42 protein-coding genes (2 of these 42 cut by a window edge) are annotated in these 57,671 nt (G+C 72.7%); 30 read left to right on the plus strand and 12 right to left on the minus strand.

The features are described 5' to 3' along the window. From KBX43_RS01450 to KBX43_RS01475, 6 genes are all read left to right on the plus strand, one after another. Positions 1-131, plus strand: the 3' end of a protein-coding gene (locus KBX43_RS01450; protein ID WP_082930905.1) for a class I adenylate-forming enzyme family protein. Its footprint begins 1,522 nt before the window's first position; the window shows 131 of its 1,653 coding nt (coding positions 1,523-1,653); its start codon lies off the left edge, out of view; its stop codon occupies positions 129-131. Positions 132-175: 44 nt separating this feature from the next. Then, positions 176-652 (plus strand): hypothetical protein, encoded by a 477-nt coding sequence (locus tag KBX43_RS01455; protein WP_069088428.1) that lies wholly within the window; start codon positions 176-178, stop codon positions 650-652. 347 nt (positions 653-999) lie between these two features. Next, positions 1,000-1,998, plus strand: coding sequence for a glycoside hydrolase family 11 protein (locus KBX43_RS01460; protein ID WP_064445607.1), 999 nt, complete (start codon positions 1,000-1,002; stop codon positions 1,996-1,998). Between the two features lie 133 nt (positions 1,999-2,131). Further along, positions 2,132-2,560, plus strand: a complete 429-nt coding sequence (locus KBX43_RS01465) for a Fur family transcriptional regulator (RefSeq protein ID WP_030499126.1) — start codon at positions 2,132-2,134, stop codon at positions 2,558-2,560. A gap of 23 nt (positions 2,561-2,583) precedes the next feature. After that, entirely contained in the window at positions 2,584-4,860 is a 2,277-nt protein-coding gene (gene katG, locus KBX43_RS01470; protein ID WP_069088429.1) for a catalase/peroxidase HPI, read from the plus strand. A 381-nt stretch (positions 4,861-5,241) separates the two neighbouring features. Then, positions 5,242-7,440: a carbohydrate-binding module family 20 domain-containing protein gene (locus KBX43_RS01475; RefSeq protein WP_210882517.1), complete on the plus strand. Its 2,199-nt coding sequence runs from the start codon at positions 5,242-5,244 to the stop codon at positions 7,438-7,440. Positions 7,441-7,493: 53 nt separating this feature from the next. Here KBX43_RS01475 and KBX43_RS01480 read toward each other — a convergent pair whose 3' ends face one another. Next, complete coding sequence (locus KBX43_RS01480; protein WP_043323284.1) at positions 7,494-8,015, minus strand: RICIN domain-containing protein; 522 nt, start codon at positions 8,013-8,015, stop codon at positions 7,494-7,496. A 194-nt stretch (positions 8,016-8,209) separates the two neighbouring features. Here KBX43_RS01480 and KBX43_RS01485 point away from each other — a divergent pair, with 194 nt between their 5' ends. After that, positions 8,210-10,984: a LuxR family transcriptional regulator gene (locus tag KBX43_RS01485; RefSeq protein WP_210882519.1), complete on the plus strand. Its 2,775-nt coding sequence runs from the start codon at positions 8,210-8,212 to the stop codon at positions 10,982-10,984. Here KBX43_RS01485 and KBX43_RS01490 read toward each other — a convergent pair. The 3 genes from KBX43_RS01490 to KBX43_RS01500 form a co-directional block, all read right to left on the minus strand. After that, positions 10,912-12,129, minus strand: coding sequence for an MFS transporter (locus KBX43_RS01490; RefSeq protein ID WP_210882521.1), 1,218 nt, complete (start codon positions 12,127-12,129; stop codon positions 10,912-10,914). The two genes, KBX43_RS01485 and KBX43_RS01490, sit on opposite strands and share 73 nt — an antisense overlap. Positions 12,130-12,205: 76 nt before the next feature. After that, positions 12,206-12,679: a hypothetical protein gene (locus KBX43_RS01495; RefSeq protein WP_210882523.1), complete on the minus strand. Its 474-nt coding sequence runs from the start codon at positions 12,677-12,679 to the stop codon at positions 12,206-12,208. A 74-nt stretch (positions 12,680-12,753) separates the two neighbouring features. Beyond that, a complete protein-coding gene (locus KBX43_RS01500) occupies positions 12,754-13,566 on the minus strand; it encodes a hypothetical protein (protein ID WP_307851443.1) in 813 nt (270 codons plus the stop codon). 110 nt (positions 13,567-13,676) lie between these two features. Between KBX43_RS01500 and KBX43_RS01505 the strand changes: the two genes are divergently transcribed. Then, entirely contained in the window at positions 13,677-16,355 is a 2,679-nt protein-coding gene (locus tag KBX43_RS01505; RefSeq protein ID WP_140946213.1) for a cation-transporting P-type ATPase, read from the plus strand. 19 nt (positions 16,356-16,374) lie between these two features. Continuing rightward, the gene (locus KBX43_RS01510) at positions 16,375-17,256 is read left to right on the plus strand and encodes a universal stress protein (RefSeq protein ID WP_064445613.1); all 882 of its coding nucleotides are present in this window, start codon (positions 16,375-16,377) and stop codon (positions 17,254-17,256) included. 31 nt (positions 17,257-17,287) lie between these two features. On the opposite strand, the gene KBX43_RS01515 is transcribed toward KBX43_RS01510, so the two are convergent. Continuing rightward, positions 17,288-17,587 carry an STAS domain-containing protein gene (locus tag KBX43_RS01515; RefSeq protein ID WP_043323291.1) on the minus strand — a complete coding sequence of 100 codons (300 nt, stop codon included), beginning with the start codon at positions 17,585-17,587 and terminating at the stop codon, positions 17,288-17,290. After that, positions 17,584-21,738: a SpoIIE family protein phosphatase gene (locus KBX43_RS01520; RefSeq protein ID WP_210882525.1), complete on the minus strand. Its 4,155-nt coding sequence runs from the start codon at positions 21,736-21,738 to the stop codon at positions 17,584-17,586. Before KBX43_RS01520 ends, KBX43_RS01515 begins: the two co-directional genes overlap by 4 nt. Positions 21,739-22,050: 312 nt before the next feature. On the opposite strand from KBX43_RS01520, the gene rph reads away from it, so the two are divergent. The 8 genes from rph to mmsB all read left to right on the plus strand — a co-directional run bounded on the left by rph (position 22,051) and on the right by mmsB (position 31,938). Further along, a complete protein-coding gene (gene rph, locus KBX43_RS01525) occupies positions 22,051-24,636 on the plus strand; it encodes a rifamycin-inactivating phosphotransferase (protein WP_210882527.1) in 2,586 nt (861 codons plus the stop codon). Positions 24,637-24,684: 48 nt separating this feature from the next. Beyond that, entirely contained in the window at positions 24,685-24,855 is a 171-nt protein-coding gene (locus KBX43_RS32200) for a MerR family DNA-binding transcriptional regulator (protein ID WP_374225966.1), read from the plus strand. After that, positions 24,810-25,052, plus strand: coding sequence for a hypothetical protein (locus KBX43_RS01530; protein WP_374225967.1), 243 nt, complete (start codon positions 24,810-24,812; stop codon positions 25,050-25,052). Before KBX43_RS32200 ends, KBX43_RS01530 begins: the two co-directional genes overlap by 46 nt. A 42-nt stretch (positions 25,053-25,094) precedes the next feature. After that, complete coding sequence (locus tag KBX43_RS01535) at positions 25,095-26,189, plus strand: 12-oxophytodienoate reductase (RefSeq protein ID WP_210882529.1); 1,095 nt, start codon at positions 25,095-25,097, stop codon at positions 26,187-26,189. A 171-nt stretch (positions 26,190-26,360) separates the two neighbouring features. After that, positions 26,361-27,737 (plus strand): endo-1,4-beta-xylanase, encoded by a 1,377-nt coding sequence (locus KBX43_RS01540; RefSeq protein WP_043323298.1) that lies wholly within the window; start codon positions 26,361-26,363, stop codon positions 27,735-27,737. A 195-nt stretch (positions 27,738-27,932) separates the two neighbouring features. Next, positions 27,933-29,072, plus strand: a complete 1,140-nt coding sequence (gene chvE / locus KBX43_RS01545) for a multiple monosaccharide ABC transporter substrate-binding protein (RefSeq protein WP_069088438.1) — start codon at positions 27,933-27,935, stop codon at positions 29,070-29,072. A gap of 83 nt (positions 29,073-29,155) precedes the next feature. Then, complete coding sequence (gene mmsA, locus KBX43_RS01550; RefSeq protein WP_064445617.1) at positions 29,156-30,694, plus strand: multiple monosaccharide ABC transporter ATP-binding protein; 1,539 nt, start codon at positions 29,156-29,158, stop codon at positions 30,692-30,694. Further along, a complete protein-coding gene (gene mmsB, locus KBX43_RS01555) occupies positions 30,691-31,938 on the plus strand; it encodes a multiple monosaccharide ABC transporter permease (protein ID WP_043323303.1) in 1,248 nt (415 codons plus the stop codon). Before mmsA ends, mmsB begins: the two co-directional genes overlap by 4 nt. A gap of 59 nt (positions 31,939-31,997) precedes the next feature. Here the strand turns inward: mmsB and KBX43_RS01560 are convergent, their stop codons facing one another. Beyond that, positions 31,998-33,653, minus strand: a complete 1,656-nt coding sequence (locus tag KBX43_RS01560) for a glycoside hydrolase family 27 protein (RefSeq protein WP_210882536.1) — start codon at positions 33,651-33,653, stop codon at positions 31,998-32,000. A 643-nt stretch (positions 33,654-34,296) separates the two neighbouring features. Here KBX43_RS01560 and araB point away from each other — a divergent pair. The 9 genes from araB to KBX43_RS01605 all read left to right on the plus strand — a co-directional run bounded on the left by araB (position 34,297) and on the right by KBX43_RS01605 (position 46,564). Further along, the gene (araB, locus tag KBX43_RS01565) at positions 34,297-35,970 is read left to right on the plus strand and encodes a ribulokinase (RefSeq protein ID WP_210882544.1); all 1,674 of its coding nucleotides are present in this window, start codon (positions 34,297-34,299) and stop codon (positions 35,968-35,970) included. Beyond that, positions 35,967-36,638: an L-ribulose-5-phosphate 4-epimerase gene (locus tag KBX43_RS01570; RefSeq protein ID WP_043323308.1), complete on the plus strand. Its 672-nt coding sequence runs from the start codon at positions 35,967-35,969 to the stop codon at positions 36,636-36,638. Before araB ends, KBX43_RS01570 begins: the two co-directional genes overlap by 4 nt. 96 nt (positions 36,639-36,734) lie before the next feature. Next, the gene (locus KBX43_RS01575; RefSeq protein ID WP_043323310.1) at positions 36,735-37,730 is read left to right on the plus strand and encodes an ABC transporter substrate-binding protein; all 996 of its coding nucleotides are present in this window, start codon (positions 36,735-36,737) and stop codon (positions 37,728-37,730) included. Positions 37,731-37,800: 70 nt separating this feature from the next. Next, a complete protein-coding gene (locus KBX43_RS01580; protein WP_043323312.1) occupies positions 37,801-39,342 on the plus strand; it encodes a sugar ABC transporter ATP-binding protein in 1,542 nt (513 codons plus the stop codon). After that, the gene (locus KBX43_RS01585; protein ID WP_043323315.1) at positions 39,339-40,409 is read left to right on the plus strand and encodes an ABC transporter permease; all 1,071 of its coding nucleotides are present in this window, start codon (positions 39,339-39,341) and stop codon (positions 40,407-40,409) included. The genes KBX43_RS01580 and KBX43_RS01585 overlap by 4 nt, the downstream gene beginning before the upstream one ends. After that, positions 40,406-41,398: a galactofuranose ABC transporter, permease protein YjfF gene (yjfF, locus tag KBX43_RS01590; RefSeq protein WP_043323316.1), complete on the plus strand. Its 993-nt coding sequence runs from the start codon at positions 40,406-40,408 to the stop codon at positions 41,396-41,398. The genes KBX43_RS01585 and yjfF overlap by 4 nt, the downstream gene beginning before the upstream one ends. A 26-nt stretch (positions 41,399-41,424) precedes the next feature. Beyond that, positions 41,425-42,927, plus strand: coding sequence for an L-arabinose isomerase (gene araA / locus KBX43_RS01595; protein WP_043323318.1), 1,503 nt, complete (start codon positions 41,425-41,427; stop codon positions 42,925-42,927). Between the two features lie 247 nt (positions 42,928-43,174). Then, positions 43,175-45,253 carry an RICIN domain-containing protein gene (locus KBX43_RS01600; RefSeq protein WP_231915421.1) on the plus strand — a complete coding sequence of 693 codons (2,079 nt, stop codon included), beginning with the start codon at positions 43,175-43,177 and terminating at the stop codon, positions 45,251-45,253. Positions 45,254-45,574: 321 nt separating this feature from the next. Then, positions 45,575-46,564 (plus strand): LacI family DNA-binding transcriptional regulator, encoded by a 990-nt coding sequence (locus tag KBX43_RS01605; protein ID WP_176722811.1) that lies wholly within the window; start codon positions 45,575-45,577, stop codon positions 46,562-46,564. 124 nt (positions 46,565-46,688) lie between these two features. Here KBX43_RS01605 and KBX43_RS01610 read toward each other — a convergent pair whose 3' ends face one another. From KBX43_RS01610 to KBX43_RS01620, 3 genes are all read right to left on the minus strand, one after another. Beyond that, positions 46,689-49,442 carry a beta-L-arabinofuranosidase domain-containing protein gene (locus tag KBX43_RS01610; RefSeq protein ID WP_210882546.1) on the minus strand — a complete coding sequence of 918 codons (2,754 nt, stop codon included), beginning with the start codon at positions 49,440-49,442 and terminating at the stop codon, positions 46,689-46,691. Between the two features lie 56 nt (positions 49,443-49,498). Beyond that, on the minus strand, positions 49,499-50,881 hold the full coding sequence (locus tag KBX43_RS01615) for a glycoside hydrolase family 43 protein (protein WP_069088442.1): 1,383 nt from the start codon (positions 50,879-50,881) through the stop codon (positions 49,499-49,501). A 182-nt stretch (positions 50,882-51,063) separates the two neighbouring features. Further along, complete coding sequence (locus KBX43_RS01620) at positions 51,064-51,276, minus strand: hypothetical protein (RefSeq protein WP_043323325.1); 213 nt, start codon at positions 51,274-51,276, stop codon at positions 51,064-51,066. A gap of 166 nt (positions 51,277-51,442) precedes the next feature. Between KBX43_RS01620 and KBX43_RS01625 the strand changes: the two genes are divergently transcribed. Then, positions 51,443-52,669, plus strand: coding sequence for a sensor histidine kinase (locus KBX43_RS01625; protein ID WP_043323327.1), 1,227 nt, complete (start codon positions 51,443-51,445; stop codon positions 52,667-52,669). Then, positions 52,657-53,313, plus strand: coding sequence for a response regulator transcription factor (locus KBX43_RS01630; RefSeq protein WP_030499160.1), 657 nt, complete (start codon positions 52,657-52,659; stop codon positions 53,311-53,313). The genes KBX43_RS01625 and KBX43_RS01630 overlap by 13 nt, the downstream gene beginning before the upstream one ends. Before the next feature lie 56 nt (positions 53,314-53,369). Here the strand turns inward: KBX43_RS01630 and KBX43_RS01635 are convergent, their stop codons facing one another. Continuing rightward, positions 53,370-54,536 carry a serine hydrolase gene (locus tag KBX43_RS01635; protein WP_210882548.1) on the minus strand — a complete coding sequence of 389 codons (1,167 nt, stop codon included), beginning with the start codon at positions 54,534-54,536 and terminating at the stop codon, positions 53,370-53,372. Between the two features lie 235 nt (positions 54,537-54,771). Here KBX43_RS01635 and KBX43_RS01640 point away from each other — a divergent pair, with 235 nt between their 5' ends. Then, the gene (locus KBX43_RS01640) at positions 54,772-55,242 is read left to right on the plus strand and encodes a hemerythrin domain-containing protein (RefSeq protein WP_043323332.1); all 471 of its coding nucleotides are present in this window, start codon (positions 54,772-54,774) and stop codon (positions 55,240-55,242) included. Between the two features lie 51 nt (positions 55,243-55,293). Here the strand turns inward: KBX43_RS01640 and KBX43_RS01645 are convergent, their stop codons facing one another. Then, positions 55,294-56,151: a hypothetical protein gene (locus KBX43_RS01645; protein WP_210882550.1), complete on the minus strand. Its 858-nt coding sequence runs from the start codon at positions 56,149-56,151 to the stop codon at positions 55,294-55,296. Positions 56,152-56,501: 350 nt separating this feature from the next. Between KBX43_RS01645 and KBX43_RS01650 the strand changes: the two genes are divergently transcribed. After that, on the plus strand, positions 56,502-57,671 hold the 5' portion of the coding sequence (locus KBX43_RS01650) for a cellulose-binding domain-containing protein (RefSeq protein WP_210882552.1). It continues 447 nt past the right edge of the window; the window shows 1,170 of its 1,617 coding nt (coding positions 1-1,170); it begins with the start codon at positions 56,502-56,504; its stop codon lies beyond the right edge, outside the window.

Genomic DNA, 57,671 nt, shown 5'->3' on the forward strand with positions numbered 1-57,671 from the left:
TGGCCGCGACGCTGCGCCGGGTGGTGACCGTCCCGGACGGCGACGTGGTCATGGGACCCACCGGCAAGGTCCGCAAGTTCCTGATGCGACAGCGCCTGCTCGCCGGAGCCGCGGCGCCCGGCGCCGGCTGAGCGGGGGAGATCGACACCTGGCGCGGCCGTGCCAGAATCTGGCCGTGTCCTACCTCCCCTCGCAGCCGTACCCGCCGATGCACGGCGTCGTCCCGCTGATCGCCTACCCGCACCCGATCGCCCCGCCGCCGGGCTGCGGAGTGCTCGTGGTCTCGGTGAACCGGGGGCCGTACATGATTCCCGCGCCGGTCACCAGCCGCTTCAAGATCGACCGCCAGGTGGTCGCGATCCCGGGCGAGGGCACGTGGCACGTCGCCGTCCCGGCCGGCGGGCACGACGTCCGCTACACCGACTTCATGGGCGTCCCGCTGATGACTACGTCGCTCATGGTCCAGCCGGGAGCCGCCCACCACCTGGTGTTCCGCTTCGGCGGTTGGCGCAACCGGGTGCACGACGGGTACGGCACCGACGTGACGCGGTTCGGCCTGTGGTCGAACTACTCGGTCGCCCTCGTCACGCTCGTCGTCGGCGGGCTGGCCTGCTGCGGCGTGTTCGGGGTGATGCTGGGCTCGACCGGGTAGCGGCGCCCGGCGCGGGCCCGGCCTTGATCCGGAAAGCCGCCGAAACTTCCGGTCACCATCGCTTACTCGGCTCGTTCAAGAGACCCCCGGCAGGGCTGCGAAAGCCTCACGCGGCAGCGCTACGCCCTATTTGTGCCACTTCGGGTTTCCACAACATTTCCGGAACTTGTTGACACGGAGAAATGAGCCTCCAATACTGTGGCCATCGGCGTATCTCGATTGACGTCGATGTCCGTCCACCGCCGTGGCGCGCAGTCGCCCGTCCCGCCGTCCACCAGCGGACGGCCACATGCGGCTCGTGCCACCCGGCTGGCCGCGCCAGCCGGTCACAGGGAGGAAACCCGTCCATGAACGACGCCCCCGTCCGCACGGGCAACCGCAGGCGCGGACGCCTCCGGATGCTCTTCGGCGGCGCCTGTGCCGTGGCGCTGATCGCCGCCGGGACGACGGCGGTCACGTCCGGCCCGGCCTACGCCGACACCACCGTCACGTCGAACTCGACCGGCACCAACAACGGCTACTTCTATTCCTTCTGGAAAGACAGTGGCAACGTCTCCATGACCATGGGCAACGGTGGTCAGTACAGCACCCAGTGGAGCAACATCAACAACTTCGTCGCCGGCAAGGGCTGGAACCCGGGCGGCCGCCGCACGGTCAGCTACTCCGGCAGCTTCAACCCGTCCGGCAACGCGTACCTGACGCTCTACGGGTGGACCCGCAACCCGCTCGTCGAGTACTACATCGTCGACAGCTGGGGCAGCTGGCGCCCGCCGGGCAGCGGCTACATGGGCTCGGTGTCCTCCGACGGCGGCACGTACGACATCTACCGCACCCAGCGGGTCAACGCCCCCTCGATCGAGGGCACGCGGACGTTCTACCAGTACTGGAGCGTCCGGCAGTCGAAGCGCGTGGGCGGCACCATCACCGCCGGCAACCACTTCGACGCCTGGTCCCGCTACGGCATGAACCTCGGTTCGCACGACTACCAGATCCTCGCCACCGAGGGCTACCAGAGCAGCGGCAACTCCAACATCACGATCGGCGGGACCAGCGGTAACCCGACCACCCCGCCGCCGAACAACGGTGGCTGCACGGTCAGTGTCAGCCGGGCCGAGGAGTGGGGCGACCGGTTCAACGTGACCTTCTCGGTCAGCGGCACCAGCAACTGGGTCGTCAGCATCCAGACCCAGGGCGGCCAGAGCCTGCAGAACAGCTGGAACGCCTCGGTCAGCGGCACCAGCGGCACGCTCACCGCGCGTCCCAATGGCAACGGCAACAACTTCGGCATCACGCTCTACAAGAACGGCAACAGCAACACGCCCACCGCGAGTTGCTCAGCCGCCTGAGCCCTCTTCCGGGGAGGGGGTGCCGCGCCAGGCGCGGCACCCCCGTTTTCGTGTGCGCGGACGGCCGCGGTGGCGGCCGACACACCTGGGCAGAAACTTGATTCATTCCAAAAGACCGGGCTAAGGTCGTCGCATGACGGCCGACTTCGAGACGCAGCTCCGGGCGGTCTCGTTGCGGGTGACCCGGCCCCGGCTGGCGGTGCTCGCGGCGTTGCGCGACCACCCGCACGTCGACACCGACACCGTGATCGCGCTGGTCCGCGCGGAGCAGCCCACCGTGTCCCACCAGGCGGTCTACGATGTGCTGCGGGCCCTCACCGACGCCGGGCTGATCCGGCGCATCCAGCCGGCCGGCGCCACGGCCCGCTACGAGTCTCGGGTGGGAGACAACCACCATCACGTCGTGTGCCGTTCCTGCGGCGCCATCGCCGACGTCGAGTGTGCCGTCGGCAGCGCCCCCTGTCTCACCGCCTCCGACGACCACGGTTTCGTGGTGGACGAGGCGGAGGTCGTCTACTGGGGCGCCTGCCCCGGCTGCGCGGCCGACCGCACCGCCCAGTGATCCGCCAGTTCGGAAGGAAACAGATGAGCGACACCCAGGACAACCGGCCCGTCAGCCCGCAGGGCGTGGACGCGAAGGAGGCGGCCGGCTGCCCGGTCGCGCACGACTCCGTGACCGCGCACGGCAGCGAGAGCGAGAACCCTGCGATCGACTCGCCGACCCCGAAGACCGGCGGTCGTCCGCGCAGCAACCGTGACTGGTGGCCCAACCAGCTCGACCTGTCGGTGCTGCACGCCCACTCGGACAAGGGCAACCCGCTCGGCCCGGAGTTCAGCTACGCCCGGGAGTTCGCCAAGCTCGACGTCGAGGCGCTCAAGCGGGACATCACCGAGGTCCTCACCACCTCGCAGGACTGGTGGCCGGCCGACTTCGGCCACTACGGCGGCCTGATGATCCGGATGAGCTGGCACGCCGCGGGCACCTACCGCATCGAGGACGGCCGCGGTGGCGCCGGCGACGGCGGCCAGCGGTTCGCCCCGCTGAACAGCTGGCCGGACAACGCCAACCTGGACAAGGCCCGCCGGCTGCTCTGGCCGGTCAAGCAGAAGTACGGCCAGAAGATCTCCTGGGCCGACCTGCTGGTGCTCGCCGGCAACGTCGCGCTGGAGTCGATGGGCTTCAAGACCTTCGGCTTCGGCTTCGGCCGTGAGGACGTCTGGGAGCCGGAGGAGATCTTCTGGGGCCCCGAGGACGCCTGGCTCGGCGACGAGCGCTACGCCTCCGAGAAGGAGATGGTGGCCGGCGTCGGCGCGACCGAGATGGGTCTGATCTACGTCAACCCGGAGGGCCCGCGCGGCAACGCCGACCCGCTCGCGGCGGCGCACTTCATCCGCGAGACGTTCCGCCGAATGGCGATGAACGACGAGGAGACCGTCGCGCTGATCGCCGGCGGCCACACCTTCGGCAAGACCCACGGCGCGGGCCCCGCCGACCAGCACGTCGGCCCCGAGCCGGAGGCCGCGCCGCTGGAGGCGCAGGGTCTGGGCTGGCTCAGCACGTACGGCGAGGGCAAGGGCGGCGACACGATCACCAGCGGTCTCGAGGTGACGTGGACCGACAAGCCGACGCAGTGGTCCAACCGGTTCTTCGAGATCCTCTTCGGCTACGAGTGGGAGCTGACCACCAGCCCGGGTGGCGCCAAGCAGTGGGTCGCCAAGGACGCCGAGGCGATCATCCCGGACGCACACGACCCGTCGAAGAAGCACAAGCCGACGATGCTGACGACCGACCTGTCGCTGCGCGTCGACCCGGCGTACGAGAAGATCTCCCGCCGGTTCCTGGAGAACCCGGACGAGTTCGCGCTGGCGTTCGCCAAGGCCTGGTACAAGCTGCTGCACCGTGACATGGGCCCGGTCAGCCGCTTCCTCGGCCCGTGGGTGCCGGAGGCCCAGCTCTGGCAGGACCCGGTGCCGGCCGTCGCGCACGAGCTGGTGAACGACGCCGACGTCGCCGCTCTCAAGGCGAAGGTGCTGGAGTCCGGTCTCACCACCGCCCAGCTGGTCTCCACCGCCTGGGCCTCGGCCGCGAGCTACCGCTCCACCGACAAGCGCGGTGGCGCCAACGGCGCGCGGATCCGCCTGGAGCCGCAGCGCAACTGGGAGGTCAACCAGCCCGAGCAGCTCGCCACCGTGCTGGCGACGCTGGAGGGCATCCAGCAGGAGTTCAACGCCGCCGGCGGCGCCCAGATCTCCCTCGCCGACCTGATCGTGCTGGCCGGCTCGGCCGCTGTCGAGCAGGCGGCGCGCGACGCGGGCGTCGAGCTGACCGTGCCGTTCCACCCGGGGCGTACCGACGCCACCCAGGAGCAGACCGACGTCGAGTCGTTCCGGGTGATGGAGCCGCGCGCCGACGGGTTCCGCAACTACCTGCGGCCGGGCGAGAAGACCCAGCCGGAGGTGCTGCTCGTCGACCGGGCGTACATGCTGAACCTGACCGCGCCGGAGATGACCGTGCTGGTCGGCGGTCTGCGCGCGCTCGGCAACAACGTCGGCGGCGCGTCGCACGGCGTGCTCACCGAACGGCCCGGCGTGCTCACCAACGACTTCTTCGTCAACCTGCTCTCCCCGGGCACCCGGTGGAAGGCGTCGGAGTCCGAGGAGCACGTGTACGAGATCCGGGACCTGGCCACCGACCAGGTCAAGTGGACCGCCACCGCGGTCGACCTGATCTTCGGCTCCAACTCGCAGCTGCGGGCCCTCGCCGAGGTCTACGCCAGCGACGACGCGCGGGAGAAGTTCGTGCGTGACTTCGTCGCCGCCTGGACGAAGGTCATGGAGCTGGACCGCTTCGACCTGGCCTGATCTGCCGTCTCCGAGCGAGCCCCGGTCCGTCGCGCCGCGACGGACCGGGGCTCGTCCCGTGTCCGGCGGGTGTCGGGGATCAGCGGCGCACACCCGGCCCGCAAACGTTGGAAAATCTGCTCAGAAGTTGCGGTCGTCCCGCGAAGCGGTTTGTTTCGTCCCGAGCGTCGGGATCCCGGCCGAGCGCCGGATCGCTCGGTCCAGCGTGGATCGCCGCTGGTGGTCGGGGATCTGACCCCGCTCGTGTTGCCTGCGGGTTTCGAAAACTTTGCCGCAAGCTCTTGCAAAGACTTTCATGGATGGCGCATGGTGTTCGCTACCCGGGACGGCCGCCCCACCCCCCGCTCACCCTTTCGAACCCACGGAAGAGGTCCCCCAACCATGCTTTCCGTCAGGCCACACCCCCGTGGCCGTGCCGGTCGCCTGCTGCTCGCCGCCGCGCTCGTCGCGGCGGGCGGCACGGTTGCCGTCGCGGCTGCCACCACCACCGCCGCACCCGCCCGCGCCGCCGTCGTACTCAACGACAGCGAGGTGACCGCCAACCTCTGGGAATGGAACTGGACCTCGGTCGCCGCCGCCTGCACCGACCACCTCGGACCGGCCGGCTACGGCGCGGTGCAGGTGGCACCGCCGCAGGAGTCGGTGAAGCTGCCCGCCAGCGCCGACGGCGCCTACCCGTGGTACGAGGTGTACCAGCCGGTGTCGTACAAGCTGGACAGCCGGTTCGGCAACCGCCAGCAGTTCGCCGCGATGGTCACCGCCTGCCACAACGCCGGTGTGCGCGTCTACGTCGATGCGGTGGTCAACCACATGGCCGGCACCAACAACCCGGCCGGTACGCGCGGCTACGCCGGCACCGAGTTCTCCGGCTACAGCTACCCGGCCGTGCCGTACGGCGACGGCGACTTCCACCGCCCCGGCGACAACTGCCCGACCGGCGGCGCCATCAACGACTGGAACAACGAGGCCCAGGTGACCAGCTGCGAGCTGCTGTCGCTGTCGGACCTGTACACCGAGAAGGAAGCGGTCCGGAACAAGATCGCCGCGTACCTCAACGACCTGATCGGGCTCGGCGTCGACGGCTTCCGGGTCGACGCGGTCAAGCACATCCGCAAGGACGACTTCGCGGCCATCCTCGGCAAGCTGAACAACACGGTCGTCGAGGGCCGGCGCCCGTACGTCGCGCAGGAGATCTTCGACGGGGCGAGCAACTCCGCGCTGCAGGCCCGCGCGTACATCGCCAACGGCGACGTGCTCGACTTCGCGTACGCCAAGGGCATCCGCTCGGCCTTCCAGGGCTCCATCTCGGCGCTGGCCAACGTGCCGAACTGGAACCTCGACGCGCCCGGCGCCAACGTCTTCGCCATGGTCACCAACCACGACCTGGAGCGCGACGGCGTGGTGCTGTCGTACAAGAACGGCACCGACTACGTGCTGGCCAACTACTTCGCGCTGGCCTACCCGCACGGCAAGCCGTCGGTCTACGACAGCTTCACCTGGTCCAACCGCAACCAGTCCCCGCCGCACGACGGCACCGGACGGGTCACCGACACGGTCTGCGGCGCCGCCTGGACCTGCCTGAGCCGCACCACCGGCGTCAAGGGCATGGTCGGCTGGGCCAACACCGCCCGCCCGGTGAAGACCGTCTCGGACTTCACCACGGTGAACAGCAACGTGATCGGCTTCCACCGGGGCGACCGGGCGTGGATCGGCATCAACGACTCCGGCTCCGCCACCACCGCCACCTTCACCACCGGGCTCGCCGATGGCCGGTACTGCGACGTCATCTCCGGCGTCGCCACCGGCAGCGGCTGCACCGGCTCCACGGTGACCGTGTCCGGCGGCCGGGCCACCGTGACCCTCCCGGCCAACGACGCGGTCGCGATCCACGTGAACGCCCGGCCGGGCGCGAGCCCGTCCCCGTCGGCCTCCCCGACCGTGTCGCCCTCGCCGACCGTGTCCCCCACGGTGAGCCCGGGTGACCGGATCGCCACCACGTTCACCGTCACCGCGAACCTGGCCGCCGGGCAGGACGTCCGCGTCGTCGGCAGCATCCCCGCGCTCGGGTCGTGGACGCCCGCGAGCGGCGTCAAGCTCACCGCGCAGGGCGGCGGCGTCTACCGTGCCACCGTCGACCTGCCCCGGTCCACCGCGGTGGAGTACAAGTTCGTCAAGCTGACCGCCGCCGGCGCGGTCACCTGGGAGTCCGGCGCGAACCGGACGCTCACCACGCCGGCCACCGGCACGTACGCGGTGACCGAGACGTTCCGCGGTGACACCGTCTCCACGGCTGTGGCCACCACGTTCTCCGTCACCGCGACCACCGCCTACGGGCAGAACGTGTTCGTCGTCGGCAACATACCGGCGCTCGGCGGCTGGAACCCGGCCGCCGCCGTCGCGCTCTCCTCGGCCGCGTACCCGGTCTGGCGGGCCACTGTCGACCTGCCCGCGAACACCGCTGTCGAGTACAAGTACGTCAAGAAGAACCCGGACGGGACGGTGACCTGGGAGTCCGGCGCGAACCGGACGCTCACCACGCCGGCCGGCGGCACCCGGGCCGTCACCGACACCTGGCGCTGACGATCGTGCGGCCCGTCCCCCTCACCCCTGGGGACGGGCCGCATCCGCGCCGGTCAGACCGCCGCGAACGACCAGACCTGGGCCGGGTTGCCGAACCCGGTGCAGCGGTAGATCTGGACCGTCGCGCCGTCGGCGTCCGATCCACTCCGCACGTCCATGCACCGGCCACCGACCTGCGACTTGATCTGGTGCACCCCCGCGAACGAGTTCGGGTCGACCGTCCACTTCATGCTCGACGTGCCGGTGCAGGCCCACTGCTGCAACGGCGTGCCGTCGGCGTTCACCCCGTTGCGGACGTCCACGCACATGCCGCTGAACTGGTTGACGAACGTGTAGGTGTCCCTGCCCACCGGCGACCAGCGCTGCACGGCCTGGCCGTCACAGGTGCGCTGCACGACCCGGCCGCCGAGCGACGACGGGGCGCCGGACCGGTCCACCTCCAGGCACTTGCCGCTGCCGTAGTTGACGATGGCGTAGTGGCCGCTGGCGGCCTGTGCCGGCGGGCCGTACGCCACCCCGAACCCGGCGGCGAGCAGTCCCGCCGCCAGCACCCCGGCCGCTCTCTTCCCGATCATGGTGTCTCCCCTCGGAGTCGTGTCGTCGTCCCGGATCCGCCGGTGGTCACCGGCCGGACGACTGGGGAAGACGCTAGGGAGCCGCGACGGCACCCGGATCCGGGTTCCTCCTAGTCGACGAGGCCGCGCGGGCACCCTGTCGGGTTCGCGTCGCGCCCGCCCGGACGGACCACACCGGCGGCTAGCGTGCGGTCATGGGCAGCGGTCCGGCGCCGGCCGGTGCCGTCGGCACGGCCACGGACACCGGTGATGACGCCCTGCTCGGGCGCGCCGACGAGTGCCGGCGGCTCGGCGCGTTGCTGGCCGACGCGGTCGACGGTCACGGCGGCGCCCTGGTGCTGCGCGGTGCGGCAGGCGTGGGCAAGACGGCGCTGCTGGAGCACTGTGCCGCCCGGTCCACCGGGATGCGGGTGCTGCGCGCCACCGGCGCGCCGTTCGAGGCGGACCTGCCGTTCTCCGCGCTGCACCAACTGGCGCGGCCACTGCTGCACCGGCTCGGCGATCTGCCCGCGCAGCAGGCCGACGCGCTGCGTACCGTATTCGCCATCGACGGCAGTTCCCGTCCGGTCAACCGGCTCGCCGCGTACGTGGCGACGCTGAGCCTGCTCACGACGGCGGCCGAGGACACGCCGGTGCTCTGCCTGGTCGACGACGCGCACTGGATCGACCCGGCCTCCGCCGAGGCGTTGCTGTTCACCGCCCGGCGGCTGCTCGCGGACCGGGTCGCCGTCGTCTTCGCGGCCCGCGACGCCCCCGCGTTCCCCGCGCCCGGCCTGCCGGAGCTGCCGCTGACCGGTCTGGCGCGCGACGACGCGATCCGGCTCGCCATGCGCGCCGGCCTGGACCGCCGGGTGGCCGCCGACCTGGCGGCGGCCACCGCCGGCAACCCGCTCGCGCTGACCGAGCTGCCGGCGACGCTGTCCGAGGAGCACCGCAACGGGTGGCTGCCGCTGCGGGAGCCTCTCGTGCTCGTCGAACGCATCGAGACGACCGTCCTGGCGCACGCCCGCGGGCTGCCCGACGACACCTGGCGTGCGCTCGTCGCCTGCGCGGTCACCGAGGTCACCACCCCGGCGCTGCTGGAGCGGATCCTGGTGGCGGACGGGCTGCGTCTGGGCGTGCTGGACCCGGCGGTCGACGCCGGGCTGATCCGGGTGACCGACCGTGAGGTGACGTTCCGCCACCCGCTGACCCGCGCCGCGGTGCACTCGGTCGCCGGCCCCGGCCGGCGGCGGGCCGCCCACCTGGCGGTGGCCGCCGCGCTCACCGGCGACGACACCGCCGACCGCCGGGCCTGGCATCTCGCGGCCGCCACCACCGTGCCCGACGAGGGCGTCGCCGCGTTGCTGGCCGACTCCGCCGAGCGGGCGCAACGCCGGGGCGGCGTGGTGGCCGAGGCCCGCGCCTACGAACGGTCGGCCCGTCTCACCCCGGACCCGGACGTACGCGCGTCCCGGCTCGCCGCCGCGTCGCGCGCCTGGGCCAACGCCGGCGCGAGTCGGCACGCGATCACGCTGGGGGAGGAGGCGATCGGACTGACCCGGCGCGCCGACCTGCGCTGCCGGGTCAAGCCGTTGCTCGCCCACCTGGCGCAGCAGCACGGTGACACGGCGGGCGCCGAGGCGTACCTGGCCGACGCGCAGGCGTACGCGCAAGCGGATCCGCTCGGCGCGGCCCGGCTGATGAGCGCCCGCGTCAACCAGTTCTGGGCGCGGCTGGACGTCACCGGCATGGTGCCGCTGTGCGCGCGGGTGGCCGAGCTGGCCGCCGCGGACGCGGGCGCGACCTGGCCGAAGGGCCCGATCCGGCTGGCCGCGGCACAGGTGCTGGCCGGGCTGCCCGAAGGGGTCGCGTCGGCCCGTGCCCTGGTCGCCGCCTGCGCCGGCCACGCCGACGGCTCGGCGGCGGAGCTGGCCGAGGTGTTCTGCTGGCTCGGGGACCACGACACCGCGCGGGCGCTGCTGGAACCGGAGATCGACCGGGCCCGCGCCGCCGACGACGTGTTCCTGCTGGCGTACGCCCTGCCCCGGCTCGCCGGGCTGGAGTGGCGCACCGGCCGGCTGCACGCGGCGTACCAGGCCGCCGCCGAGGCGGTCCGGATCGCCGAGCAGGTGGCGCTTCCGGTGCTGCGGGCGGAGGCGCTGGCCGCGCTGGCCCTGGTGGAGGCGCTGCTCGGCGAGGAGCCGGAGGCGCTCGCGCACGTCGAGGACGCCCGCCGGCTCCTGCCGGGCGAGTTCCGGGAGATCGAGGTCCGGCTCCGCTACGCCACCGGAATCGCGGCGGTGGTGGGGGCGCGCTGGCAGGACGCCGTGACCGAGCTGGAACGGGTCCGCCGGGCCCAGCGCGACGGCGGCATCGCCGAACCGGGGTGGCTGCCCGTCGCGGCCGAGCTGGCCGAGGCGTACGCGCACCTGTCCGACCCGCAGCGGTCGGCGCGGCGGCTGCGCGACCTGGCCGGGGCCGGCGGTGCCGCCGCCCGCGCCGCCGCCGCGCGCGTCGAGGGCCTGCTCGCTGGCGAACCGGACCTGGACGAGGTCTTCGCGGCGGCGCTGGCCCGGTGCGATCCCGCCGTCGTCCCGCTGGAACGGGCCCGGACGCTGCTCAGCTACGGGCAGCGGCTGCGCCGGGCCCGGCGCCGCCGGGACGCGCGGGTCCAGTTGCACGCCGCGCTGCGGTTGTTCGAGGCGCTCGGCGCGCAGGGCTGGGCGCGGCGGTGCCGCACCGAGATCGACGCCACCGGCCGGCGGCCGCCCGAGCCCGGCGACCGGACCGTCGACCGGCTGACCGGCCAGGAACGCCTGATCGCACTGCACGTGGCGGAGGGCCTGACGAACCGGGAGATCGCGGCCCGGGTCTTCCTGTCGCCGAAGACCGTCGAGTACCACCTCGGCAACGTCTACCGGAAGCTTCGGCTGCGCTCCCGGCCGGAGCTGATCCGCCACCTGTCCGGCCCGCCGGCCGCGGGCTGACGACCCGGCCGGGCGGCCGTCATTGCCGCGGCCAGGCACGCCACGGCGGCGAGTACCAGCGGCGGCCGGCCGCCGACCGCGACCGCCGCCGACCCGAGCGGGATGGCCAGCGTGATCGGGCCGAACATCACCGTGTTCGCCGTCCCGGCGACCCGCCCGAGCATCTCCCGCGGCGTGTACGTCTGCACGGCGGTGACCGCCGCGACGAGCGTCCACGGCAGACCGACGCCGATCACCACCGAGGCGGCGACCGTGCCCGGCCACCACGGCAGGCAGCGTCCCAGACAGCCGGCCGCGAACAGGACCGCGCCGGCGACCCCCACCGTGATCTCGCCGTGGCGGCGGACGAGCCGGCCGACGACCAGCCCGGCGAGCAGCGATCCGCCACCCTGCGCGCCGGCCAGCACGCCGAGAAAGGTGGACGGCAGCCCGAGGCCGGTCACCACCACGTCGTACAGCGCCGCGGTGGTGAAGCCGGACATCGCGATGGACGCCGCCGCGAGCGCCACCGGCACGCGTACCGCCCGCCGGGCCAGGAGCGCGGTCAGCCCGGCCCGCAGCCCCACCGCGGGTGCGGTCGGGGGAGCGGACGCCGCCCGGGCCAGGCGTAACGCGCCGTACAAGGCGGCCACGAGCACCGGTACGACGGCGGCGAGCACCGCGACGACGTGCCCGCCCCGCCACGCGTACAGGCCCGCCCCGGCCAGCGGCGCGACCAGCTTCACGCCCTCCTGCGCGCTCGACCGCCAGCCGTTGACGTCGGCCAGCCGGGCCGGTGGGAGCGCGGCGGGCAGCAGCGCGGTCTCGCCGGCGTCGACGAGCACGTATCCGATCCCGTAGGCGAGCGAGACGTCGTAGATCAGCCACGCCTGGCCGGGCCCGCGCACCGCCAGCAGGCTCAGCAGCGCGGCGGCGAGAGCGAGGTTGACGCCGACCACCAGGGGACGCCGGGGGACCCGGTCGAGCAGGCCGCCGAGCCAGGGGCCGGCCAGCGTCGGGGCGTAGACGCAGAGACCGGCCAGCGCCGCGAGCCCGGTGGAGCCGGTCAGGTCCAGGATCCAGATGCCGGAGACCAGGGCCATGGCGCTGCCGCCCAGGCCGGACAGCAGCGAGACGGCCACGAACAGGACGGCGTTGCGGCGCATGGGTCCCCCGAGAGTTGAGCCTGGAGGACTCATCCTCGGAACATGAGCCGGGGCGTGGCAACACTTCGGGACTACGTCAATGTCTTGTTGACAGTGTCACCGTGATGCGCCCGGCGGCGTCGCGTACCGGAGGCGGCAGCCGGAGTCCGGCCCCGGCGAGATCGTCGGCGAGGTGCGCGGCCAGCGCGTACAGCGGCCCGGCGGGGGCGTCGAGCGCGAGCGCGCAGGTGCGGCGCGTCAACGCCGCGCGGGGGAAGCGCCCGTCCCACGCGCGGTCCGTCTCGATCCAGCGGCGCAGGTCGGCGACCGCCGCCCGCAGCACGGGCAGGTCGGGGGAGCCGGCCGGGTCGAGCCGGGTCACGCGGGCCCGCCGGGCCGCCGCGAGACGCTGCCGGCGCTGCTCGGCGGCCTGCCGGCTGCCCAGGCCCAGCGCCCGCGCGATGTCGGCCCAGGTGGCGCCGTCGTGCCGGGCCCGGTCGATCAGGTCCAGCTCGCGGTCGTCCAGCCGGACCCGGGTCGCGGCGATCTCGGACAGGCCGGCCAGGCTCACTCGTCAACGCTACATTGACACGGGCCCGAGAAGGTCAGCCCTCCGGCCGTCGCGCGGCAAACCGGGCCGGTGTCTCAGCGCGGCGGCGAGACGTACAGGCCCGTCCGGCAGCCGGTCTCGCCCGGCTCCAGCCAGATCCGGTCGTACCCGGGGGATTCGATCTTCCCGGCCGGGGTGCGGACGAGCAGGAGGCAGTCCCGTTCGGCCGGTACGCCGACGGCGGCGACGAGCGCGCCCTCGTGCACCGTCGTGTCGACGGTGATCCAGTCCTGCGGGAACGCCGCCCGCACCGCGCCGGCAAGGGTGTCCGGGGTGGCGGTACGCAGCACGGCGGTGAGCCGCTGCCGCCCGTCCTCGGGCACCTTCGGCACCGGCGCGGCGGTGGGTGGCGAGGGCGCGGCCCCGCTCGGACAGTCGATCTCGTGGTACGTCGTGTAGCGGTAGAGCTGGAACTCGTACCGGTAGCAGCGGGTGGCGTCGCCGGCGCTGTTGCTCGCGCCGCCGACCGACACCGGCGGTCGTTCCGGCACCGTCACCACGAACCGCACGTCGACGGTGGCCCGCTCGTCTCTGGCGGTGCGGCCGGACCAGGCCAGGGCCTCCCGCCGGACCGTCTCGTCATCGCCCAACGCGGTGCCCTGCGGCTGCTGGACGATCTCGGCCGCCGCGATCGACCCGGCGTCGCGGACCCGGTTGCGGTGCCCGAGCTCCGTGTTGAGCTGCTTCGCCTCCGCCGCCGCGACGTCGCGCGCCAGTTCGTCGCCGCTCTCCTCGCCGAATCCCCTCCCGCATCCGACCGACGCGAGCAGGAGCACCGCGAGCGCCCAGCGGACCGGCCGGTGACGGGACGGGGGTGTCGGCCCGGTGGCGCTGCGTGTCCGGTTCACCGCACGGACGTTACCGACGAGTCGGACGCCGCGCTGCCCCGTACCGCGGGGGCCGTTGGTCCCGGGTCCGACAGGCCCTCGGCCCTGCGAGCCGCGCCCGCGCACCCGGCATGCTGGGAGTGCCCGGCGCGGGCGGCGACGACATGGAGGGCAATGTGGTGCTCAACGGCGGGCAGGGCACGGTGACGCCCACCGAGATCTCTCCGGCCCCCGCGACCGGGCTCGGCTCGGCCGAGGCGGCCGCCCGGCTGCGCGCCGACGGGCCGAACACGGTGGCCGCGCCACGCAAGCGCGGGCTGGCCGGCCGGATCTTCCGTCAGCTCACCGACCCGCTGGTGGCGCTGCTGCTGGCCGCCGCCGTGGTGACCACGCTGCTGCGCGACTACCCCGACACCGCGGTGATCGTGCTGGTCGTCCTGATCAACACGGCGATCGGCGTGGTGCAGGAGGTACGCGCCGACCGGGCGGTGGCGGCGCTGGACCGGCTCGCGGCGCCGACCGCGCGGGTGGTCCGCGACGGCCGTGACCTCGTGCTCCCCGCCGCCGACCTGGTCCGGGGCGATCTGGTCCGGCTGGAGGCCGGCGACGTGGTGCCCGCCGACCTGGACCTCACCGACGCGGTACGGCTCAGCCTGGACGAGTCGGCGCTCACCGGTGAGTCGGTGGCGGTGACCCGGGTCGCGGGGGAGGAAGCGAGCGCCGGAACGGTGGTCACCACCGGCCGCGCCACCGGGACCGTGGTACGCACCGGCGCGGCGAGCGCGCTGGGCCGCATCAGCGCCCTGGTCGCGGCGACCCGCCCGGCGCCCACCCCGCTGCAACGCCGCCTGTCCTCGCTCGGCCGGGTGCTCGGACTGACCGCCGTGGTGCTCTCCGGGCTGGTCTTCGCGCTCGGCGTGTTCGACGGACGCCCGGTCACGCAGATGGCGGTCACCGCGGTGAGCCTCGTGGTGGCGGCCGTACCGGAGTCGCTGCCCGCCGTCGTCACGCTCGCGCTCGCCCTGGGCGCACGCCGGATGGCCGGCAGCCGGGCCATTCCCCGGCGGCTGCACGCGGTGGAGACCCTCGGGTCGGTCACCGTGATCGCCTCCGACAAGACCGGCACGCTCACCGAGGGCCGGATGGCGGTGCAGCACGCGGTAGTGCCCGGCCGCGACCGCTACGCCGTGACCGGCACCGGCTACGCGCCCGACGGCGAGGTGCGCCACCGGGGCGAGCCGGTGAGCGCCCCGGACGAGCTGCGCGCCCTCGCCCGCGCCGGGCTGCTCTGCAACGACGCCACGCTGACCCCGCCGACCGGCGAACGGCCGGAGTGGACAGCGATCGGCGACCCGCTGGAGGCCGCGCTCGTCACGTTCGCGGCCCGCTGCGGTCTGGACCCGGAGACCACCCGCGAGGCCTGGCCCCGGGTCGCGGAGGCCCCGTTCGACCAGGACCTGCGCCGGATGACCACCGTGCACCGCCGCTGCGACGGGCGCTACCTCGTGGTCTGCAAGGGCGCGCCGGAGAACCTGCTGGCCCCGCCGCTGATGGACGCCGGCGCCGAGGAGCTGGCCGAGCTGACCGATGCCGCGCACCGGCTCGCCGCCGAAGGGCTGCGGGTGCTGGCGGTGGCCTCGGCCGTGGTCGACACGCTGCCGGACCCGGCCCGGCCGACCGGCCTGCGCCCGCTGGGCCTGGTCGCGGTCGGCGACCCGCTGCGCACGGCGGCACCCGGCATCGCGGCGGGCTTCGAGCAGGCCGGCATCCGGCTGGTCCTGATCACCGGCGACCACCCGGCGACGGCCGCCGCCATCGGCGGCCGGCTCGGGCTCTGGCGCGACGGCGACCCGCTCGCCAACGGCGACGACGGCGACCCGGGCGGCGCCCACCCCGACACCCGGGTGTACGCGCGGACCCAGCCGGAGCAGAAGCTCGACATCATCGCCGGCCTTCAGGACCGGGGACACGTCGTGGCGATGACCGGCGACGGCGTCAACGACGCCCCGGCGCTGCGCCGGGCGGACATCGGCGTGGCGATGGGCGGCGGCACCGAGGTAGCCCGGCAGGCCGCCGACCTGGTGCTCGTCGACGACGACCTGACCACCGTGGCGACCGCCATCGGCGAGGGCCGCCGGATCTACGACAACATCCGCCGGTTCCTGCGCTACGCGCTCGCCGGCGGGGTCGCCGAGATCGCGGTGATGCTGCTCGGACCGCTGGTCGGCCTGCCGGTGCCGCTGCTGCCGGCGCAGATCCTCTGGATCAACCTGCTTACCCACGGCGTACCCGGGGTGGCGCTGGGCGCGGAGCCGGCCGAGCCGGGCACGCTGCGCCGCCGTCCCCGCTCGCCGCAGGAGTCCGTGCTCGGCGGCGGCCTCGGCCGGGACGTGCTGGTCACCGGCGCGCTCATCGCCGCCGCGACGCTCGGCGCCGGCGTGTGGGCCGCCGCGGCGGACCGGCCGTGGCAGTCGGTGGTCTTCGTGGTGCTCGGCCTCGCCCAGCTCGGCGTGGCGCTGGCCGTCCGCGCGACCCGGGCGCCCGGCTCGCGGGAGCACAACCGCGCCCTGCCGGTGGCGGTCGCGATCTCCGCGGTCCTCCAGGTCGCCGGCGTGCTGCTGCCGCCGCTGCGCGAGCTGCTCGGCACGTCCCCGCTGAGCGCGCTCGACCTGCTCGCCTGCGCCGCGATCGGCGTCCTGCCCGGGCTGGTGCTGCGGCTGACCCGCCGCTCCGGCACGGCCGACGGGACCGACGGCCCTCGCGCCGGGACCCAGGACCCTGCCCGGCCGGCCGCCGGACGGGCAGGCTGAGGACAGTGAAGGAGGCGTCATGACAATCCACTCGCAGGCCCCCGTCGTGGTGGGCGTGGACGGATCGGCCACCGCCCTGGACGCGGTCCGGGTCGCCGCCCGCGAGGCCGCCGACCGGAACCGGCCGCTGCAGGTGGTGCACGCGTTCATCTGGCCGCTGACCCGCGCGCCGCTCACCCCGGCCCCGGGCGCGCCCGCCGGCGCCGGCCTGCGCAACCAGGCCGAACGGTGCGTCGCCGAGGCGGTCGCCGAGGCCGGCAAGGTCGCGCCGGACGTACCGGTCACCGGCGTGGTGGTCGACGGCGCGCCGGCCGCGGTGCTGGTCGCCGAGTCCCGCGACGCCGCGCTGATCGTGCTCGGACACCGCGGCCTGGGCGGCTTCGCCGGCCTGCTCATCGGCTCGGTCACGCTCCAGGTGTCCGCCCGCGCCCACTGCCCGGTGCTGGTGACGCGCGGCGAGGCACGCGCCGACGGCCCGGTCGTGGTCGGCGTGGACGGCTCCGAGCTGTCCACCGCGGCGGTCGGGTTCGCGTACGAGGAAGCCGCCCGCCGGGGCGCCTCGCTGATCGTGGTGCACGCCTGGCTGTACCCCACCCCGATGGGCCCCGGCGACATCCTGCCCCTGGTGTACGACCCGGAGGCGCTCGCCGAGGAGTCCCGGCGCGTCGTCGCCGAGTCTGTCGCCGGCTGGTCGCAGCGTTACCCCGACGTGCCGGTGCGGCAGCGGTCGATCCGCGGTGCCCCGGCCCGGGTGCTGGTCGAGGAGTCGAAGGACGCCCAGCTGGTGGTGGTCGGGGCGCACGGCCGCGGCGCGTTGGGCGGGCTGCTGCTCGGCTCGGTCAGCCACGCGGTGCTGCACCACGCCCACTCGCCGCTGGTGATCGTCCGCGACGCCGCCTGACTCCGCGACAGCGCCTGACGCCGCGACGGCGTCAGGCGCGGCGGACCGTGGTGAGGTCGGCCAGCCCGGAGATGGTCAGCAGCGGCTCCAGCAGCGGACCGGCGACCAGCGCGATCCGGTCGGCGTGCGGGAACAGCGCGGCCAGCCCGGCGCTGTCCAGGTACTCGACCTTCGTGAGGTCCACGACCAGGGGTTCGCCCTCGGGCCGTACCCCCTCGGCCAGCGCGTCGGCGAACGAGGACGCGTTGCTCATGTCGATCTCGCCGACGGCGGTCAGCACGCGGACGCCGTCGGGACGGTCGCTCGTGGTGAGAGTCAGGGACGCGCTCATGCGGTGATCCTCGCCTGCATGTCGACGGTGGTGCCGGTCGCTCCCGGGGTGACGCTGATGCTGTCCATCAGTGCGCGCATGAGCACGAGCCCCCGGCCGCGGTGCGGATCGGGGGGTTGCTCGCGCTCCCGCCAGTGACCGCTGTCGGTCACGCTCAGGCGCAGGTTGTTCGCGGTGGCGGCGGCGCGCAGCCGGATCCGCCCGCCGGGGTTGTCGCGGTGCCCGTGCTCGATCGCGTTGGCGCACGCCTCGCCGGCCGCCACCAGGATGTTGTAGGCGTGGGCCGGGGCCAGCCCGCAACGGTCCAGCCATCCTCGCAGCGCGGTACGCACCTCGGCCAGCCGCGTCGACTCGGCCGGGAACTCCAGCTCCAGCGGCCCGGGATGGCGGTAGAGCAGCAGCGCCACGTCGTCGTGGTAGCCGCCGTCGGGCGTGAGCCGATCCATGATCTCGGTGGCGAGCACCTCCACCGGCGCGTGGTGGCCCTGCTGGATGGCGTCGGTGGCGCGGGCGATGCCGACGGTGATCGGCTGGCGGCGGCGTTCCACCAGACCGTCGGTGTAGAGCATCAGGGTGGCGCGCGGCGGCACCGTGGCCTCCGCCTCCGGTCGTTCCTCACCCGCGCGGACGGCCAGCGGCCGGGACCGGCCGTGCTGCAGGAGCTGGGGAGTGCCGTCGGCGCCGACCACGATGGCCGGCGGGTGACCGGCGCTGGAGTAGCGCATGAGGCCGGTGACCGGGTCGAGGACGCCGCAGAAGACGGTGGCGCAGGACGCGCCGGGAAGCAGCGCGGCGAACCGGTCCAGCGCCGCCAGCGTCCGGGCCGGGCTGGGGTCCTGCAACAGCAGGGCGCGGCACGCGCTGCGCAGCTGCCCCATCACGGTGGCGGCCCGCAGCCCGTGTCCCACGCAGTCGCCGACGACGATGCCGATGCGCCCGTCCGGCAGCTCCACCGTGTCGTACCAGTCGCCGCCGACCTTCAGCGGCACCGCGGCGGGGGCGTACCGCACGGCGAAGCCGGCGGGCAGTTGCGCCGGGCCGAGGATCGCCCGTTGCAGGGCCAGCGCGGTCTCCCGCTGCTGGTCGATCTGGTGCACCCGGTGCAGCCCCTGACCGATGTGGCCGGCCAGCAGCGCCAGCAGGGTCTGGTCCTGCTCGGTGAAGGGCCGCTTCTCGCCCAGGTCGATCCAGAGCGCCATGGTGCCGTGCGGGTGCTCGACTGCGATCCCGGCGCCGTGCCGGCGTGTCGCCACCGGCGTCAGCAGCGGGGTGTCGCGCAGCGCGAGCAACGCCTGCCGGCGTTTGGCGGGCAGCGTCGCCCACCGGGCCGCCGGGTCGGTGCCGGTCACGTCGGGGGTGGGCAGGTCACCGAAGACGGCGGTGAGCACGCCCGCGGCCCGCCACAGCTTGCGCAGCTCGTCCAGCACGCCGTGCAGCGCGTCGGTGAGGTCGTCGGCCCGGGACAGGCGCATGCCGAGCCCGGCCAGGGCGGTCTCCCGCTGGACCGCGTAGTGCTCGGCGGTGACGTCACGGAACGTGCCCACGATCATCCGCCGGCCGCTGTCCGGGTCGTCCACCTGGTTGAACGCGGCAGAGATCCAGATCCGGTGCCCGACGCGATGGGTCACCGGCACGGTGTAGGTGCCGCGGGACTGGCCGACCAGCCTCGAGAACGCGGCGGCCACCTGACGGTGCGCGTCCGGTTCGGCCTCCTGGTCCGGCCACCACGGCTGTACCGGCGGATAGGGCAGGCCCTCGGTCCCGTAGCCGAGGACGTCGGTGAACGCCGCGTTGATCTCGACCACGGCACCGTCCTCGTCGCAGACGAAGAACGCCTCCTGCAGCGAGTCGACGAGCGCGGTGCGCCAGCGCGCGTGGTGGTTGCGCAGCCGCGCCAGCTCCACGTTGGCGCGTACGCGGGCCAGCAGCTCGGCGGCCGGGAACGGCTTGACCAGGTAGTCGTCGGCGCCGGCCTCCAGCCCTTCGATCGAGGCCTCCTGGCCGGCGCGGGCGGACAGCAGCAGCACCGGGGTGCCGGCCGTACGGGGATCGGCGCGCAACGCGGCCACCAGTTGCAGGCCGTCTAGCCGGGGCATCATCACGTCGCTGACCACCAGGTCGGGCGTCTGCGCGCGGGCGGTGTCCAGCGCGGCACGCCCGTCGGCGACCGTGTGCACCTCGTGTCCGGCCGAGCGCAGCAGCCGGGTGAGGTACTCCCGCATGTCGGCGTTGTCGTCGGCCACCAGGACGCGGGCCGGCGCGCCGCCGGGCAGCGGATGCACCGGGCCGTCCGTGGCGGCGGGCCCGTCCTCGCCGACGACGGCGCCCGGGTCGGCGGGCAGCCAGCGCAGCGCCTCCTGCACGAACGGCTCGGCCGACCCGGGCGCCCGGCCGGCGCCGGCCGGGGTGAGCGCGTCGGCGGGCAGGTGGGCGGCGCCGAACGGCAACCGGACGGTGAAGGTGGTGCCGCGACCCACCGTGCTGTCCGCGTCGATGTCGCCGCCGTGCAGCGAGACCAGTTCCTTGACCAGGGCGAGGCCGATGCCGCTGCCCTCGCCGGAGCGGGACCGGGCGTTCTCGATGCGGTGGAACCGCTCGAACAGGCGCGGCATCTCCTCGGCCGGGACGCCGATGCCGGTGTCGGAGATCCGCAGCACGGCCATCCCGTGCTCGGCGTCCATCCGCACCCGCACCGTCCCGTCGAAGGTGAACTTCAGCGCGTTGCTGAGCAGGTTGAGCACCACCTTCTCCCACATGCCCCGATCCACGTGCACCGGCTCGGGCAGGGGCGCGCAGTCGACCTCGAAGGAGAGGCCGGCGCGCTCGATCGCCGACCGGAAGACGCTGGCCAGGTCGGCGGTCACCGCGGCCAGATCCACCGGCTCGTAGCGGGCCTGCATCCGGCCCGCCTCGATGCGGGAGAAGTCGAGCAGGCTGTTGACCAGCTTGCCCAGGCGCAGCCCGTTGCGGCGGATGACGTCCAGCTCCGTGCGGACCCGCTCGTCGGCGTCGTGCAGCCGGCCGCGCAGCTCGTCCACCGGCCCCATGATCAACGTGAGCGGGGTGCGGAACTCGTGACTGATGTTGGAGAAGAAGGCGGTCTTGGCGCGGTCCAGCTCGGCGAGCTCCTCGGCCCGCCGCTGCTGCGCCTGGTAGCTGCGGGCGCTCGCGATTCCGGTCGCCAGGTGCCCGGCGGTCAGCTCCACGAAGCCGCGGTAGCCGTCGTCCAGCGCCCGGTAGCGGTTGAGTCCCGCCACCAGGAACCCGTACGGCGCGCCGCCCTGCTGCCGTAGCGGCACCAGCAGGGCCTCGGCCGGCGGGGCGGGCCAGACACCCGCGGGCAGGTCCGCGAAGGCCGGGCCGTCGAGCGTCACCCGTACCGGGTCGCCCTCGGTGAGGGCGCCGGCCGGCCACGGGGCGGCGGGGTCGGTGAGGGACAGCGTGGCCGGGGCCGCCGGGTGACCGGCCGGCAGCCCGGTCGCCTCCGCCAGCCGGGCGTCGCCGTCCTGGTCGTACAGGTAGGTGAGCGTGAACGGCAGGTCCTGCGGGTTGCGGGCCAGCTGGCGGCTGACGAACGTGAGCGTCTCCTGCTCGGTGCGGATGACGCTCGGGTCCGAGCCGAGGTCGCGCAGCGTGGCCATCCGCCGCTCGCCGATGACCCGCTCGGTGTCCTCGCTGACCACGCAGAGCATCCCGACGAGGCTGCCGTCGTCGTCGCGCAGCGGGCTGTAGGAGAACGTGTGGTACGTCTCCTCCCGGTAGCCGGCCCGCTCCAGGAACAGCAGCAGCCCCTCGTCCCAGGTCGCCTCGCCGGTGCGCAGCACGGTGTCGACGCGGGGACCGATGTCGTCCCAGATCTCGGTCCACACCTCGTTCGCCGGGCGGCCCAGCGCCCAGGGGTACTTGCGGCCGAGCGTGTCCCGCCGGTAGGCGGCGTTGCAGAAGAACGTGAGCTGCGGTCCCCAGGCCATCCACATCGGGAACCGGGAGGACAGCAGGATCCGCACCGAGGTCCGCAGGCTCTGCGGCCAGGTGTCCGGCGGCCCGAGCGGGTGCGCGGACCAGTCGACGCGCGCCAGGTCCGGCCCGATCTCGCCGTCGACGGCGAAGACGTCGGCGCGCGTATGCGGGTCGGTGTCAGCGCCGCTCATCGCCCGAGTCTCCCCCACCCCGTCCGATCCCGCTCGTCCGGGCCGCGTCGCGGCCTCGTGATCGCTTCTTGCCCCGTCGCGCCCCCGGCACTCCACCCGGGGCGGGGAGATCTGACTCACGTGACGGCAGCGGGTCAGGGCAGGGGTTCGTGGTGCGGCCAAAACGAAAGGCTGCGGCATAACGAAAGGCAAGGAGACAGATCTCCTTGCCACTATCAATGTATATCGCACCCCCGGTCTTGCCGCAAGGCCCCGGTGATGCCGCAGAATCATCGGCCGATGCGGGTTGAGCTGCGAAAACGGGGGCATGGCATGACCGGACGGTACGTGTGGCAACTGCACGAGGTGGACGAGGCGCGGATCGCCGCGGTCGGCGGCAAGGGCGCGCACCTGGGGGCGCTGACGCGGATCGACGGGGTGCGCGTACCCAGGGGTTTCTGCGTGACGACGGACGCCTTCCGGCTGGTGGCGCGGACGCCGGCGCTGGCCGGCCCGCTGGACCGGCTGGCCCGCGCGGACGCGGACGACCCGGCGGCGCTGCGCACGGCCGCCGCCGAGGTCCGTCGCGCCGTCGAGCGGACCGCCCTGCCCGGCGACGTCGCGGCGGCGGTCACCGCCGCGCTGGCCGCGCTCGGGGCGGACGCCGCGTACGCGGTGCGCTCCAGCGCTACGGCGGAGGACCTGCCGGATGCCTCGTTCGCCGGCCAGCAGGACACCTACCTCAACGTGGTCGGCACGGCCGAGGTGCTGCGGCACGTCAGCCGCTGCTGGGCCTCGCTGTTCACCGACCGGGCGGTGACCTACCGGCGGCGCCACGGCATCGACGACCGCGCCGTGGACATGGCGGTGGTGGTGCAGCGGATGGTCTTCCCGGACGCCGCCGGGGTTCTGTTCACCGCCGACCCGGTCACCGGCGACCGGCGGGTGGTCTCGGTGGAGGCGGGCTTCGGGCTGGGCGAGGCCCTGGTCTCCGGCCTGGTGAATCCGGACGTGTTCACGGTGCGCGACGGCGCTGTCGTCGGCCGGCGGATCGGCGCGAAGTCACGGGCGGCGCACGCGGCGCCCGGCGGCGGCATCCGGCAGGCGCCCGTCGACCCGGCGCGGCAGGCCCAGCCGGCGCTGACCGACGCGCAGGCGGTACGCCTCGCCGCGCTGGGCCGGCGGATCGAGGCGTACTTCGGCTGCCCGCAGGACGTCGAGTGGGCGGTGACCGGGGACGACGTCCACATCCTGCAGAGCCGGCCGATCACCACGCTGTTCCCGGTGCCGGCTGCCGCCGCCGACGGGACGTTCCACGTCTACCTGTCGGTCGGCCACCAGCAGATGATGACCGACGCGATGAAGCCGCTGGGCCTGTCGATGTGGCGGCTGACCGCCATGGCGCCGATGCACGAGGCGGGCGGCCGGCTGTTCGTCGACGCCACACCGCACCTGGCCACCCCGGCGGGCCGTACCGCGTTCCTGGGCATGATCGGCCGGGCCGACCCGCTCACCCGGGACGCGCTGGAGACGGTCCTCGCCCGCGACGTCGTACCGGCCGCGCCGGACCCGGCCGGCCCGCCCGCGGGTGGGCCGCCACCGCCGATCGACACCGATCCGGCGATCGTCACCGGCCTCGTCGCGCGCAGCCGGGAGTCCCTCGCCGCCCTGCGCCGCGACATCGAGGGCCGCAGCGGACCGGAGCTGTTCGACTTCCTGATCGAGGCGTTCGCCGAGCACAAGCGGGTGCTCACCGATCCGGTGAGCGCCCAGGTGATCATGGCCGGGATGCAGGCCGCCTGGTGGCTCAACGACAAGCTGGGGGAGTGGCTCGGCGAACGCGACGCCGCCGACACGCTCACGCTGTCCGCGCCCGGCAACGTCACCGCCGAGATGGGGCTGGCGCTGCTCGACGTGGCCGACGTGATCCGGCCGTACCCCGAGGTGGTGGCGTTCCTGCGGGACGCCGGCGACGGGTTCCTGGACGAGCTGCCGAAACTCCCCGGCGGCGCGCAGGCGCGGGCGGCCGTCGAGGGCTACCTGGACCGGTACGGCATGCGCTGCGTCGGCGAGATCGACATCACCCGGCCACGGTGGGGCGAGCGCCCGGCCACGCTCGTGCCGCTGATCCTGGACAACGTCCGCACCTTCACCCCGGGCGCCGCCGCGCGCCGCTTCGCCCAGGGCCGGGAGCGGGCCGAGGCGAAGGCCCGGGAGGTGCTGGACCGCCTGCGCGCGCTGCCCGACGGTGAGCGCAAGGCCGCCGAGACGCAACGCATGATCGACCGGGTACGCACGTTCGCCGGCTACCGCGAGTACCCGAAGTACGACATCGTGAGCCGCTACGCCGTCTACAAGCAGGCGCTGATGGCCGAGGCCGGCCGGCTGGCGCGCGCCGGTGTGCTCGCCGGTCCGGAGGACGTCTTCTTCCTCACCTTCGACGAGTTCCGCGAGGTCGCGGCCACCGGGCGGGCCGACGCCGGGCTGATCCGGCGGCGCCGCGAGGAGTTCCGGGCGCATCAGGCGCTCACCCCGCCCCGGGTGCTCACCTCCGACGGGGAGGCGCTCAACGGCTCGTACCGGCGCGACGACGTGCCCCCGGGCGCCCTGGCCGGGCTGGCGGTCTCGGCCGGCGTGGTCGAGGGGCGGGCGCGGGTCGTGACGGACCTGACCCGGGCCGACGTGGAGCCGGGCGACATCCTCGTCACCGCGTACACCGACCCGAGCTGGACGCCGCTGTTCGTGGCCGTCGCGGGACTGGTGACGGAGATCGGCGGCCTGATGACGCACGGCGCGGTGATCGCCCGCGAGTACGGCCTGCCCGCGGTGGTGGCGGTGCCGGACGCGACCCGGCTGATCCCCGACGGCGGGCGGATCCGCGTGCACGGCACCGACGGGTACGTCGAGCTGCTGTCCTGACCGGCGCGGCATGCTCGATGATGGAGGTCCGGCGAGCGGGGAGGCGCGATGCGGATCGGGGAGCTGTCGGCGCGTACCGGGGTCAGCGCCCGGTCCATCCGGTACTACGAGCAGCAGGGCCTGCTCGCCGCCCTGCGCACACCGAGCGGCCAGCGGGTCTTCGCCGAGTCGGCGTGGACCGGGTCCGGCTCATCCAGCGGCTGTTCGACGCCGGGCTGAGCAGTCGCCGGATGGCCGAGCTGCTGCCCTGCGTGACACACCCGGAGATCCGCACCTCGTGGCTGACCGACCGGCTGCGCGAGGAACGGGCCCGGATGACCGCCGAGATGGCACGGCTCGCGCACGCCGTCGCGGTGCTCGACGACGTGGTGGCCGACATGACAGTGACCGAGGACACCCGGGATCCGGCCGCCTGAGCGCTTGCAGTTGACACCGGTGTCAACTCCTAGCGTCGGGGCATGAACGCGACTCTGGACACCGCATCGCCCGTGACGCCGCTGCTGGAGCCGGTCACCGTCGCCGGCCTGTCGTTGCCGTCCCGCTTCGTGATGGCGCCGATGACCCGTAACCGCGCGCCGGGCGGCGTGCCGACGCCGGAGATGGCCGAGTACTACCGGCGCCGCGCCGCGGCGGGTGTCGGCCTGATCGTCACCGAGGGCGTGCTGGTGGACCATCCCAGCGCCGGCCACGAGGACACCGTGCCACGGATGACTTCCGGCGCGGCCGAGGCCGGCTGGCGCGGCGTGGTCGAGGCGGTGCACGCCGCCGGCGGCCGGATCGCCGCGCAGCTGTGGCACCTGGGCAGCCTGCGCGAGCCGGTGGACGGCGCTCCGGCGTGGACCCCCTCGGGGGTACGCGAGCCGGGCCGCCCCGCGCCGCACGCGATGACCGCCGCCGACGCGGAGGTCCTGCTGGCGGCGTACGCGGACGCGGCAGGGGTGGCGGTCCGGGCCGGGTTCGACGCGGTCGAGATCCACGCCGCGCACGGTTACCTGCTGGACGAGTTCCTGTGGCCGTACACGAACCGCCGGACCGACGCGTTCGGTGGCTCCCCGGCGCGGCGGGCGGCGTTCCCGGCGGCCGTGGTCCGCGCGGTGCGCGAGCAGGTCCCGGCACACCGGCCGGTGATCGTGCGGTTCTCCCAGTTCAAGGAGCGGGCGTTCGACGCGCGGATCGCCGAGACCCCGGCCGAGCTGGCGCGGATCCTCGGCGCGTTCGCCGAGGCCGGCGCGGACGTGCTGCACGCCTCGCAGCGTCGCTTCTGGGAGCCGGCGTTCCCCGGCTCGCCGCTGAACCTGGCCGGCTGGGCGAAGCGTCTCACCGGTCTGCCGTCGATCACTGTCGGCTCGGTCGGGCTGCGCCGGGACTTCCTGCGCGCGGGCGGCCCGGAGTCGGTGGCGGGCCTGGCCGCGCGGCTGGCGGACGGGGAGTTCGACCTGGTCGCGCTGGGCCGCGCGCTGCTCGGCAACCCGGCCTGGGTGACGCACGCCGCGGCCGGCCGGCTGGACGAGATCGTCGACTACCGCAAGGCGCACGAGGACGTCTATCCATAGGCGCCAGGGGTTGACGCCGGGGGATGTTATCGCTCACAGTCGATGGCAGGGCATGAGCGCCGCAAGGCTCACCGGGCGAGCCGCGCTGGTCGTACCCCGACACCGTCACCGGACGCGGAGTCGGGGGAGTCGCACCACCACCATCGCGTAACCCCCGGAAGAGGAATCCGCATGAGACGAAAGAGAGCCTTGCTGACCACCGGCATCCTGGCCGGCGCGCTCGCCGCCGGCATGGCGGTGGCCCTGGCGCCGGCCGCGAGCGCCGGCACCACGCTGCGCGCGGCGGCGGCCGAGAAGGGCCGTTACTTCGGCGCCGCGGTCGCCACCAACAAGCTGTCCGACAACACGTACGCCACGGTGCTGAACCGCGAGTTCAACTCCGTGGTGGCCGAGAACGAGATGAAGTGGGACGCCACCGAGCCGCAGCAGGGCCGGTTCAACTACAGCGGTGGCGACCGGCTGGTCAGCCACGCCCGCGCGAACGGGATGTCGGTGCGCGGGCACGCGCTGCTCTGGCACCAGCAGCAGCCGTCGTGGGCGCAGGGCCTGTCCGGCAGCGCGCTGCGCAACGCCGCGATCAACCACGTCACCCAGGTCGCCACCCACTTCCGGGGGCAGATCTACGCCTGGGACGTGGTGAACGAGGCGTTCGCCGACGGCGGCAGCGGCGGGCGCCGTGACTCGAACCTGCAGCGCACCGGCAACGACTGGATCGAGGCCGCGTTCCGGGCCGCCCGCGCCGCCGACCCGGGCGCGAAGCTCTGCTACAACGACTACAACACCGACGGCATCAACGCGAAGTCGACCGGCATCTACAACATGGTGCGCGACTTCAAGTCGCGTGGCGTGCCGATCGACTGCGTCGGCTTCCAGTCGCACCTGGGCACCACGATCCCCGGTGACTACCAGGCCAACCTCCAGCGGTTCGCGGACCTGGGCGTGGAGGTCCAGATCACCGAGCTGGACGTGATGACCGGCGGCAACCAGGCGAACATCTACGCCGCCGTCACCCGGGCCTGCCTGGCGGTGTCGCGCTGCGCCGGCATCACGGTGTGGGGCGTGCGGGACTGCGACTCGTGGCGCGGCTCGGACAACGCGCTGCTGTTCGACTGTTCCGGCAACAAGAAGGCGGCGTACAACGCGGTGCTCGACGCGCTGAACTCCGGCACCAACAACCCGCCGCCGACCACCACCCCGCCGCCGAACAACCCGACCACCCCGCCGCCCAACAATCCGACCACGCCACCGCCGGGTCAGGGCGGGTGTACGGCCTCGGTGACGCTGAACTCCTGGACCGGTGGCTTCGTCGCCAACGTGAAGGTGACAGCGGGCTCGTCGGGCACCCGGGGATGGACCGTCACCATGACGCTGCCGGGCGGCGCGAGCGTCACAAACACCTGGAGCGCCACCGCGAGCGGTAACAGCGGCACGGTGCGGTTCACGAACGTCGACTACAACGGCCAGCTCGGCGCCGGCCAGAGTGCCGAGTTCGGGTTCCAGGGCAACGGAAGCGGATCGGGCATGACGCCCACCTGCTCCGCCTCCTGAGCTCAGGCGTCGCGGGGGCGGTACGACGTGCCGCCCCCGCGACGTCCGGTCGCGTCCTACCTGGAGCGCCGTCTCTGTTACAAGAAAGAGACATGCACATTTCGCGCGATTGGTTGACGGGGCAACTTGTGAGCGTTAACACTCGCCGTGACGGTTACCTGTGTCACAGGGGCCCACGGAGGGGAGAGGACGCTCGTGCGCAGACGAATCCTGGCCGCAGTCAGCGGCGCCGCGCTCGCGATCAGCCTGGCCGCGTGCAGCGGCGAGGGCGCCGGAGGCGGCTCGGACACCAGCTCCGCCAAGCCCGGCGACCTGACGATCGGCGTCTCGATGCCGACCCAGACCTCGGAACGGTGGATCGCCGACGGCAACTCGGTGAAGGAGAAGTTGCAGGCCAAGGGCTACAAGGTCGACCTGCAGTACGCCGGGGACGACATCCCCACCCAGTCGCAGCAGATCGACCAGATGATCACCCAGGGCGCGGACGTGCTGGTCATCGCCCCGATCGACGGCACCGCGCTCAGCGGCCAGCTCCAGGCCGCCGCGGCCGCGAAGATCCCGGTCATCTCCTACGACCGGCTCATCCGTAACAGCCCCAACGTCAGCTTCTACGTCAGCTTCGACAACTACAAGGTGGGCGTGGCGCAGGCCAACGCGCTCCTGGTCGGCCTCGGCCTGCTGAACAAGGACGGCTCCAAGGGCACCGCGACCGGCCCGTTCAACGTGGAGCTGTTCGCCGGCTCGCTCGACGACAACAACGCCGGCTTCTTCTTCAACGGCGCGATGGACACGCTCAAGCCGTACTTCGACGCCGGGACGCTGAAGGTCAAGTCGGGGCAGACCAAGATCGAGCAGGCCGCCATCCTGCGCTGGCAGCAGGAGACCGCGCAGAAGCGGATGGAGGACCTGCTCACCTCCAGCTACAACGACGGCAGCAAGGTCGACGGCGTGCTGTCGCCCTTCGACGGCCTCTCCCGGGGCATCATCACCGCCCTGCAGAACGCCGGTTACCGCGGCGGCGCCAAGAAGATGCCGGTGGTGACCGGGCAGGACGCCGAGGTCGCGTCCGTCAAGCTCATCAACGACGGCGTGCAGAGCTCCACCGTGTTCAAGGACACCCGGCTGCTGGCCGAGCAGGCGGTGATCGCCGCCGAGGCGTTCCTGCGCAAGGAGGAGCCGAAGGCCAACGAGACCAAGGCGTACAACAACGGCGTCAAGGTCGTGCCCGCGTTCCTGCTGCCGGTCCAGACGGTCTACAAGGAGGACATCAAGTCCGTCCTGATCGACTCCGGTTACCTGACCGAGCAGGAGGTCGCCGCCGGCCGAGCCGGCTGATCCGGCCGGCGGGCCCGGTGGCGCGGTACGCCACCGGGCCCGCCCCGCTCCGGACACCACGACCACGAGCAGGACGGATACCCATGAGCGACCACATCCTCGAGATGCGTGGCATCACGAAGACCTTCCCCGGGGTCACCGCGCTGCAGGACGTCTCGCTCGCCGTACGGCGCGGCGAGATCCACGCGATCTGCGGCGAGAACGGCGCCGGCAAGTCCACCCTGATGAAGGTGCTGTCCGGGGTCTACCCGGCGGGCAGCTACGACGGCCAGATCGTCTTGGACGGCGAGCCGGTCGGCTTCCGGGGCATCCAGGACAGCGAAGCGCGCGGCATCGTCATCATCCACCAGGAACTCGCGCTGGTGCCGTACCTGTCGATCGCCGAGAACATCTTCCTCGGTAACGAGCGCCGGGGCCGCGGCGGGCTCATCGACTGGCACCGCACCAACGCCGAGGCCGCGGCGCTGCTGCGGTCGGTCGGGCTGCACGAGAACCCGGTCACCCCGGTCATCCAGCTGGGCGTCGGCAAGCAGCAGCTGGTGGAGATCGCCAAGGCGCTGTCCAAGAAGGTGCGGCTGCTGATCCTCGACGAGCCCACAGCGGCGCTCAACGACGTCGACTCGGCGCACCTGCTCGACCTGATGCGCAGCCTCCGCGACCAGGGGATCACCTGCATCATGATCTCGCACAAGCTGGGTGAGATCACGGCGATCGCCGACTCGACCACCGTCATCCGCGACGGCCGTACCGTCGAGACGCTCGACATGGCCGACGGCGGCGCGACCCAGGACCGGATCATCCGCGGCATGGTCGGGCGCGACCTGGCCACCTTCTACCCGACCCGCGACGTCACCCCCGGCGAGGAGGTGCTGCGGATCGAGGACTGGACGGTGCGGCACCCGACACAGGACCGCCTGGTGGTCGACCGGGCCTCGCTGCACGTGCGCGCCGGTGAGGTCGTCGGCATCGCCGGCCTGATGGGCGCCGGGCGCACCGAGCTGGCGATGAGCGTGTTCGGCCGCGCCTACGGCCGCGACATCAGCGGCCGCCTGTACGTCAAGGGCCGCGAGGTGCGGGCGCGCACGGTGGCCGAGGCGATCGCCAACGGCATCGCGTACGCCACCGAGGACCGCAAGCACTACGGCCTCAACCTCATCGACGACGTCCGGGGCAACATCTCGGCCGCCGCGCTCGACAAGCTCGCCCGCAACGGCTGGATCGACGGCAACCGGGAGATCCAGGTCGCCGAGCGGGGCCGGCGCGACATGAACATCAAGGCCCCGACCGTGATGTCGGTGGTGGGCAAGCTCTCCGGCGGCAACCAGCAGAAGGTCGTGCTGGCGAAGTGGCTGTTCACCGACCCGGACGTGCTGATCCTCGACGAGCCGACCCGGGGCATCGACGTCGGCGCGAAGTTCGAGATCTACACGATCGTCAACCGGCTGGTGGCCGAGGGCAAGGCGGTGGTCCTCATCTCCTCCGAACTGCCCGAGCTGCTCGGCATGTGCGACCGCGTCTACACCCTCGCGGCCGGCCGGATCACCGGGGAGATGCCGGTGCGCGAGGCCACCCAGGAGAACCTGATGGAACTCATGACCAAGGACAGGGATCTCGTCCGATGACCAGCACGAAGCCCACCCCCCAGAAGGTCGCCGCGCCCGACACCGGCGCGGCCGCCAGCCTGCACACCGGCACCAGCGATCCGCGCACGCTGATCCTCGGCAACCTGCGGCAGAGCGGCATCTACATCGCCCTGGTGGTGATCGTCGCGCTGTTCGCGGTGCTCACCGACGGTGTCTCGCTCAGCCCCGGCAACCTGACCAACATCGTGCTCCAGTACTCCTACATCCTGGTGCTCGCGATCGGCATGGTCATCGTGATCATCGGCGGCCACATCGACCTGTCCGTGGGATCGGTGGTGGCGCTCACCGGAGCGGTCTCCGCGGTGCTCGTCATCCGGGAGGGCATGCCCTGGTGGGCCGGCGTGCTGGCCGCGCTCGCGGTGGGCGTCGCGGTCGGCGCGTGGCACGGGCTCTGGGTCGCGTACGCCGGGATCCCGGCCTTCATCGTCACCCTGGCCGGCATGCTCCTGTTCCGCGGCCTCACGCTGCGGGTGCTGGACAACATCTCGCTGTCGCCGTTCCCCGAGGAGTACCAGCGGGTCGCCGCCGGCTTCCTCAACGGACTGCTGGGCGGCGAGGGCTACGACGCCTTCACGCTGTTCATCGGCGCGTTCGCCGTCGTCGGGTACGCGGTGGCCGTGTTCCGGACCCGGGTCGCCCGGGTGCGCCACGAGCAGCCGGTGGAGTCGTTCCCGCTGTTCGTCCTGCGGATCGTGGTGGTCGGCGCCGTGGTCATGTGGTTCGCCTGGCAGCTCGCCAACGCCCGCGGCCTGCCGATCGTGCTCATCGTGCTGGCCGTGCTGGTGCTGATCTACGGCCTGCTCACCCGCCGTACCGTGTTCGGCCGGCAGGTGTACGCGATCGGCGGCAACCTGCCCGCGGCGATGCTGTCCGGCGTCCGGGTGAAGCGGGTCAACTTCTGGATCTTCGTCAACATGGGCTTCCTGTCCGCCGTGGCGGGCGTGATCTACTCGTCCCGGTCCAACGGCGCCCAGCCGGCCGCCGGCAACATGTTCGAGCTGGACGCGATCGCGGCCGCCTTCATCGGCGGCGCGGCGGTCACCGGCGGGGTCGGCACCGTGGTCGGCGCCATGGTGGGTGGCCTGATCATGGCGGTGATGAGCAACGGGATGCAGCTCATGGGCGTCGACCAGTCCGTCCAGTCGGTGGTGAAGGGTCTCGTCCTGCTCGTGGCGGTGGCGTTCGACATCTGGAACAAGCGCCGGGCGGCCGGCGCCCGGTGACGGCCGGCCGGACGCTCGCCCCTTCGTCCGGCCGACCGCCGTTCACCGGCCGCAGCCGCTCACGCCCGGCTCCACCGCTGGTTGGCGTTGCCGTGGCAGGTCCAGACGATCACCCGGGTGCCGTTGGCGGTGCCCGCGTTGTCGACGTCCAGGCACAGCGACGGGAAGCGCACGTTGCTCACCGTGCCGTTGCCGTTGATGGTCCACTGCTGGTTGGTGCCGCCGTTGCAGTCCCAGATCTGCACCCGGGTGCCGGCGGTCGCGTTCGTCGGCACGTCCAGGCACTTGCCGAGCACCTGCAACGCCTGCCCGTTGGCGGTGAACTGCTGGTTGGCGTTGTTGTGGCAGTCCCAGATCAGCGTGCCGGTGCCGTTGGCGGTGCCGGCGTTGTCGACGTCCAGGCACCGGCCGGACGACTCGCTGCGCAGCCGGAACGTGGTCGGGACCGGTGGCGGGGTGGTGGTGCCGCCGCCGCTGACCCGGTAGACCACGGTGCCGTGCGCGGGCACGCTGGCGGAGATCGTGCCGCTGGTGCTGGAGGTGGCGTCGGTCCAGGCGTCGCGCAGCGTGAACGAGCTGCCGCTCTTGCCGATCGCCGCCGCCGTGGTGGAGACGGTGGTGGTCGAGCTGCCCTGGTTGAACAAGGCGACCGCCACGTCGCCGTTCGCCAGCGGCTTTGCCAGCACCCGCCGGGTGCCGTCGAAGGAGACCTGGACCGCCTGACGGCCGAGCGTGTCCTGGTTGATCGCGACCAGGTTGGCGTTGCGCAGGATCGCCAGTGTGGCCGCGTTCGCCGAGCGTACGTCGTTGCCCATCATCAGCGGCGCCGCCAGCATCGACCAGAGCGCGAAGTGGCTGCGCATCTCGGTGTCGTTCATGCCCCCTCGGCCGACCTCCAGCATGTCCGGGTCGTTGAAACCGCCGGGGGCGGCGTACCCGGCCAGGGGCACCGTGACGTCGACGATGTTCTGGATGCCCATCGGGTAGCCGTTGGTCTGGCCGGTGTTCCACGCGTTGGTGATGTCCTCGGTGGTCCGCCAGAGGTTCGCCACGTCGCTCCAGTTGCGCTGCGGCCCGGTCTTGGCGTGGTAGCTGTTGGGGTTGATGCTGTAGACGATCGGCCGGCCGGTGGAGGCCAGCGCGTCGCGCATGATGCCGAACCGCGCCACCTGGTCGTTTATCGTCCCGGTGCCGGAGCACCAGTCGTACTTGAGGTAGTCCACGCCCCACGCGGCGAACTGCCGCGCGTCCTGGTACTCGTGGTTGAGGCTGCCGGTGGCGCCGGGGAACGCGCCGCCGACCTGGGCGCAGGTCTTGTCCAGCGGCACCTGGTAGATGCCGAACAGCAGGCCACGGGCGTGCAGGTAGTCACCGAGCGCCTTCATCCCGCTGGGGAACCGCTGCGGGTGCGCCTGGAGGTTGCCCTGCGCGTCCCGGTTCGGGTTGAACCAGCAGTCGTCCACGACGACGTACTTGTACCCGAGGTCGCGCAGTCCGTTGGCGACGATCGCGTCGGCGGTCTGCTGGATGAGGGTCTCGTTGATGTTGCAGCCGAACGTGTTCCAGGTGTTCCAACCCATCGGCGGCGTACGGGCGACGCCGTTGTCCAGCGCCCGGGCCGGGCGTGGGGCGACTGCCCCGTCGGTGACGGTGGCTGCGAGCGCCACCGCCGCGACACCCAGGACGGCGAGCGTCCGTCGGGTCCATCTGCGCACTGGGTCCTCCTCGGTGGCCGGGCGCCGTCCGTGCCGGTACCCGGAAGGGAGCGGCCCGCCGGTCGCACGGCGTCGCCCGTGGTCCACGGGGACGGACGCGGCACGGCAGTTCCACCAGGGCCGGTCGGTGCCGGCGGGCGCTCGTGGGTGGTGGGGTTCCGGCGGTCGACGGGGTCGCCGTCCGTCGCCGCCCGGCTGCGGCGCCGGGGTTTCCCGGACAGCGGCGCCACAGTGTGTGGGGATGGCGAAATGTTATCGCTGACATCAAACACTGTAAATAGCCTGGCGACCCTCGGGCGGCTTGCGGCGGCCTGCTGCCGAGGGTGCCGCGGCGAGAAAAAGAGCCGCTGAGCGGCCCTCTGGGCGGCCCCGCGGCGGCGTCTGGGTCCTCGGGCCGGGGGAGTCGGGAGCGCCGAGAGAATTTCCGGAAGTTCCATCGATTGTTGTCGCTAACAGGCCGTCTGCCCGAGGTTCGACCGCGCCGTCGGCGTGGATCTCCCGGCCGGCGGCCGGGCCGGTCCGCGCGGGGCGGAGGACGCCGGTTCCGGGCGCCGCCGCTCGTTACGTAGCTGTTGCTGGGACGTGTCTTGACGGATGTGTATGTGAGCGCTAACACTAACTCCGTGACACGGCGGAGGTGCAAATGAGCGAAGTGGACGCGACCGACCGGTACGTGATCGGGGTCGACTTCGGCACGTTGTCCGGCCGGGCGCTGGTGGTCCGGGTCCGCGACGGCGCTGAACTCGGCACCGCGGTGCACGACTACCGGCACGGGGTCATCGAGACCGCGCTGCCCGACGACGGCCCGGCGTTGCCGCCGGACTGGGCGCTGCAGGACCCCGACGACTACCGCGACGTGCTGCGCCACGCCGTACCGGCAGCGCTCTCGGCGGCCGGCGTGGACCCGGCACTGGTGGTCGGGATCGGCATCGACTTCACCGCCTGCACGGTCCTGCCGACGCTCGCCGACGGCACGCCGCTGTGCGAGATCCCGGAGCTGCGCCACCGGCCGCACGCCTGGGTCAAGCTCTGGAAGCACCACGCCGCGCAGCCGCACGCCGACCGGATCAACGCGCTGGCGCACGAACGCGGCGAACCGTGGATCGGCCGCTACGGCGGCAAGATCTCCGCGGAGTGGCAGTTCGCCAAGGGGCTGCAGATCCTGGACGAGGACCCGGAGATCTACCGGCGCGCCGAGCGCTTCATCGAGGCGGCCGACTGGATCGTCTGGCAGCTGTGCGGCGTCGAGACGCGCAACGTCTGCACCGCCGGCTACAAGGGCATCCGGCAGGACGGCCGCTACCCGTCCCCGGACTACCTGGCCGCGCTCGACCCGGACTTCACCGACTTCGTCACCAAGCTGGACGGTCCGCTGCTGCCGCTGGGCGCGCGGGCCGGCGCGCTCGACGCCCGCGCCGCAGCCTGGACCGGCCTGCCCAAGGGCATCGCGGTCGCGGTCGGCAACGTCGACGCGCACGTCACCGCCGCCGCCGCCCAGGCGCTGCGGCCCGGCCGGCTGGTGGCCATCATGGGCACCTCCACCTGCCACGTGCTCAACGGCACCCACCCGGCCGAGGTGCCGGGCATGTGCGGCGTGGTCGACGGCGGCATCAGCCCCGGCGCCTGGGGCTTCGAGGCCGGGCAGAGCGGCGTGGGGGACATCTTCGGCTGGTTCGTGCGCCACGGCGCCCCGGCCGGATTCGACTCGCACGAGCGGCTCACCGAGGCCGCCGCGGCCCAGCCGGTCGGCGCGCACGGCCTGGTGGCGCTGGACTGGTGGAACGGCAACCGGTCGCTGCTGGTCAACCACGACCTGAGCGGGCTGATCGTCGGGCTGACGCTGGCCACCCGGCCGCCGGACGTCTACCGGGCGCTGCTGGAGGCCACCGCGTACGGCACCCGGATGATCGTCGAGGCGTTCGCGCAGGCCGGAGTGCCGGTCGACGACCTGGTGGTGGCCGGCGGGCTCACCTCCAACCGGCTGCTGATGCAGATCTACGCCGACGTCACGAACCGGCCGCTGAGCATCATCGGCTCCGCCCAGGGGCCGGCGCTCGGCTCGGCCATCCACGCCGCGGTCGCGGCCGGCGAGTACCAGTCGATCCACGAGGCGTCCGCCGCGATGGGACGGATCGAGGAGGCGGTCTACCGGCCCGTACCGGAGAACGTCCGGGCGTACGACGCGCTCTACGCGGAGTACCGCGCGCTGCACGACCACTTCGGCCGCGGCGCGAACGACGTCATGCTGCGCCTGCGGGCGATCCGCAACGCGGCGGTCGACGCCCGCGCCGCCGCGCCCTTGGAGGTGGTCGGATGAACAGCCAGGTCGCCGAGCTGCGCGAGACGGTGGCCCGCCTGCACCGCGAGCTGACCCGCTACGGGCTGGTGGCCTGGACCGCCGGCAACGTCTCGGCCCGCGTACCCGGTCAGGACCTGATGGTCATCAAGCCCAGCGGCGTCGACTACGACGACCTGACCGCCGAGTCCATGGTGGTCTGCGACCTGAGCGGCACTGTCGTCGACGGCGGCGGCTCGCCGTCCAGCGACACCGCCGCGCACGCCTACGTCTACCGCGCGATGCCCGAGGTCGGCGGCGTGGTGCACACCCACAGCGGCTACGCCACCGCCTGGGCGGCCCGGGGCGAGGCGATCCCGTGCTGGCTGACCGCGCAGGCCGATGAGTTCGGCGGGGAGATCCCGGTCGGGCCGTTCGCGCTGATCGGCGGCGACGACATCGGCAAGGGGATCGTCAGCACGCTGTCCGGGCACCGCTCGCCCGCGGTGCTCATGCGCAACCACGGCGTGTTCACCATCGGCCGGGACGCCCGGGCGGCGGTCAAGGCCGCCGTGATGTGCGAGGACGTCGCCCGCACCGCGCACCTGGCCCGAGCGCTCGGGCAGCCGCTGCCGATCGCGCCGGCCGACATCGACTCGCTCTACGACCGTTACCAGAACGTCTACGGCCAACGCCCGCCGGCGCCCTGACCCCGGATCGGGCGCCGCGCACCCACCCCACCACCACACCCGGACGCACCGGCTCCCCGCCGCGCGTCCGGAACATCCAACCCCGGAGGAGAACCGATGAGTACCAGGAGCACGGCCCGCAGGGTCATCGCCGCGCTCGCCGGCGTGCTGCTCGCCGGCAGCATGGCGGCCTGCGGCAACAGCGACACCGGTGGCGATTCCGGTGACGGCAACGACAAGATCGTCCTGGGTTTCTCCCAGGTGGGCGCCGAGAGCGGCTGGCGCACCGCGAACACCACCTCGATCAAGGAAGCGGCCGCCGAGGCCGGCATCGAGCTGAAGTTCGACGACGCGCAGCAGAAGCAGGAGAACCAGATCAAGGCGATCCGCAACTTCATCCAGCAGAAGGTCGACGTGATCGCCTTCTCGCCGGTGGTGGAGTCGGGCTGGGACACCGTGCTCAAGGAGGCCAAGGACGCGAAGATCCCGGTCATCCTGACCGACCGCGCGGTCGACTCGGCCGACAAGTCGCTCTACAAGACGTTCCTCGGCTCGGACTTCGTCAAGGAGGGCCGCCTCGCCGGCGAGTGGCTGGTGGAGCAGAAGAAGGCGGCGTCCGGCCCGGTCAACATCGTCGAGCTGCAGGGCACGACCGGCTCGGCCCCGGCCAACGACCGGAAGAAGGGCTTCGCCGAGGCGATCGCCGCCAACCCCAACCTGAAGATCGTCGCGTCGCAGTCGGGTGACTTCACCCGGGCCGGCGGCAAGCAGGTCATGGAGCAGTTCCTCAAGGCCAACCCGAAGATCGACGTGCTCTTCGCGCACAACGACGACATGGGCCTGGGCGCGCTCGAGGCGATCAGCGCGGCGGGCAAGACGCCCGGCAAGGACATCACCATCATCACCGTCGACGCGGTGAAGGACGGCATGCAGGCCCTCGCGGACGGCAAGTTCAACTTCATCGCCGAGTGCAGCCCGCTGCTCGGCCCGCAGCTGATGGAGCTGGTCAAGAAGGTCAAGGCCGGCGAGGAGGTCCCCGCCCGGATCGAGACCGAGGAGACCACCTTCACCCAGGAGCAGGCCAAGGAGGCACTGCCCAACCGCAAGTACTGACCCACCCCGGGGGTCGCCGTCGCGAGACGGCGGCCCCCGTGCCACCACCGTCTAGAAGAGGTCCGATGGGATGACGGGTAACCGTCCGGTCCTGACCATGACCGGCATCAGCAAGACCTTCCCCGGGGTCCGCGCGCTGCACGACGTCGACTTTCGGTTGTTCCCGGGCGAGGTCCACGCCCTGATGGGTGAGAACGGCGCCGGCAAGTCCACCCTGATCAAGGTGCTGACCGGCGTCTACGGGACCGATGCGGGAGTCATCACCCTCGACGGCGAGCAGGTCTCGTTCAGCGGGCCGATGCAGGCCGCCGCGGCCGGCGTCAGCACCGTCTACCAGGAGGTCAACCTCTGCACCAACCTGTCGGTGGCGGAGAACGTCTTCATCGGCCGCGAGCCGCGCCGGCTCGGCGCGGTGCGCTGGGGCGAGATGCGCCGGCGGGCGCGCGACCTGCTGGCCCGGCTCGACCTCGACCTCGACGTCTCCGCGCCGCTGGGCACGTACTCGCTCGCGGTGCAGCAGATGGTCGCCATCGCCCGGGCGATCGACGTGCAGGCCCGGGTGCTGATCCTGGACGAGCCGACGTCCAGCCTGGACGCCGGCGAGGTGGCGCAGCTGTTCCGGATCATGCGCCAGCTCCGTGACGAGGGCATCGCGATCCTGTTCGTCACGCACTTCCTCGACCAGGTCTACGGCATCGCGGACCGCATCACGGTGTTGCGCAACGGCACGCTGGTGGGGGAGTACCGCACCGAGGAGCTGCCGCAGTTCAGCCTGGTCGAGAAGATGATCGGGCAGGAGCTGGACGTGCTGGAGCGGCTCGACGAGCAGCAGAAACGCGCCACCGTCGACACCGCTGACGAGGCCCCGCTGGTGGACGCCGACGGGCTGGGCCGGCGTGGCGCGGTCGCCCCGTTCAGCCTGCGCATCCACGCCGGTGAGGTGGTCGGCCTGGCCGGACTGCTCGGCTCCGGCCGTACCGAGGTGGCGCGGCTGATCTTCGGCGCGGACCGGGCCGACCACGGCCAGGTCCGGCTCGACGGCGGCCGGGCGCCGGTGCGCAACCCGATCCAGGCCATCGGCCAGGGCGTCGGCTTCTGCTCGGAGAACCGGCGGGCCGAGGGCATCGTCCCGGAGCTGACGGTCCGGGAGAACATGATCCTGGCGATGCAGGCCGCGCGCGGCTGGCTGCGTCCGATCCCGCGCCGCCGCCAGGACGAGCTGGTCCGCAGGTACGTCGAGGCGCTGAGCATCCGCCCGGCCAACCCGGAACTGCCGGTGCGCAACCTGTCCGGCGGCAACCAGCAGAAGGTGCTGCTGGCCCGCTGGCTCATCACCGAGCCGCGCCTGCTCATCCTGGACGAGCCGACCCGCGGCATCGACGTCGGCGCGAAGGCCGAGATCCAGAAGCTGGTGGTGCAGCTCTCCGACGGCGGCATGGCGGTGCTGTTCATCTCCGCCGAGCTGGAGGAGGTGCTGCGCCTGAGCCACCGGGTCGCGGTCATGCGCGACCGCGAGATGGTCGCCCAGCTCGACAACGACGACACGCTCGACGCCGACCGCGTCATGCGCACCATCGCCAGCGGCACCACGCGGAAGGAGGTGACCCGATGACCGCCGTCGCCGCCCGCCTCCGCCCGCTCACCGGCCACCGCCTGTTCTGGCCGGCGCTGGTGCTCGTGGTGATGCTCGCCGCGAACACCGTCTACCGTCCCGGCTTCCTCGCCGTCGAGGTCAAGAACGGCCACCTGTACGGCACGCCCATCGACATCCTGCGGCTGAGCGCGCCGCTGATCCTGGTCGCGCTCGGGATGACGCTCGTCATCGCCACCGGCGGCATCGACCTGTCCGTCGGGTCGCTCTGCGCCATCAGCGGCGCGATCGCCTGCCTGCACATAAGCGGGGCGGCCGACCAGAACAGCCCGGCCACGGTGGCCACCGCGCTGGCGCTGGCCTTCGGCGCCGCGCTGGTGCTCGGCGCGTGGAACGGCGTGCTCGTGGCGGTCATCGGCATCCAGCCGATCATCGCCACGCTGATCCTCATGGTGGCCGGCCGGGGCATCGCCCAGCTGGTCACCGAGGGGCAGATCATCACGATCAACTCCGGGCCGTACCGGGCGATCGGGCTCGGGCACTTCCTGACGCTGCCGCTGGCCATCCTGATCGCGCTCGCCGCCGCGCTGCTGGTGGCCGCGTTCACCCGGCGTACCGCGCTCGGCCTGATCGTCGAGTCGGTCGGCGGTAACGCCGAGGCCAGCCGGCTGGCCGGCATCCGGTCGCGGCGCATCGTCTTCCTCGTCTACGTGATCAGCGCCGCCTGCGCCGCGCTCGCCGGCTTCATGGTCACCGCGAACGTGTCCAGCGCCGACGGCAACGCCGCCGGCCTGTGGATCGAGCTCGACGCGATCCTGGCGGTCGTGATCGGCGGCACGTCGCTCGCCGGTGGCCGGTTCTCCCTCGGCGGCACCGTCCTCGGCGCGCTGATCATCCAGACCCTGACCACCACCGTGTACGCCATGAACATCTCGCCGCAGACGTCGCTGCTGTTCAAGGCGGTCGTCGTCATCGCCGTCTGCCTCGTGCAGGCCCCGGCGTTCCGCGCCCGGCTGCGCCGGCGGCGGCGCGGGACCGAGCCCGGGCCGGCGGCGCCGCAGCGGGAGAAGGAGCAGGTGCCGGCATGAGCAGCACGTCGTTGACCACCGGCCGCTCCTGGCGGCCCAGCCTGCCCCGGCGGCACGTCCCGGTGCTGGCGACGCTCGCCCTGCTGCTCGTCATGTACGGCATCGGCGTGTCCCAGTACCGCGCGTTCTCCAACATCCAGGTCGTCTTCAACGTCTTCATCGACAACGGCTTCCTGCTCGTGGTCGCGGTCGGCATGACGTTCGTGATCCTCACCGGCGGCATCGACCTGTCCGTCGGCTCGGTGGTCGCGATGACCGCGATGGTGTCGGCGTCGCTGCTGCGCGACGGCCTGCCCGCGGCGCTGGTGCTGGTCATCGCGCTGCTGATCGGCCCGACGCTGGGCTTCCTGATGGGCTGCGCGATCCACTTCTTCGAGATCCAGCCGTTCATCGTCACACTCGCCGGGATGTTCTTCGCCCGCGGCATGTGCACGTTCATCAGCGACTCCTCGATCTCCATCACCGACGGCTTCTGGACGTCGATGTCGCAGCAGCGCATCGGCGACCCGGCCGGCAACTTTGTCTCGATCAGCGTGCTCATCGCGTTCGCGGTGGTGCTGATCGCGGCGTACGTGCTGGCGTACACCCGGTTCGGCCGCAACGTGTACGCGGTCGGCGGCAACGCGCAGTCGGCGCTGCTGATGGGCCTGCCGGTGGCGCGGACCCGGATCGCCGTCTACACGATCAGCGGGCTCTGCTCGGCCATCGGCGGCATCCTGCTGTCGTTCTACACGCTCTCCGGCGCGCCGCTGATCGCCGTCGGGATGGAGCTGGACGTGATCGCGGCTGTGGTGATCGGCGGCACCGTGCTCACCGGCGGTTCCGGGTACGTCTTCGGCACCGTGCTCGGCGTGCTGGTGCTCGGCGTGATCCAGACCCTGATCACGTTCGACGGCAGCCTCAACTCCTGGTGGACCAAGATCGTGATCGGCGGGCTGCTCTTCGCGTTCATCCTCCTCCAGCGCCTCATCGGCATCCGGTTCAAGTGACGGTTCCTAGCGCGGAAGGCAACAACATGGCAACTCACCCCCAGCCCGAGGTCTGGTTCCTCACCGGCAGCCAGGGCCTCTACGGCGAGGACACCCTGCGGCAGGTCGCCGAGCAGTCCCGGCAGATCGCCGCGCGCCTGGACTCCTCGCCGGACATCCCCGTCCGCGTGGTCTGGAAGCCGGTCCTCACCTCCAGCGCGGACATCCTGGCGGTGTGCCGGGACGCGGCCGTGCAGGGCGCGGTCGGGGTGATCGCCTGGATGCACACGTTCTCCCCGGCCAAGATGTGGATCTCCGGGCTGGACGCGCTACGGACGCCGCTGCTGCACCTGCACACGCAGGCGAACGTGGCGCTGCCGTGGGACGAGATCGACATGGACTTCATGAACCTCAACCAGGCCGCGCACGGCGACCGGGAGTTCGGGTTCGTCCAGACCCGGCTCGGGGTGGCCCGCAAGACCGTCGCCGGCCACGTCACCGACCCGCGCGTCGTCGGCCGGGTCGCGGCCTGGGCCCGGGCCGCCGTCGGCTGGTCGGCGCTGCGGACGCTGCGGCTGGCGCGCTTCGGCGACAACATGCGCGACGTCGCGGTCACCGAGGGGGACAAGGTCGAGGCGGAGCTGCGCTTCGGCGTATCGGTGAACACCTACGGCGTCAACGACCTCGTCGCGGCCGTCGACCAGGTGGCGGACGCGCAGGTGGACGACCTGGTCAAGGAGTACGACGACACCTTCCGGGTGGCGCCGGAGCTGCGGCCCGGCGGGGACCGGCACGACTCGCTGCGGTACGCGGCGCGCCAGGAGCTGGGCCTGCGCGCGTTCCTGGAGGCCGGCGGGTTCCGGGCGTTCACCACGAACTTCGAGGACCTCGGCGGGCTGCGCCAGCTTCCCGGGATCGCGGTGCAGCGCCTGATGGCCGACGGCTACGGCTTCGGCGGCGAGGGCGACTGGAAGACCTCGGTGCTGGTGCACACGCTCAAGGCGATGGCCGTCGGGGTGCCGGGCGGCACCTCGTTCATGGAGGACTACACCTACGACCTGACGTTCGGCCAGGAGCTGATCCTCGGCGCGCACATGCTGGAGGTGTGCCCGAGCATCGCCGCCGACGTGCCGAGCGCGCAGGTGCATCCGCTGAGCATCGGCGGGCGGGAGGACCCGGTGCGCCTGGTCTTCGACGCCGCGCCCGGCCCGGCCGTGGTGCTGGGCATGGCGGACATGGGGGAGCGGTTCCGGCTGGTGGCCAACGCGGTGGACGTGGTGCCGCCGCCGCACCCGCTGCGCCGGCTGCCGGTGGCGCGCGCGGTCTGGCGTCCGCAGCCCGACCTGGCCGGCTCGGCGGAGGCGTGGATCACCGCGGGCGCGCCGCACCACACCGTGCTCTCCCAGGCCGTCGGCGTGGAGGAGCTGCGTGACCTGGCCGCGATGGCTCGGACCGAGCTGGTGGTCATCGACGCGGAGACGCGCCCGCACCGCTTCGCCGACGAGCTGCGCTGGAACCAGGCGTACTACCGGCTCGCCCGGGGCTTCTGAACCCCCTCGCCGCCCGCCGCGCCGACCCCGCGTGGCGGGCGGCGTGTTACGCCTTGACGAACGCCATGTTATCGCTCACAGTCGATGGATAGGGTCACCGGCACCGCTCGCGGGCCGTTCCGGGCGCGATCTGCGCCGCAGTTGCCAGGGATCCGACTCCCGCCTGGGTGGGCATCGCTGTTAGCGATAACGCCGACGTCGTCGGCGCGCGTCGCCGTGCCCGGGCTCCGGTCGACGAAGGAGGATCATGGTGACGGCTCGACTGTCCCGTGGACGTGGACGCCTGTCCCGGCTGCTGGCCGGGGTGGTGGCGCTGCTTGTCGGTGGCGTGGTGGTGGGCGCCGTGCCCGCGCCCGTCTCCGCGGCCACCGTGGACACCAGCGCGTACTACGTGCTGGTGAACCGCAACAGCGGCAAGGCGCTGGACCTGTACAACCAGGCGACGAACGACGGCGCGCGGATCACCCAGTGGACGCGCAACGACGGCGCCTGGCAGCAGTGGCAGTTCGTGGACTCCGGCGGTGGCTACTACCGGCTGCGCTCCCGGCACTCGGGCAAGGTGCTGGACGTGACCGGCGCGTCCACCGCCAACGGGGCCGCGGTGGTCCAGTGGACCGACCACGGCGGCACCAACCAGCAGTTCCGGCTGGCCGACTCCGACAGCGGGTACGTCCGGCTGATCAACCGGAACTCGAACAAGGTGATGGAGGTGCAGAACGCCTCCACCGCCGACGGCGGCAACATCGTCCAGTACGACGACTGGAACGGCGCGAACCAGCAGTGGCAGCTGGTGCGGGTCGGCGGCAACCCGGGTGACCCGGGCACGCCGAGCGGCAACTTCACCAACCCGGCGGTCTGGCAGGACTTCGCCGACGTCGACATCATCCGGGTCGGCGACGTCTACTACATGTCCGCCTCCACCATGCACTACTCGCCCGGCGCGCCGGTGCTGCGCTCCTGGGACCTGGTGAACTGGGAGTTCGCCGGGCACTCGGTGCCGCGGCTGGAGTTCGGCACCAAGTACGACCTGAGCGCCAGCGAGCAGGCGTACGTGGACGGCATCTGGGCGTCGACGCTGAACTACCGGCCGAGCAACCGCACGTTCTACTGGGCCGGGTGCATCGATTTCGCGCAGACCCACATCTACACCGCCACCGCCGTGGACGGCGCGTGGAGCCGCCTCGCCACCATCCCCAACTGCTACTACGACGCCGGCATGCTGATCGACGACAACGACACCATGTACGTCGCGTACGGCAACGGCACGATCAGCGTGGCACAGCTCTCCGCCGACGGGCGCAGCCAGGTGCGGGCGCAGCAGGTCTACCAGACGCCGTCGAGCATCGGCACGCTGGAGGGGGCGCGCTTCTACAAGCGCAACGGCGCGTACTACATCTGGCTGACCCGGCCGGCCAACGGCCAGTACGTGCTGAAGTCCACGAACGGCCCGTTCGGCCCGTACGAGCAGCGGCAGGTGCTGCTGAACCTGCCCGGCCCGATCTCCGGTGGCGGCGTGCCGCACCAGGGCGGGCTGGTGCAGACGCAGACCGGCGCCTGGTACTACATGGCGTTCACCGACGCCTACCCGGGCGGCCGGATGCCGACGCTGGCGCCGATCACCTGGACCTCCGACGGCTGGCCGCAGCTGCAGACCGTCAACGGGGCCTGGGGCGCGAGCTACCCCAACCCGCTGCCGACCCGCCCGGTCAAGCCGCTCACCGGCACCGACACGTTCTCCGGCACCACGCTCGGCCCGCAGTACGAGTGGAACCACAACCCGGACAACAGCAGGTGGTCGGTGAACAACGGCCTGCGCCTGCAGACCGCCACCGTCACGAACGACCTGTACCGGGCCCGCAACACGCTCACCCACCGCATCCAGGGTCCGACCTCGACCGGCACCATCGAGCTGGACTACTCGACCATGCGCGACGGTGACCGGGCCGGCCTGGCGATGCTGCGGGACAGTTCGGCCTGGATCGGCGTACGGCGGGACAACGGCGCGACCCGGGTGGTGATGACAAACGGTCTGACCATGGGCTCGAACTGGAACACCACGAGCACCGGGACGGAGATCGCCGGCGCGGCGGTGTCCGGCGGGCGGATCTGGTTGCGGGCCAACGCCGACATCCGGCCCGGCTCCGGACGGCAGGCGCGGTTCTCCTACAGCACCGACGGGGTGAACTTCGTGTCGCTGGGCAACGCGCTGACGCTCAACAACGCGTGGCAGTTCTTCATGGGCTACCGGTTCGGCTTCTTCAACTACGCCACGCAATCGCTTGGCGGCGCGGTGACGGTGCGGCAGTTCTCGCTGACGACACCGTGACAACGGTCACCATTCGCGGCCGTTGACACATCTTCCATAGCTCGGGGTGCGGCTCCGGCAATCGCCGGAAATGCCGCACCCCGGGCCCAATTCCACCCGCTCCGAGCTGCCTGTTCGTGCCGCTGCGCAACGGAAGGGAATGAGCCGCCTGTCGATTCCGCGATAATCGGCGCGCCACGGTGGGAACGGTCGATCTGCGGTAGCGATACCGATGGGACCGCTGGCGTAGACTGTCGCCACCCGGGACGGTCCGGTCGAGATCGACCGGGTGTGGCCGCCGCGGGCAGTGGCGAAAGTGAGGTGGCCGTGCGCGGTCCTGCGATGACGGACGTGGCTCGCCTTGCCGGGGTTTCGCACCAGACGGTCTCCCGGGTGCTCAACGGGCATCCCAACGTGCGTGAACAGACCCGGCTGCGGGTCCAGGCCGCCATCACCGAGCTCGGCTACCGGCCCAACCGCGCGGCCCGCGCGCTGGTGACCGGCCGTTCCCAGGTGATCGGCGTGGTCGCGCAGAACACCACGCTGTACGGCCCGGCGTCGCTGCTGGCCGCGCTGGAGCAGACCGCCGCCGAGGCGGGTTTCGCGGTGAGCGTCGGCAGCGTCCGCGACCTCGACCACCGTTCCATCTCGGCGGCGGTGGAGCGGCACCTGGCGCACCGGGTGGCCGGCATAGTGGTGATCGCGCCCGTCGAGTCGGCCGGGGAGGCGCTGGAACGGCTGCCCCACGACGTGCCGCTGGTGACAGTCGACGGCGACCCCCGGCGGCCGATCCCGCTGGTCACCGTCGACCAGGTCGCCGGCGCCCGGGCCGCCACCGAGCACCTTCTCGCGGCCGGGCACCGCACCGTCTGGCACGTGTCCGGCCCGTCGGACTGGTTCGACAGCGCCGGCCGGATCGAGGGGTGGCGCGAGGCGTTGCGGCAGGCGGGCGCCGAGGTTCCGCCGCTGGTCCCGGCGGACTGGTCCGCTGCCGCGGGTTACCGGTGCGGGCAGATGCTGGCCCGGATGCCGGAGGTCACCGCGGTCTTCACGGCGAACGACCACCTGGCGCTGGGCGTGCTGCGCGCGCTGCACGAGCACGGCCGCCGCGTACCGGACGACATCAGCGTCGTCGGGTTCGACGACGTGCCCGAGGCGGCGTACTTCATTCCGCCGCTGACCACGGTGCGGCCCGACTTCACGGCGGTGGCCGCGGCGAGCCTGGACCTCCTGCTGGCCCAGATCGAGTCGGAGTCGGCCGGCCCGCTGCGCCAGACCATCGCCCCGACGCTGGTCCCGCGCCGAAGCGTGGGCCCACCCCCCACCCGCTGACCCACCCGGCGTCCCACCCGCCCTCGCCGATCTTGCACTTCGCGCCCGCAGGATGTCCGGTTGGCGAACTTCGCGGGGGCCGAAAGCGCAAGATCGGCGAGCTGGGGCGGCGGGGGTGGGTGGGTCAGAGGAAGCGCCAGCGCTGGTGGGCGGCGCCGGTGTCGTCGGCGAGGACCGCCTGCGCGCCCTGGGTGCCCGAGCCGCCGCTGAGGCCGAGGACGCGGCCCCCGTTCGCGCACTGGATCCGGAACCAGCCGCCGCCGCCGTGCCGCAGCCGCCACCTGTGGTCGGCGGCGCCGTTGTCGGCCCACTGGACGATCCGGGCGCCGGCCGCTGTCGAGGCGCCCTCGACGCCCAGCACCTTGCCGCTGTTGCCGTTGCGCAGCCGCAGGTAGCCGCCGGTGTCCACGAGCGCGGTCCAGAGGTGGTCGGCGGTCCCGGTGTCGCCCCACTGGATGACCGGCCCGCCGTCGGCGGTGGACATGTTCTGCACGCCGAGCACCAGCCCGCTGCCGAGGTTCTGGATCCGCCGCGCGCCGTTGGGCAGGAACCGCCACTGGTTGTCCAGGCTGCCGTTGTCCGGGTCCTGCACGGCGAACGCGCCCTGCGCGGTCGAGCCGCCGGAGATGCCGAGCAGCTTGCCGGTGTGCACGTTGCGCAGCTTGTGGCTGCCGTCGCCGACGTCGACGACGGCCCAGAGATGGTCGGCGGTGCCGTTGTCCGCCCACTGCAGGATCCGGGCACCGTCGGCGGTGGACATGTTCTCCACGCCCAGCACCTTGCCGCTGTTGACGTTGCGCAGCCGCAGCGCCGACCCGTCGACCACGAGCTGCCAGTCGTGGTCGGCGGTGCCGGTGTCACCCCACTGCAGCGCGAGCCCGCCGTCTGCGGTGGACATGTTCTGGATCCCGAGCACCAGCCCGCTCGCCGCGTTCGCCAGCCGGAAACTCGCCTCGCCGCCACCACCGCCCGTGCCGACCCGCCAGTAGACCGTGTAGTTGTGCCCGTGGGCGTCGTAGAACGGGCCGAGGTCGACGGTGGCGCCGTCGGCCCGGGCGGTGAACGCGAGACTGCCCGTGCCGGTACGGGTGACCGAGGCCGGGTCCAGCGTCGGCAGCGCGCTCAGCGTGGTGTTGCCGTAGTTGCCGGAGAGCACCACCGGCCCGTACGTGATCGCGGCGACCGCGGCGTCGTCGTTGGCGGCCACCGTCGCCACCCGCATCGGCAGCCGGACCGTCACCGTGTCGCCGGAGGCCCAGGCGCGGGTCAGGACGGCATAGGTTCCGGGCGCGGTGGCGATGCCGGCCGCGACGCCGTTGACGCTGACGCTCGCCCCGCTGGTCCACGCCGGGATCCGGATCCGCATCGTCCACGACCCGCTCACCGAGCCGGTGACGGTCAGCGTCGTGGTGTCGCCGACCGGGTACGAGGTGGCCTGGGTGACGGTGATGCCGCGCTGGCTCCAGGTGAGCACCGAGGGCATGAACAGGTTGACGGTCAGCGTGGTGCCGTTGTGGAAGTAGATCGCGTCGGCGAGCGTGGTGTTGGTCTCCAGCCCGGTGCCCTGGCAGCACCAGAACGAGTTGTAGTCGGTGCTCCAGGTGCCGCCGCCCCATGCCGGGCCGACACCGCGCCGCCCGCCCGGGTTGAGCGGGGTGAAGTACGTGACGTGGCCGTGCGCGTCGGCCGGGTTCTGCTGGCCGATCATGTGGTTGAGCAGCGCGCGCTCGTAGAAGTCGGCGTACGCGACGCGGTCCGGGTCGAGCTGCCACAGCTCCCGGGTCAGCTTGAGCATGTTGTACGTGTTGCACGCCTCGCACGTGTCGTTGCGCAGGTAGCCGGCGATCGCGTTCGGGGCGCGGAAGTGCTCGGCCTGGCTGTTGCCGCCGATGGCGTACGTGTGCGCGCCGACGGTGATGGCCCACGCGTTGGTGGCGATATCCCGGTAGCGGGTGACGCCTGTGGCCTTGTACTCCCGGGCCGCACCGATCCACTTGGGCACCTGCGTGTTGGCGTGCAGCCCGTTGAGCTGGTCGGAGTTGGCGGCGAGCGGGTTGAACACGGCGGCGTGGTCGAACCGCTGCGCGACGGTCAGCCACCGCCCGTCGCCGGTCTGCTGGTAGAGGTCGGTCAGCACCGCGTTCATGCCGCCGAACTCGGTGCCGAGCATGGCCTGCATCTGGGCCGAGGTGAGCCGGCTGGTGCGCTGGTCGACCCAGCCGGCCAGCGCCAGCAGCACGTCCCGGGCCTGGGTGCTGCCGATCAGCCGCCACACGTCCAGCAGCCCGGCCAGCGTCTTGTGGATGCAGTAGTAGGGGACGTTGCCGTTGCTGAGCGTCCGGGCCTCCAGCGCGGTGAAGTCGGACTCCGGGAAGCCGGACAGGTAGCCGGCGCTGAACCCGGCCGCGCCGTTGTTGGCCTGGCAGCGGGCCAGCTCGGCGACCATGGTGAGCGCCTTGTCCCGGCAGGTGGTGTCGCCGAGCACCGCCCACGCCTGCGCCCAGGCGGTCAGGAAGTGACCCTGCATGTGGGTGCGGAACGGGAAGTTCGGCGCGTCCCAGCCACCGTTGGCGGCGGCGCCGCCGGTGGACAGGCGGTGGTTGGCCCGGAAGTTGTAGAGCAGCCGGTTGACGTCCACGAAGCGCAGGTACGCCACTGTGCGGTTCTCGTTGTCCTGCCACCGGCTCGCGGTCAGCCGGACCTGGCCCGGGTCGAACGCGTACGCGGACACGCCGATGTCGGGGCGGGCCGGTGGCAGCGCGGCGTGCGCCGTACCGCCTGCGGTGACGGACCCGGCGGCGGCGCCGGCGGTCGCCGCGACGGCGGTGGCGCCGGTGGCGCGGAGCAGGAATCGGCGGTTCACCAGGGGAGCGGGCATGGACGGCCTCCGTGGCGGGGGACGGTGGTGGCGGGGACGGTGGTGGTGGGGAACGGCTACGCGGTGACCCGGAAGGTGGCGTCCTGCCGGTCGACCGCGGGGGAGCCGGCGCCGAGCGGATCGATGCGCAGCCGGTAGTCGTAGTGCCGCAGGTAACGGGTGGGGTAGTTGTACGAGCGGAACGACGACCAGGTGGCGTCGGCCAGGCCGGCGGTGCGGTGGAAGGTGGCGTCGGCGCGGAACGTGGCGGTGCCGTCGTTCGGGTCCAGCCGGACCGCGTAGTCGTAGTGCCGCAGGTAGTTGCCGGGGTAGTTGACCGACTCGAACGAGACGCCGGCGGCGTCGGCCAGGCCGGGGACCATCCGCCACATCTGGTCCTGGTACGGGTCGAACGGGTACGCGTCTACGCGGGCGATCCGGTCGGCGTGCCGCACGTAGCGGTCGGGGAAGTTCGACGACTTGAGCCGGACCCAGTTCGGCGTGCCCCAGCGGTTGACCAGCCCGGCGTACTCGGCGTCGGTGATGCCGATCATCGAGCCGTGTTTGGAGTTCAGCGGCGGCGTGTAGTCGCGCTGGTTCAGCGGCGTCCACGAGTTGCCGGAGATGGTAGTCGTGGACCAGGCGTAGTAGTCGTTGTTGACCGGGCTGAACGAGTCGCCCCACAGCCGCCAGCCGCCCTCGTTCGTGCGCAGCAGAAGCGGCGCCTCGATCGCGTTGCCCTGCCGCAGCCCGCTGGTGTACGTGGTGAAGCTGTTCGGCGCGGCGGTGGTGGAGCGGGCGCCGTAGAGATATCCGTCGTCGAGGTTCTTGTAGTAGAGGTACGTGGTGCCGCCGTCGACCACCACGTCGCCGTCGAGCACGCCGAAGGCGGGGCTGAAGTAGACCTGCGACGCGCTGACGGTGCGGAAGTCGCTCGTGTAGTTGACGAACAGTACGTCCCGGCCGTTGTTGGCGGAGTAGACGATGGCGTACTGCCCACGGGCGGCGTCCCAGAACGCGGTCGGCGCCCAGGTGTGGGTGTCGAGCGTGTGCATCCGGATGCGCCGGTAGCCGGTGAACGCGGTCAGGTCGGCCGAGTCCCACACGTGCAGGTACTGGCTGGTCAGCCCCCAGTTGGTGCCCTTGAGGTCGGTGGCCAGCACCACGAACGTGCCGTCGGTCCTGCGCAGCACGAACGGGTCGCGCAGGCCGAGCTGCCCGGCGGTCGGGGTGACCACCGGGTTGTTCTGGTTCAGCGGAGTCCAGTTCAGCCCGTCCCGGCTGACGGCCAGGTGCAGGCCGTAGTCGGCGCCGAGGCCGTTCGGCGTCTCGGTGAAGTAGGCCATCGCGTAGGCGGTGTTCGCCGCCGCGAACGCGCCGCGGGGCAGGCTGAGCGCGCCGGAGGCGGCGGCAGCCGCGGACAGGGCGCCGACTGTGAACGCGCGTCGGGTCAGGGGCACGACGGGGGCCTTTCTCTGCGGTGGAGATGACGGCCGCGTTAACGCTAACAATCCCCCTTAGCCTGGCGTTCATATAGCCGACTGTCAATTGATTCGCAGCGCTGACGCGAACGCCGCAGGGCGGGCCGCTCGTTCTCGCGGCCCGCCCTGCGGCGGCTGTCCGGCGCCCGGCCGGCGAAAGATCAGCGGTTGCGGTAGTGGTCGACGGCAAGCGTCCCACCGCTCAGCAGCGCCAGCGCGCCGAAGGCGGAACCGGCCCACGGGTTGCCGACGACGCTCGACAGCACCACGTTCGCGGCCACGCTCACGATGAGCACCAGCCAGAGCAGCGGGCGCATCCGGGTAATCGACGACGGGGCGGCGGCGGTCTCGGCGGTACGGTCCAGGTCGTTCACGGCTGCCTCCTCGATGATTTCTGCTACCACCGACAGTAGGGACGGGAGCGGCCGGTAACGATCCCGCCAGCACGACAGTCGTGGTACAGCAGGCTGTACTTTCCGCGCCCGGGCCTGCCGGGCGGCGACAGCGGTGACCTATCGTTTCGCCCGGGGGTGGGCCGGGATGGAGTACGTGCGGAGGCGGTTCCGCGTGGCGGTGGCCGCTCTGGAGCACCTCGTCGGCGGGCTGGGCACCGCAGTGCTGGCCCTGGGCACGCTGCTCGGGACGCTCGTCGTCGCGGCGGCGTGCGTCGGCGGGGTCGGGCTGCTGCTCGTACCCGGACTGCTGCAGGCCGTGCGGTCGGTGGCCGACCGCGAGCGCGCCCGGCTGTCCCGATGGGGGACGCCGATACCGGCGCCCGGCCCGGTCCCGGCCGGGGTGCGCGCGGCGCTGCGCGACCCGGTGGTACGGCGGGAGCTGCGCTGGGTGGCCGTCCACGGGACGCTCGGCTTCGGGGCCGGGCTGCTCGCGCTGGTGCTGCCGATCTACGCCGTGCAGGACATGACGTTCCCGCTCTGGTACCGGCTGGTGCCGCCGGAGGCCGGCGCGCCCGGCATCGGCTGGTGGCACATCGACGGGCTCGGCGACGCGCTCGCGGTCGCCGTGCTCGGGGTCGGCTGGCTGCTTCTCGCGGTCACGACCGGCCCGGCGCTCGCGCGGATCCAGGCCCGGCCGGGCCGGCGGCTGCTGCCCCCGCCGCCCGGGTTCGACCTGTCGCTGCGCGTCGCCGAACTCACCGCCACCCGGGCCGCGGCGCTCGACGCGCACGCGGTGGAGCTGCGCCGGATCGAGCGTTCGCTGCATGACGGCACCCAGAACCGGCTGGTCGCGGTGAACGTGCTGCTCGGCGCCGCCCGGCGGGCGGTGCGCCGCGACCCGGACCGCGCCGACGAGATCCTGGAACGCGCGCAGGACGCGGCCGAGCAGGCGCTCGGCGAGCTGCGTACGGTGGTGCGCGGCATCCTGCCGCCGGTGCTCGGCGACCGGGGACTGGCCGGGGCGCTCGCCGGACTCGCGGCGGAGTGCGCGGTGCCGTGCCGCCTGTCGGTGGACGTCGACGTGCGCTGCGCGGCCTCGGTGGAGGCCACCGCGTACTTCGTGGTGGCCGAGGCGCTCACGAACGTGGTCCGGCACAGCGGCGCGGACGGCGTCGAGGTCGTCGTGCGCCGGGAACGGGACCGGCTGCTGGTGACCATCACCGACGACGGGCGCGGGGACGCCGACGAGACGCGCGGCTCGGGGCTGACCGGCATCCGCCGGCGGGTCGAGGCGTACGACGGGCGGATGACGCTCACCAGTCCACCGGGAGGACCGACGAGGATGCACGTGGAGCTGCCATGCGGATCGTGATCGCCGAGGACGACGCGCTGCTGCGCGAGGGGCTGGCGCTGCTACTGCGCGCCGAGGACCTGGACGTGGTGGCCACCGCCGGCACGCCCGGGGAGTTCCTGACCGCTGTCGACGAGCACCGGCCGGACGTGGCGATCGTCGACGTGCGGATGCCACCCACTCACACCGACGAGGGCATCGTCGCCGCGGTCGAGGCCCGCCGCCGCCGTCCCGGCCTCGCGGTGCTGGTCCTGTCCGCGTACGTCGAGCAGGCGTTCGCCACCGAGCTGTTCGCGGTCGGCGCCTCCGGGCTCGGCTACCTGCTCAAGGAGCGGGTGGGCCGGGTCGAGGAGTTCCTCGCCGCGCTGCACCGCGTCGCGGGCGGCGGCAGCGTGATCGACCCCGAGGTGGTCGGGCAGCTGCTCGCCCGCAACCGGCGGCCGGACACCGCGCTGGCCGAGCTGTCGCCGCGTGAGCACGAGGTGCTGGCGCTGATGGCCGAAGGGCTGGGCAACGGCGCGATCGCCGAGCGGTTGTTCGTCACCGAGGGCGCTGTGCACAAGCACATCCGCAGCATCTTCGCCAAGCTGAGCCTGCCGCCGGACGACCGCGCCGACCGCCGGGTCACCGCGGTGCTGCGTTACCTCGACGACGGCCGCCGGTAGCGCACACGCACGCGCGCCGCCTCGCGGTGAGGCGGCGCGCGGACGGGTCGGCCGGATCAGCGGCGGGTGCCGCACAGGGCCGCGTCGACGGTGCTGGTGACCGCCTCCAGCATCTCCAGGCTGGTCGGCAGCGCGGTCACCGCGACCACGGCGCTGCGCCCGTCGGTGGTGGACAGGTTGCGCGTCTCGAAGCCCTGGATGTCGCCGCCGTGCCCCCAGGCGTGGCCGCCGCAGGGCAGCTCGTGCCGGGCGATGCCCAGGCCGTACTCCCACACCCCGTTGGGCTCGAAGTCGGGCGCCGGCACCGTGCGCGTCAGCGCCGCCTGCTGGGCCGGCTTGAGCAGCTTGCCCGCCAGCAGCGCCTCGAAGAACGTGCGCAGGTCCGACGGCGTGGAGACGAGCTGACCGGCGGCCCAGCCCAGCGACGGGTCCATCCGGGTCACGTCGACCCACGGCGCGCCCGGCTCCACCGCCACGTATCCGCGCGGCAGGCGGCCCGGCAGGTCCTGCTCGCCGGTCTGCGGCCAGTACGTGTCACGCAGCCGCAGCGGCTCGATGATCCGCCGGGTGATCTCCTCACCCACCGGACGCTTGGTGACCCGCTCGATGATCAGCCCGGCCAGCACGAAGTTGGTGTTGCTGTACTCCCACTTCTGACCCGGCGGGAAGCGCCGCGACTGGGTGAGCGCCTCGTCCAGCAGCCGGCGCGGGTCGAAGTAGTCGCTGCGGCGGTCCACCAGATCCTGCGCCTCGCTGAACACGACCTCGTCGTAGTCGGGCAGGCCGCTGGTCTGCTGCAGCAGCTGGCGTACGGTGATCCGCCGCCCGTCGTTGCCGTTGGCGCGCACCATCCCGGGCAGGTAGCGCTCGACGGTGGCGTCGAGGTCGATGCGGCCCTCGCCGACGAGCTGGAGGACGACCACGGCGGTGAACGTCTTGGTGTTGCTGCCCACGCGCACCCGGGCGTCGCGGGGGATCGCGGCGCCGGTGCGCAGGTCACCCACGCCCGCGGTGTAGTCGCGCACCCGGCCGTCGCGGCGTACGGAGGCCAGCACTCCGGGGAATCCATGCTCGGTGACCAGGCCGTCCAGTCGCGTCTGGACGGCGTCGGCGGCGGGACGCCGGACGTCGGTGGTCGTGGCGGACGCGGCGGGCACACCGAGCGCGGTGACGGTCAGCAGGGCCGTGGCGCCGACGGCCATCGGGAGGGTACGGCGGGTCATGGGAACTCCTCGACGGAGGTGAACGGGTACGGCCTCAAGCCTCGCCAGAACCGGTCCCGCGTTCCATCCCACCAGCTACCGGGCCGGGGTAGCGCTGGCACTACTTGATCGCTCCCGGCGTCGCCGGTTAGGCTCCGCGCAGCGTCGCGTGCCGGTGGCAGACCGTGTCAGGCATGGAGGCGCCGGATCGAAGGGAGCACGACGATGACACTCGTCGTCCCTTCGCCCTCGCCACGTGGCTGAGGGCGAACAGACCAGGCTGGTGGCCTGGAGCCGGGAGATGCGCGCCGTCCACGAGCGGCTGCGCGAGGCGCTTGAGGTGACCCGGCTGGCGCTCGCCGCCGGTGAGCCGGCACGGCCCGCGACACGGGACCTGCTGCTGTTCTGCCACGGGTTCTGCGCGGCGCTGACCGCGCATCACGAGGGCGAGGACCGCAGTCTCTTCCCGGCGATCGCGACGCGCCATCCGGAGCTGCGCGAGACGCTGGACCGGCTGCGACAGGACCACTCGATGATCGGCTACCTGCTGGCCGGGCTGGGTGCGGCGGTGGCTCGCGACGCCCCGCCCGACGAGCTGGCCCGGCACCTGGAGGGCGTGTCGGCGATCATGGAGTCGCACTTCCGGTACGAGGAGCGGCAGCTGCTTTCGGTGCTGGAGACGCTGGCGCTGGACGCCGACCCGGCCGACGTCCTCGGACCGCTGTGACCCGGGGTCGGGGCCCGGCGGGATGCGCGCCGCCGGGCCGCGACCGGGCGTTCAGTTCAGGCCGCAGGTGGCCAGCGCGTCCAGGTTCGGGCGCTGCGCGCCGACCCGGTTGAACGCGATCTCGATGCGGTCGAGCGCCGCGACGCGCTTGCTGCGCAGCGGCCCGAGGATCGCGTTGTCGATGAAGGCCGGTCCGCCCTCGGGGCGCACCGCGAGCTGGGCGAGGCGGGCGTTCGCCTCGGCGATCTGCTTGTCCAGCGTGGCCAGTTCGGCCTGCACCTGGCCGGCGGCCGCCGCCGGGACGGCAGGCAGCGCGACGCGCGGGCAGTCGACCGTCCGGGCCGATCCGGCCGCGTTGCCGTTCTGGCCGCCGTTGTTCCCGTTCTGGCCCCCGGCGTTGCCGTTCTGACCGCCCGCGTTGCCGTTCTGGCCGCCGGCGTTCTGGCCGGCGCCGCCGTTGACGGCGCTCGGCACGCCCGGGGCGTTGAGCGAGCAGGCCGCCAGCGCGTCCAGGTCCGGGCGCGGCGCGCCGATCCGGTTGAACGCGATCTCGATGCGGTCGAGCACGGCGACGCGCTTGTTGCGCAGCGGGCCGAGGATCGCGTTGTCGATGAACGCCGGTCCGCCCTCGGGGCGTACCGCCTGCCGGGCCAGCCGCTCGTTCTGCCGGGCGATCTCCTGGTCCAGGTTGGCCAGTTCCCGCTCCACCTGGGCCGATGCCGCCGCCGGTACGGCCGGCAGCTTGTCGCGTACCGTCGGGCAGTTCACGGTCTGCGCGGCGGCGGTGGTGGCCGGACGGTTGTTCTCGCCCGCCGACGCCAGTTGCAGCCCGCCGGCGAACAACAGCGCCGCGAGGGCGCCCACCCCGCCGAGCTTCAGGACCGCGGTCTTGCGCGTACCCCTGGCCATGCACCTCTCCTCTGGTTGACCGGGAGGGTGCGGCGGCTGCCGCGCCGTCTCCACGGTGCGAAGTGACGACTGGAGGAATCGTGCTCGTGCCCGCTCCGGCATCGCGGTTCCGGCCGATGTTCCCGTCGGCAGTGGATACGGACGGCGGCGCGAGATCGTTCAGCGCACCCCCGGATGTTTGACCGCATCGACGTCCGTCGTTAGGCTGCGCTGAAAGCGCTTACTGCGCGGGAGACGTGAGCGTTCGGCGTGACACGGACGTCCGGGCGACAAGGCCCGCCCCTGACACCGACCGGGCATCGGTGCCGGTAGCGGCGTGGGCACCGCACCACCACCCGGAGGAGACCATCATGATCAACCGACACCGTCGTACGGTGTTGTGGACATCGGCCGCGGCGACGGCGGCGCTCGCCGCGTCCGGCCTGGCCGTCGGCGCGACCGCCGCCCAGGCGGCCGCCGGCTGCCGCGTCGACTACGCCGTCACCGCGCAGTGGGGCGGCGGCTTCACCGCCAACGTCAACCTGACCAACCTCGGCGACCCGCTCAACGGATGGGCCGTCACCTGGACGTTCGCCGCCGGGCAGACCGTCGCCCAGGCCTGGGGCGCCGAGATCACCGCCAGCGGCGCGTCGGTGCGGGCCGCCAACGTCAGCTACAACGGCAGCCTCGGCACCAACGCGAGCACGTCGTTCGGCTTCAACGGCACCTGGAACGACACCAGCAACCCGGTCCCGACCTCGTTCGCCGTCAACGGCGTCACGTGCACCGGTGGCGTCACGCCCACCACCGGCACGCCACCGACCAGCGCCCCGCCGAGCAGCCCGCCCCCGAGCACCCCGCCGCCGACGACGCCGCCACCGACCACGCCGCCGCCGGCCGGCGGGGCGATCTACGCCGCGCCGAACGGCACCGCCGGGGCGGCCGGCACCCAGGCCAGCCCCACCACCATCGCCGCGGCGATCACCCGCGTCGGCGCCGGCGGCACGATCTACCTGCGCGGCGGCACCTACAACCTGTCCCAGACGGTCACCGTCGCCGCCGGCAACAACGGCACGTCGAGCGCCCGCAAGAACCTGTACGCCTACCCGGGCGAGACGCCGATCCTGAACTTCTCGGCGATGAGCGAGGACCCGGCCAACCGGGGGCTGGCGCTGAACGCCTCGTACTGGCACGTGCGCGGGCTCGTGGTGGAGCGCGCCGGTGACAACGGCATCTTCGTCGGCGGCAGCAACAACATCATCGAGCGGACGGTGACCCGCTTCAACCGCGACACCGGGCTGCAACTGTCCCGGATCGCCTCCAGCACGCCCCGCGACCAGTGGCCGGCCAACAACCTGATGGTCAGCGTGGAGTCGCACGACAACGCCGACTCCGACGGCGAGGACGCCGACGGCTTCGCGGCCAAGCTCACAGTGGGCGGTGGCAACGTCTTCCGGTACGCGGTGTCGCACCACAACATCGACGACGGGTGGGACCTCTACACCAAGTCCGACACCGGCGCGATCGGTCCGGTGACCATC

Origin of the sequence: Micromonospora sp. C41 (genome assembly GCF_018070485.1) — a bacterium.
In the GTDB taxonomy this organism is placed as follows: domain Bacteria; phylum Actinomycetota; class Actinomycetes; order Mycobacteriales; family Micromonosporaceae; genus Micromonospora; species Micromonospora chalcea.

Excerpts from the sequence above, each read along its gene's own strand:
- KBX43_RS01460 (WP_064445607.1), top strand. The coding sequence starts at position 1,000 with ATGAACGACGCCCCCGTCCGCACGGGCAACCGCAGGCGCGGACGCCTC.
- KBX43_RS01465 (WP_030499126.1), top strand. The coding sequence starts at position 2,132 with ATGACGGCCGACTTCGAGACGCAGCTCCGGGCGGTCTCGTTGCGGGTG.
- katG (WP_069088429.1), top strand. The coding sequence starts at position 2,584 with ATGAGCGACACCCAGGACAACCGGCCCGTCAGCCCGCAGGGCGTGGAC.
- KBX43_RS01475 (WP_210882517.1), top strand. The coding sequence starts at position 5,242 with ATGCTTTCCGTCAGGCCACACCCCCGTGGCCGTGCCGGTCGCCTGCTG.
- KBX43_RS01480 (WP_043323284.1), bottom strand. The coding sequence starts at position 8,015 with ATGATCGGGAAGAGAGCGGCCGGGGTGCTGGCGGCGGGACTGCTCGCC.
- KBX43_RS01485 (WP_210882519.1), top strand. The coding sequence starts at position 8,210 with ATGGGCAGCGGTCCGGCGCCGGCCGGTGCCGTCGGCACGGCCACGGAC.
- KBX43_RS01490 (WP_210882521.1), bottom strand. The coding sequence starts at position 12,129 with ATGCGCCGCAACGCCGTCCTGTTCGTGGCCGTCTCGCTGCTGTCCGGC.
- KBX43_RS01505 (WP_140946213.1), top strand. The coding sequence starts at position 13,677 with ATGCTGGGAGTGCCCGGCGCGGGCGGCGACGACATGGAGGGCAATGTG.
- KBX43_RS01510 (WP_064445613.1), top strand. The coding sequence starts at position 16,375 with ATGACAATCCACTCGCAGGCCCCCGTCGTGGTGGGCGTGGACGGATCG.
- KBX43_RS01515 (WP_043323291.1), bottom strand. The coding sequence starts at position 17,587 with ATGAGCGCGTCCCTGACTCTCACCACGAGCGACCGTCCCGACGGCGTC.
- KBX43_RS01520 (WP_210882525.1), bottom strand. The coding sequence starts at position 21,738 with ATGAGCGGCGCTGACACCGACCCGCATACGCGCGCCGACGTCTTCGCC.
- rph (WP_210882527.1), top strand. The coding sequence starts at position 22,051 with ATGACCGGACGGTACGTGTGGCAACTGCACGAGGTGGACGAGGCGCGG.
- KBX43_RS32200 (WP_374225966.1), top strand. The coding sequence starts at position 24,685 with ATGCGGATCGGGGAGCTGTCGGCGCGTACCGGGGTCAGCGCCCGGTCC.
- KBX43_RS01535 (WP_210882529.1), top strand. The coding sequence starts at position 25,095 with ATGAACGCGACTCTGGACACCGCATCGCCCGTGACGCCGCTGCTGGAG.
- KBX43_RS01540 (WP_043323298.1), top strand. The coding sequence starts at position 26,361 with ATGAGACGAAAGAGAGCCTTGCTGACCACCGGCATCCTGGCCGGCGCG.
- mmsA (WP_064445617.1), top strand. The coding sequence starts at position 29,156 with ATGAGCGACCACATCCTCGAGATGCGTGGCATCACGAAGACCTTCCCC.
- mmsB (WP_043323303.1), top strand. The coding sequence starts at position 30,691 with ATGACCAGCACGAAGCCCACCCCCCAGAAGGTCGCCGCGCCCGACACC.
- araB (WP_210882544.1), top strand. The coding sequence starts at position 34,297 with ATGAGCGAAGTGGACGCGACCGACCGGTACGTGATCGGGGTCGACTTC.
- KBX43_RS01570 (WP_043323308.1), top strand. The coding sequence starts at position 35,967 with ATGAACAGCCAGGTCGCCGAGCTGCGCGAGACGGTGGCCCGCCTGCAC.
- KBX43_RS01575 (WP_043323310.1), top strand. The coding sequence starts at position 36,735 with ATGAGTACCAGGAGCACGGCCCGCAGGGTCATCGCCGCGCTCGCCGGC.
- KBX43_RS01580 (WP_043323312.1), top strand. The coding sequence starts at position 37,801 with ATGACGGGTAACCGTCCGGTCCTGACCATGACCGGCATCAGCAAGACC.
- KBX43_RS01585 (WP_043323315.1), top strand. The coding sequence starts at position 39,339 with ATGACCGCCGTCGCCGCCCGCCTCCGCCCGCTCACCGGCCACCGCCTG.
- yjfF (WP_043323316.1), top strand. The coding sequence starts at position 40,406 with ATGAGCAGCACGTCGTTGACCACCGGCCGCTCCTGGCGGCCCAGCCTG.
- araA (WP_043323318.1), top strand. The coding sequence starts at position 41,425 with ATGGCAACTCACCCCCAGCCCGAGGTCTGGTTCCTCACCGGCAGCCAG.
- KBX43_RS01600 (WP_231915421.1), top strand. The coding sequence starts at position 43,175 with ATGGTGACGGCTCGACTGTCCCGTGGACGTGGACGCCTGTCCCGGCTG.
- KBX43_RS01605 (WP_176722811.1), top strand. The coding sequence starts at position 45,575 with ATGACGGACGTGGCTCGCCTTGCCGGGGTTTCGCACCAGACGGTCTCC.
- KBX43_RS01610 (WP_210882546.1), bottom strand. The coding sequence starts at position 49,442 with ATGCCCGCTCCCCTGGTGAACCGCCGATTCCTGCTCCGCGCCACCGGC.
- KBX43_RS01625 (WP_043323327.1), top strand. The coding sequence starts at position 51,443 with ATGGAGTACGTGCGGAGGCGGTTCCGCGTGGCGGTGGCCGCTCTGGAG.
- KBX43_RS01630 (WP_030499160.1), top strand. The coding sequence starts at position 52,657 with ATGCGGATCGTGATCGCCGAGGACGACGCGCTGCTGCGCGAGGGGCTG.
- KBX43_RS01635 (WP_210882548.1), bottom strand. The coding sequence starts at position 54,536 with ATGACCCGCCGTACCCTCCCGATGGCCGTCGGCGCCACGGCCCTGCTG.
- KBX43_RS01645 (WP_210882550.1), bottom strand. The coding sequence starts at position 56,151 with ATGGCCAGGGGTACGCGCAAGACCGCGGTCCTGAAGCTCGGCGGGGTG.